Origin of the sequence: Paenirhodobacter sp., from assembly GCF_050177655.1 — a bacterium.
Classification (GTDB): Bacteria; Pseudomonadota; Alphaproteobacteria; order Rhodobacterales; family Rhodobacteraceae; genus Rhodobacter.
In genome coordinates this window covers 1-54,051 of the sequence record NZ_JBFXGV010000019.1, presented here as the reverse complement: position 1 = coordinate 54,051, position 54,051 = coordinate 1, and the positions used below count along the sequence as shown (strand labels likewise).

Annotated in this window: 57 protein-coding genes and 1 pseudogene (1 of these 58 only partly in view); 40 read left to right on the top strand and 18 right to left on the bottom strand. The window is 68.4% G+C overall.

The window, feature by feature from the left end:
* The 3 genes from aspS to AB7U46_RS09135 form a co-directional block, all read left to right on the top strand.
* A protein-coding gene (gene aspS, locus AB7U46_RS09145) for an aspartate--tRNA ligase (protein WP_428336652.1) crosses the window boundary here: on the top strand, positions 1-139 show its final stretch. Its footprint begins 1,646 nt before the window's first position; the window shows 139 of its 1,785 coding nt (coding positions 1,647-1,785); the start codon falls outside the window, past its left edge; the stop codon is at positions 137-139.
* A gap of 110 nt (positions 140-249) precedes the next feature.
* Positions 250-1,626, top strand: a complete 1,377-nt coding sequence (locus tag AB7U46_RS09140; RefSeq protein ID WP_428336651.1) for a DUF1800 domain-containing protein — start codon at positions 250-252, stop codon at positions 1,624-1,626.
* Positions 1,627-1,630: 4 nt separating this feature from the next.
* Positions 1,631-2,878: a DUF1501 domain-containing protein gene (locus AB7U46_RS09135; protein WP_428336650.1), complete on the top strand. Its 1,248-nt coding sequence runs from the start codon at positions 1,631-1,633 to the stop codon at positions 2,876-2,878.
* Between the two features lie 41 nt (positions 2,879-2,919).
* Here AB7U46_RS09135 and AB7U46_RS09130 read toward each other — a convergent pair whose 3' ends face one another.
* Positions 2,920-3,054: a hypothetical protein gene (locus tag AB7U46_RS09130; protein ID WP_428336649.1), complete on the bottom strand. Its 135-nt coding sequence runs from the start codon at positions 3,052-3,054 to the stop codon at positions 2,920-2,922.
* A 134-nt stretch (positions 3,055-3,188) separates the two neighbouring features.
* Here AB7U46_RS09130 and AB7U46_RS09125 point away from each other — a divergent pair, with 134 nt between their 5' ends.
* Complete coding sequence (locus AB7U46_RS09125) at positions 3,189-3,905, top strand: GNAT family N-acetyltransferase (protein WP_428336648.1); 717 nt, start codon at positions 3,189-3,191, stop codon at positions 3,903-3,905.
* A gap of 8 nt (positions 3,906-3,913) precedes the next feature.
* Here AB7U46_RS09125 and AB7U46_RS09120 read toward each other — a convergent pair whose 3' ends face one another.
* Positions 3,914-4,618: a response regulator gene (locus AB7U46_RS09120; RefSeq protein WP_428336647.1), complete on the bottom strand. Its 705-nt coding sequence runs from the start codon at positions 4,616-4,618 to the stop codon at positions 3,914-3,916.
* 163 nt (positions 4,619-4,781) lie between these two features.
* Between AB7U46_RS09120 and mce the strand changes: the two genes are divergently transcribed.
* The 5 genes from mce (at position 4,782) to AB7U46_RS09095 (ending at position 7,205) form a co-directional block, all read left to right on the top strand.
* Complete coding sequence (gene mce / locus AB7U46_RS09115) at positions 4,782-5,186, top strand: methylmalonyl-CoA epimerase (protein WP_428336646.1); 405 nt, start codon at positions 4,782-4,784, stop codon at positions 5,184-5,186.
* Positions 5,186-5,455 (top strand): DUF1467 family protein, encoded by a 270-nt coding sequence (locus AB7U46_RS09110; RefSeq protein WP_428336645.1) that lies wholly within the window; start codon positions 5,186-5,188, stop codon positions 5,453-5,455. Before mce ends, AB7U46_RS09110 begins: the two co-directional genes overlap by 1 nt.
* Before the next feature lie 83 nt (positions 5,456-5,538).
* Positions 5,539-5,907 carry a COG4315 family predicted lipoprotein gene (locus tag AB7U46_RS09105; protein ID WP_428336644.1) on the top strand — a complete coding sequence of 123 codons (369 nt, stop codon included), beginning with the start codon at positions 5,539-5,541 and terminating at the stop codon, positions 5,905-5,907.
* Positions 5,908-5,910: 3 nt separating this feature from the next.
* Positions 5,911-6,441 carry a sigma-70 family RNA polymerase sigma factor gene (locus AB7U46_RS09100; protein ID WP_428336643.1) on the top strand — a complete coding sequence of 177 codons (531 nt, stop codon included), beginning with the start codon at positions 5,911-5,913 and terminating at the stop codon, positions 6,439-6,441.
* Complete coding sequence (locus tag AB7U46_RS09095; protein ID WP_428336642.1) at positions 6,438-7,205, top strand: anti-sigma factor family protein; 768 nt, start codon at positions 6,438-6,440, stop codon at positions 7,203-7,205. Before AB7U46_RS09100 ends, AB7U46_RS09095 begins: the two co-directional genes overlap by 4 nt.
* Here the strand turns inward: AB7U46_RS09095 and AB7U46_RS09090 are convergent.
* From AB7U46_RS09090 to AB7U46_RS09080, 3 genes are read right to left on the bottom strand one after another with little or no spacing between them, the layout of a single operon-like run.
* Positions 7,184-7,894, bottom strand: coding sequence for an EI24 domain-containing protein (locus AB7U46_RS09090; RefSeq protein WP_428336641.1), 711 nt, complete (start codon positions 7,892-7,894; stop codon positions 7,184-7,186). The two genes, AB7U46_RS09095 and AB7U46_RS09090, sit on opposite strands and share 22 nt — an antisense overlap.
* A complete protein-coding gene (locus tag AB7U46_RS09085) occupies positions 7,891-8,496 on the bottom strand; it encodes a nitroreductase family protein (protein ID WP_428336640.1) in 606 nt (201 codons plus the stop codon). Before AB7U46_RS09085 ends, AB7U46_RS09090 begins: the two co-directional genes overlap by 4 nt.
* A gap of 53 nt (positions 8,497-8,549) precedes the next feature.
* The gene (locus AB7U46_RS09080) at positions 8,550-9,641 is read right to left on the bottom strand and encodes a class II histone deacetylase (RefSeq protein WP_428336639.1); all 1,092 of its coding nucleotides are present in this window, start codon (positions 9,639-9,641) and stop codon (positions 8,550-8,552) included.
* Between the two features lie 34 nt (positions 9,642-9,675).
* Here AB7U46_RS09080 and AB7U46_RS09075 point away from each other — a divergent pair, with 34 nt between their 5' ends.
* Positions 9,676-9,924, top strand: a complete 249-nt coding sequence (locus tag AB7U46_RS09075; RefSeq protein ID WP_428336638.1) for a DUF167 domain-containing protein — start codon at positions 9,676-9,678, stop codon at positions 9,922-9,924.
* A 235-nt stretch (positions 9,925-10,159) separates the two neighbouring features.
* Here the strand turns inward: AB7U46_RS09075 and AB7U46_RS09070 are convergent, their stop codons facing one another.
* On the bottom strand, positions 10,160-10,411 hold the full coding sequence (locus AB7U46_RS09070) for a hypothetical protein (RefSeq protein ID WP_428336637.1): 252 nt from the start codon (positions 10,409-10,411) through the stop codon (positions 10,160-10,162).
* Between the two features lie 129 nt (positions 10,412-10,540).
* Here AB7U46_RS09070 and AB7U46_RS09065 point away from each other — a divergent pair, with 129 nt between their 5' ends.
* The 9 genes from AB7U46_RS09065 to ybaK all read left to right on the top strand — a co-directional run bounded on the left by AB7U46_RS09065 (position 10,541) and on the right by ybaK (position 20,588).
* Positions 10,541-11,293: a M48 family metallopeptidase gene (locus AB7U46_RS09065; protein WP_428336636.1), complete on the top strand. Its 753-nt coding sequence runs from the start codon at positions 10,541-10,543 to the stop codon at positions 11,291-11,293.
* Between the two features lie 52 nt (positions 11,294-11,345).
* Complete coding sequence (locus tag AB7U46_RS09060; protein ID WP_428336635.1) at positions 11,346-12,608, top strand: DUF2254 domain-containing protein; 1,263 nt, start codon at positions 11,346-11,348, stop codon at positions 12,606-12,608.
* A gap of 66 nt (positions 12,609-12,674) precedes the next feature.
* Positions 12,675-12,986: a DUF6455 family protein gene (locus AB7U46_RS09055; protein WP_428336634.1), complete on the top strand. Its 312-nt coding sequence runs from the start codon at positions 12,675-12,677 to the stop codon at positions 12,984-12,986.
* 15 nt (positions 12,987-13,001) lie between these two features.
* A complete protein-coding gene (locus AB7U46_RS09050) occupies positions 13,002-13,262 on the top strand; it encodes a DUF6455 family protein (RefSeq protein ID WP_428336633.1) in 261 nt (86 codons plus the stop codon).
* A gap of 168 nt (positions 13,263-13,430) precedes the next feature.
* Positions 13,431-13,754, top strand: coding sequence for a diacylglycerol kinase (locus AB7U46_RS09045; protein WP_428336632.1), 324 nt, complete (start codon positions 13,431-13,433; stop codon positions 13,752-13,754).
* A gap of 92 nt (positions 13,755-13,846) precedes the next feature.
* Positions 13,847-15,487 carry an NAD(P)-binding protein gene (locus tag AB7U46_RS09040; protein WP_428336631.1) on the top strand — a complete coding sequence of 547 codons (1,641 nt, stop codon included), beginning with the start codon at positions 13,847-13,849 and terminating at the stop codon, positions 15,485-15,487.
* Entirely contained in the window at positions 15,480-19,094 is a 3,615-nt protein-coding gene (nifJ, locus tag AB7U46_RS09035; protein ID WP_428336630.1) for a pyruvate:ferredoxin (flavodoxin) oxidoreductase, read from the top strand. Before AB7U46_RS09040 ends, nifJ begins: the two co-directional genes overlap by 8 nt.
* A 10-nt stretch (positions 19,095-19,104) precedes the next feature.
* Positions 19,105-20,115: a dihydroorotate dehydrogenase-like protein gene (locus tag AB7U46_RS09030; protein WP_428336629.1), complete on the top strand. Its 1,011-nt coding sequence runs from the start codon at positions 19,105-19,107 to the stop codon at positions 20,113-20,115.
* Complete coding sequence (gene ybaK / locus AB7U46_RS09025) at positions 20,112-20,588, top strand: Cys-tRNA(Pro) deacylase (protein WP_428336628.1); 477 nt, start codon at positions 20,112-20,114, stop codon at positions 20,586-20,588. The genes AB7U46_RS09030 and ybaK overlap by 4 nt, the downstream gene beginning before the upstream one ends.
* A gap of 51 nt (positions 20,589-20,639) precedes the next feature.
* Here ybaK and AB7U46_RS09020 read toward each other — a convergent pair whose 3' ends face one another.
* The 3 genes from AB7U46_RS09020 to AB7U46_RS09010 all read right to left on the bottom strand — a co-directional run bounded on the left by AB7U46_RS09020 (position 20,640) and on the right by AB7U46_RS09010 (position 23,711).
* Entirely contained in the window at positions 20,640-22,190 is a 1,551-nt protein-coding gene (locus AB7U46_RS09020; protein ID WP_428336627.1) for a tripartite tricarboxylate transporter permease, read from the bottom strand.
* A 9-nt stretch (positions 22,191-22,199) separates the two neighbouring features.
* Entirely contained in the window at positions 22,200-22,631 is a 432-nt protein-coding gene (locus AB7U46_RS09015; protein ID WP_428336626.1) for a tripartite tricarboxylate transporter TctB family protein, read from the bottom strand.
* Positions 22,632-22,724: 93 nt separating this feature from the next.
* A complete protein-coding gene (locus AB7U46_RS09010) occupies positions 22,725-23,711 on the bottom strand; it encodes a Bug family tripartite tricarboxylate transporter substrate binding protein (protein WP_428336625.1) in 987 nt (328 codons plus the stop codon).
* 140 nt (positions 23,712-23,851) lie between these two features.
* Here AB7U46_RS09010 and AB7U46_RS09005 point away from each other — a divergent pair, with 140 nt between their 5' ends.
* From AB7U46_RS09005 to rpsD, 6 genes are all read left to right on the top strand, one after another.
* Positions 23,852-24,523, top strand: coding sequence for a response regulator transcription factor (locus AB7U46_RS09005; RefSeq protein WP_428336624.1), 672 nt, complete (start codon positions 23,852-23,854; stop codon positions 24,521-24,523).
* Positions 24,516-25,955, top strand: coding sequence for a sensor histidine kinase (locus AB7U46_RS09000; RefSeq protein ID WP_428336623.1), 1,440 nt, complete (start codon positions 24,516-24,518; stop codon positions 25,953-25,955). Before AB7U46_RS09005 ends, AB7U46_RS09000 begins: the two co-directional genes overlap by 8 nt.
* Entirely contained in the window at positions 25,952-27,010 is a 1,059-nt protein-coding gene (locus AB7U46_RS08995) for an ABC transporter substrate-binding protein (RefSeq protein WP_428336622.1), read from the top strand. The genes AB7U46_RS09000 and AB7U46_RS08995 overlap by 4 nt, the downstream gene beginning before the upstream one ends.
* Positions 27,011-27,178: 168 nt before the next feature.
* Positions 27,179-28,132 (top strand): lipid A-modifier LpxR family protein, encoded by a 954-nt coding sequence (locus AB7U46_RS08990; RefSeq protein WP_428336621.1) that lies wholly within the window; start codon positions 27,179-27,181, stop codon positions 28,130-28,132.
* 129 nt (positions 28,133-28,261) lie between these two features.
* Complete coding sequence (locus AB7U46_RS08985) at positions 28,262-29,335, top strand: Hint domain-containing protein (protein WP_428336620.1); 1,074 nt, start codon at positions 28,262-28,264, stop codon at positions 29,333-29,335.
* Positions 29,336-29,633: 298 nt separating this feature from the next.
* Positions 29,634-30,254, top strand: coding sequence for a 30S ribosomal protein S4 (gene rpsD, locus AB7U46_RS08980; protein ID WP_428336619.1), 621 nt, complete (start codon positions 29,634-29,636; stop codon positions 30,252-30,254).
* Between the two features lie 78 nt (positions 30,255-30,332).
* Here rpsD and AB7U46_RS08975 read toward each other — a convergent pair whose 3' ends face one another.
* Positions 30,333-30,722: a hypothetical protein gene (locus AB7U46_RS08975; RefSeq protein ID WP_428336618.1), complete on the bottom strand. Its 390-nt coding sequence runs from the start codon at positions 30,720-30,722 to the stop codon at positions 30,333-30,335.
* Between the two features lie 231 nt (positions 30,723-30,953).
* Here AB7U46_RS08975 and hisC point away from each other — a divergent pair, with 231 nt between their 5' ends.
* Genes hisC through AB7U46_RS08960 form a run of 3 tightly spaced genes read left to right on the top strand, consistent with a single transcriptional unit; the run spans position 30,954 to position 33,879 of the window.
* The gene (gene hisC, locus AB7U46_RS08970; RefSeq protein WP_428336617.1) at positions 30,954-32,045 is read left to right on the top strand and encodes a histidinol-phosphate transaminase; all 1,092 of its coding nucleotides are present in this window, start codon (positions 30,954-30,956) and stop codon (positions 32,043-32,045) included.
* Complete coding sequence (locus tag AB7U46_RS08965; protein ID WP_428336616.1) at positions 32,042-32,980, top strand: prephenate/arogenate dehydrogenase family protein; 939 nt, start codon at positions 32,042-32,044, stop codon at positions 32,978-32,980. Before hisC ends, AB7U46_RS08965 begins: the two co-directional genes overlap by 4 nt.
* Positions 32,980-33,879: an extensin family protein gene (locus AB7U46_RS08960; RefSeq protein WP_428336615.1), complete on the top strand. Its 900-nt coding sequence runs from the start codon at positions 32,980-32,982 to the stop codon at positions 33,877-33,879. Before AB7U46_RS08965 ends, AB7U46_RS08960 begins: the two co-directional genes overlap by 1 nt.
* On the opposite strand, the gene AB7U46_RS08955 is transcribed toward AB7U46_RS08960, so the two are convergent.
* Positions 33,867-34,853, bottom strand: a complete 987-nt coding sequence (locus tag AB7U46_RS08955; RefSeq protein WP_428336614.1) for a DUF2125 domain-containing protein — start codon at positions 34,851-34,853, stop codon at positions 33,867-33,869. The genes AB7U46_RS08960 and AB7U46_RS08955 overlap by 13 nt on opposite strands.
* Positions 34,854-34,916: 63 nt before the next feature.
* Between AB7U46_RS08955 and AB7U46_RS08950 the strand changes: the two genes are divergently transcribed.
* From AB7U46_RS08950 to AB7U46_RS08940, 3 genes are read left to right on the top strand one after another with little or no spacing between them, the layout of a single operon-like run.
* Positions 34,917-35,450: a gamma-glutamylcyclotransferase gene (locus AB7U46_RS08950; protein ID WP_428336613.1), complete on the top strand. Its 534-nt coding sequence runs from the start codon at positions 34,917-34,919 to the stop codon at positions 35,448-35,450.
* Positions 35,451-35,509: 59 nt separating this feature from the next.
* On the top strand, positions 35,510-36,700 hold the full coding sequence (locus AB7U46_RS08945; RefSeq protein WP_428336612.1) for a biopolymer transporter ExbB: 1,191 nt from the start codon (positions 35,510-35,512) through the stop codon (positions 36,698-36,700).
* Positions 36,701-36,703: 3 nt separating this feature from the next.
* Complete coding sequence (locus tag AB7U46_RS08940; RefSeq protein ID WP_428336611.1) at positions 36,704-38,095, top strand: peptidoglycan -binding protein; 1,392 nt, start codon at positions 36,704-36,706, stop codon at positions 38,093-38,095.
* On the opposite strand, the gene AB7U46_RS08935 is transcribed toward AB7U46_RS08940, so the two are convergent.
* Together AB7U46_RS08935 and clpA are read right to left on the bottom strand one after the other, a co-directional pair.
* Positions 38,096-39,076 carry a M23 family metallopeptidase gene (locus AB7U46_RS08935; RefSeq protein WP_428336610.1) on the bottom strand — a complete coding sequence of 327 codons (981 nt, stop codon included), beginning with the start codon at positions 39,074-39,076 and terminating at the stop codon, positions 38,096-38,098.
* 1 nt (position 39,077) lies between these two features.
* The gene (gene clpA, locus AB7U46_RS08930) at positions 39,078-41,396 is read right to left on the bottom strand and encodes an ATP-dependent Clp protease ATP-binding subunit ClpA (protein ID WP_428336609.1); all 2,319 of its coding nucleotides are present in this window, start codon (positions 41,394-41,396) and stop codon (positions 39,078-39,080) included.
* 328 nt (positions 41,397-41,724) lie between these two features.
* Here clpA and AB7U46_RS08925 point away from each other — a divergent pair, with 328 nt between their 5' ends.
* Positions 41,725-43,149 (top strand): chloride channel protein, encoded by a 1,425-nt coding sequence (locus AB7U46_RS08925; protein ID WP_428336608.1) that lies wholly within the window; start codon positions 41,725-41,727, stop codon positions 43,147-43,149.
* A gap of 6 nt (positions 43,150-43,155) precedes the next feature.
* Here the strand turns inward: AB7U46_RS08925 and gloB are convergent, their stop codons facing one another.
* Positions 43,156-43,926: a hydroxyacylglutathione hydrolase gene (gene gloB, locus AB7U46_RS08920; protein ID WP_428336607.1), complete on the bottom strand. Its 771-nt coding sequence runs from the start codon at positions 43,924-43,926 to the stop codon at positions 43,156-43,158.
* Positions 43,927-43,988: 62 nt separating this feature from the next.
* Here gloB and AB7U46_RS08915 point away from each other — a divergent pair, with 62 nt between their 5' ends.
* From AB7U46_RS08915 to AB7U46_RS08885, 7 genes are all read left to right on the top strand, one after another.
* The gene (locus tag AB7U46_RS08915; RefSeq protein WP_428336606.1) at positions 43,989-44,747 is read left to right on the top strand and encodes a class I SAM-dependent methyltransferase; all 759 of its coding nucleotides are present in this window, start codon (positions 43,989-43,991) and stop codon (positions 44,745-44,747) included.
* Positions 44,748-45,213: 466 nt separating this feature from the next.
* Positions 45,214-45,774 (top strand): F0F1 ATP synthase subunit delta, encoded by a 561-nt coding sequence (locus AB7U46_RS08910; RefSeq protein WP_428336605.1) that lies wholly within the window; start codon positions 45,214-45,216, stop codon positions 45,772-45,774.
* Positions 45,774-47,303 (top strand): F0F1 ATP synthase subunit alpha, encoded by a 1,530-nt coding sequence (gene atpA / locus AB7U46_RS08905; RefSeq protein ID WP_428336604.1) that lies wholly within the window; start codon positions 45,774-45,776, stop codon positions 47,301-47,303. The genes AB7U46_RS08910 and atpA overlap by 1 nt, the downstream gene beginning before the upstream one ends.
* Positions 47,304-47,324: 21 nt before the next feature.
* The gene (locus AB7U46_RS08900; protein ID WP_428336603.1) at positions 47,325-48,200 is read left to right on the top strand and encodes a F0F1 ATP synthase subunit gamma; all 876 of its coding nucleotides are present in this window, start codon (positions 47,325-47,327) and stop codon (positions 48,198-48,200) included.
* Between the two features lie 19 nt (positions 48,201-48,219).
* Positions 48,220-49,638, top strand: a complete 1,419-nt coding sequence (gene atpD / locus AB7U46_RS08895) for a F0F1 ATP synthase subunit beta (protein ID WP_428336602.1) — start codon at positions 48,220-48,222, stop codon at positions 49,636-49,638.
* Between the two features lie 11 nt (positions 49,639-49,649).
* Complete coding sequence (locus tag AB7U46_RS08890; protein ID WP_428336601.1) at positions 49,650-50,048, top strand: F0F1 ATP synthase subunit epsilon; 399 nt, start codon at positions 49,650-49,652, stop codon at positions 50,046-50,048.
* Between the two features lie 115 nt (positions 50,049-50,163).
* Positions 50,164-50,514, top strand: coding sequence for an H-type lectin domain-containing protein (locus AB7U46_RS08885; RefSeq protein ID WP_428336600.1), 351 nt, complete (start codon positions 50,164-50,166; stop codon positions 50,512-50,514).
* Here AB7U46_RS08885 and AB7U46_RS08880 read toward each other — a convergent pair.
* The 4 genes from AB7U46_RS08880 to groES form a co-directional block, all read right to left on the bottom strand.
* Complete coding sequence (locus AB7U46_RS08880) at positions 50,508-50,999, bottom strand: hypothetical protein (protein ID WP_428336599.1); 492 nt, start codon at positions 50,997-50,999, stop codon at positions 50,508-50,510. The genes AB7U46_RS08885 and AB7U46_RS08880 overlap by 7 nt on opposite strands.
* Before the next feature lie 127 nt (positions 51,000-51,126).
* Positions 51,127-51,333, bottom strand: coding sequence for a cold-shock protein (locus tag AB7U46_RS08875; protein ID WP_428336598.1), 207 nt, complete (start codon positions 51,331-51,333; stop codon positions 51,127-51,129).
* Positions 51,334-51,535: 202 nt separating this feature from the next.
* Complete coding sequence (groL, locus tag AB7U46_RS08870; protein WP_428336597.1) at positions 51,536-53,173, bottom strand: chaperonin GroEL; 1,638 nt, start codon at positions 53,171-53,173, stop codon at positions 51,536-51,538.
* Between the two features lie 48 nt (positions 53,174-53,221).
* Positions 53,222-53,509 (bottom strand): co-chaperone GroES, encoded by a 288-nt coding sequence (gene groES, locus AB7U46_RS08865; protein WP_428336596.1) that lies wholly within the window; start codon positions 53,507-53,509, stop codon positions 53,222-53,224.
* A gap of 204 nt (positions 53,510-53,713) precedes the next feature.
* Between groES and AB7U46_RS08860 the strand changes: the two are divergent.
* Positions 53,714-54,051: pseudogene (locus tag AB7U46_RS08860) on the top strand (TraB/GumN family protein); the annotation flags it as partial.

The following is a 54,051-nucleotide window of genomic DNA, read 5'->3' as shown; positions in this document are numbered from 1 at the left end:
CGACACCGCGAACATCCGCGAGGTCATCATGTTCCCGATGAACCAGCGCGCCGAAGACCTGATGATGGGCGCCCCTTCGGAACCCACCAACGAACAGCTGCGCGAATTGCGGCTGCGGGTGCTGCCGAAAGAGGCGTGAGCGCGCGCTTCACGCGAAGATGAGCGAAAGGGCGCCGGTATGATCCCCGGCGCCCTTTCCTTTTGCCCCCATATCTGGCGCAATCGGGGCAGGCGGTCGAGGAGGCGGTGATGGATTATGCGGTGCTCGCACCGGTGCGGTTCGGTTTCGGTCTTTCCCCGCGGCAAAAGCCGCCGGCGGCGCCGAAGGAGATCCTCGCGGCGCTCTCGGGGGCCGATGTGCTCGGCCAGCGCTGGCCCGGGATCACCACGCAGGAAGCGCTGCAGGTGCAGGACGATTTCCACGCGCGCAAGAAGGCCGCGGGGGAAAAGCCGCCGAAGCCCGCCGCGACCAAGGCCTTCGCCGAGCAGAAGGCGAAGATGAACGACATCCAGCTCGACAGTCTCAAGATCGCGCTGGCCCGCGCGGTCGAGGACCGCACCGGGATGCGCGAACGGCTGATGGCCTTCTGGCGCGACCATTTCACCGTGCAGGGCAAGCGCCGGCAGGATGTCGCGCTGGCCTGCTCGCATGCCGAATCGGCGGTGCGCCCCTATATCGCGACCAGCTTCCCCGAGATGCTGCGCGCGGCGACGCTGCATCCGATGATGCTGCTCTATCTCGACCAGGCGACGAGCTTCGGCCCGGATTCGGTGCTGGCGAAGAAGCGCCCCGACCGCAATCTCGGGCTGAACGAGAACCTCGCGCGCGAGCTGATGGAGCTGCATACGCTCGGCGTGAATGGCAGCTACACGCAGGATGACGTGCGCCAGTTGGCCGAGCTGCTGACCGGGTTGCGGGTGCGGCTGGGCGAGGGGATGGATTTCGAGCCGAAGCTCGCCGAGCCCGGCGCCGAACATGTGCTCGGCCGCGACTGGGGCGGCGATCCGGCGAAGCTTTCGGATATCGAGGCGGTGCTGACCACGCTCGCGCTGCACCCCGACACCGCGCGGCACCTGTCGCAAAAGCTTGCCGTGCATTTCGTCGGCCCCGAGCCCGACGCCGCGCTGACCGGCGCGATGGCGGAGGCCTATCTCGGTGCGAAAGGGGCGCTGCTGCCGGTCTATGAGGTGCTGCTCTCCCATCCCGCGGCGCTTGGCGAGAGTTTCGTCAAAGTGCGGCAACCCTTCGATTTTCTCGCCACCGGGATGCGCGCGCTCGGCCTCGACGGGCAGGCGGTGATGGCGTTCGACGGCGCGCAGATGCGCCGCTTCGGCTATTGGCCGCTGCGCGACATGGGGCAGAAATGGCTTGCCCCGCCCGGGCCGAACGGCTGGCCCGAGGAGAGCGCGGAATGGATCGCGCCGCAGCAGCTTTCGGCGCGGATCAACTGGGCGCTGCGTGCGCCGCGGGGCCTGACCGGTGCGGTGCCGGAGCCGGTGCCCTTTGCCGCCTCCGCGCTGGGCGCGCGGCTGAGCGAAAGCGTCGCGCAGGCCGTGCCGCGCGCCGAGACAAAGGCCGAGGGGGTTGCCCTCGTGCTGGCCTCCGCCGAGCTGAACAGGAGATAGGCCGATGATTTCTCGACGTTTCTTCCTTCAGGGCGCGGCCATTGCCGGCTGTTCGGCGGCGGCCCATCCGCTGATGAGCACGGTCACCCTGGCCGCGGCGCCGGGCGATCGGCGGCTTGTCGTCATCATTCTGCGCGGGGCGATGGACGGGCTCGACATCGTGCAGCCCTATGGCGATCCGCTGCTCGCGCAGCTGCGCCCCGATTTTGCGGTGGGCCCCGCGAAGGGGGCGCATGACCTCGACGGCTTCTTCGCGCTGAACCCGATCATGGGCGATCTGATGCCGATGTGGGCGGCGGGCGAGCTTGGCTTTGCCCATGCCGTCTCCACCCCCTATCGCGACAAGCGCAGCCATTTCGACGGGCAGGACATGCTCGAGGCGGGCACCGGCATGGATGTGCCGCTCGCGCTGGTGCGCGACGGCTGGCTCAACCGGCTGTTGCAGAACATGCCCGGGGTGCGCGCCGAGACCGCCTATTCGGTCGGGGGCGACGAGCTGAAGGTGCTCGAGGGCAAGGCCCCCTCGATGAGCTGGGCGCCCGATGCCTGGCTTGGCCTGTCGGCGCAGGGGCGGCTGCTGCTCGACCAGATCTATCACGACGATCCGCTGTTCCGCGATGCCGCGACGCAGGCGGTGGCGATCAGCGGCGAGACCGCGGACGAGACCGACGAGGCGATGTTGCCGGGCGAGGCGGCGGCGGCGGGGATGAAGGCGGGCGGCAAGGCGCCGGCCGGCAAGGCCGATCCCGATGCGCCCCCGGCGGAGGATCCGCTCGCGAAATTCGCGGCCGGGCGGCTGCGCGGCGAAAGCCGGATCGCGGCCTTCTCGCTCAACGGCTGGGACACGCACCGGGCGCAATCCTCGGTGATCCGCTCCCCGGCGCGGCAGCTGGTGGCGATGCTCACCACGCTGAAGAAGGAGCTTGGCCCGGTCTGGGGCGAGACGCTGGTGCTTGCGATGACGGAATTCGGCCGCACCGCGCGGCAGAACGGTTCGCTCGGCACCGATCACGGCACCGGCGGGGCGATGGTGATGGCGGGCGGCGCGCTGAAAGGTCGCAAGGTCTATGGCAAATGGCCGGGGCTGAGCGATGCCGAGCTCTACGCCGGGCGCGACCTGATGCCGACCGCGGATATCCGCGCCTATGCGGGCTGGGCGCTTTCGGGGATGTTCGGCACCTCGCGGTCGCTTCTCGAGGAGACGGTCTTCCCGGGGCTCGATCTCGGAACGGACCCGAAATTCCTGGCCTGAGCGGGCTGGTTCCGGCGTGATCGCGCCGGAACCGATTGATTTCAGGCGAAGAAATGCGTCCAGGCGGTGCCGCCGATCGCCACGGCGAGGCTGAGCGCGCCAAGGCTGAACACCGTCCAATGCGTCGCCTCGATGAGGCGGTCGTTGCTGAAGATGCGGATCGCGTGGTCTTTCATTCTCGTCTCCGGGCAGCGGGATAGGGGCAATCTCGCGTCGAATTGCGGCAGCTTTCGGGAGGGAATCGTGCGCTTTGGCGGCGATTGCCTGCGCGCGCGCGCCACGCTAGCGTGAGGCAAACGGAGGAGCAGCCATGGCGGAACGCGCAGTCGGAGAGATCGTCGAAAACTGGGTCGCGCCGCGTCTGCCCGATGCGCCGGTGCTCGAGGGGCGCTGGGCCCGGCTCGAGCGGCTCGAGGAGCGCCATGCCCATGCGCTCTTTCGCGCCAATGCCGAGGATGACGCGATCTGGGATTACCTGCCCTATGGGCCGTTCCCCTCCGAGGTCGGATATATGCGCTGGGTCAAGGACATGGCCGGCGCGCGCGATCCGTTCTTCTATGCGGTGACCGACCGCGAGAGCGGGCTCGCAGGTGGCGTGATGTCCTATCTGCGCATCACCCCGGAGGTCGGCGTGATCGAGCTCGGCCATATCAACCTCTCCCCCCGGCTGCAGCAGACGCGCGCCGCGACCGAGGCGATGATCCTGATGATCGCCTGGGCCTTCGAGGCGGGCTATCGTCGTTTCGAATGGAAATGCGACGCGCTGAACCTGCCCTCGCGCCGCGCGGCGGAGCGGCTCGGGCTCAGCTACGAAGGCACCTTCCGGCAGGCGACGATCGTGAAGGGGCGCAACCGCGACACCGCCTGGTTTGCCGCGACCGACAAGGATTGGCCGGCGTTGCAGGTGGCCTATGACGCCTGGCTCGACCCGGCGAATTTCGACGCCGAGGGGGGGCAGCGGGAGCGGCTCTCCGATCTCACCCGCCTCGTGCGCGTGTCGTCCGATCCGGTGCTGGCCGGGCGCTGAGCCGCGGCTCAGAACCCCGCGGCAGCGGCGAGCCGGTCCTGCACGATGCCCGAAAGCCGCGAGATCGCCGCCGGTTCGGGGGCGCGGCCAAGTTCCTCCGCCGCGGTCTCCAGCGCGGGGTCGCGCGCGGAGCGGGCGATGCCGGTGAGGAAATGCGCGACGTAATCGGTCGCGGCGCGGTCATGCGCGGCGGCGAGCACCTCGGCGACATGGTGCAGATCGTCGCGCAGCGCGAGCGGATCGGGCAGGATCAGGTCATCCTTCACCAGATGCGGCCCGTTCGGGCGATTGCCGTCCTGCAGGATCTGCAGCACCACCTGCTGGAACCGGGTGAGCGATTCGAGCGGCTTGGCGAGGAAGGCATCGGCGCCGGCGAGCATCGCCTCCGCTTCGGCATTCGGATCGCCCGAGAGGCCGAGCACGGCGGGCACCGGCGCGGCCATCGCCTTCACCTCGCGGATCAGATCGGCGCCCGACCCGTCGGGCAGGCCCATGTCGACGACGACCACCCCGGGGCGATAGGTCTGCAGATGACGATGCGCCGAGCGCAGGCAATCGGCGCGTCGGATCCGCGCGCCCGAGCGCAGACAGAGCAATCGCATCGCCTCCGAGGCGAAGCGGCTGTCTTCCACCAGCAGCACGGTCAGCCCGATGAGGGGGCGGTCCACCGTGGCAGGGCGGGAGGCGAGGAATGGGGTCAGATCGTCGGTCATGGTTTCACCTCGGCTCTTAGGACGATTCGGGTTCCTTTCCGGAATCGGGTTCACGGGAAGTAAACAGCCCATTTGGCTAACGGCGGGTTAATGGCCCCGGCCTCATCGCGCTTGCATCACGCCCCCGCGGCCCCTATCCCAAGGGGAGCAAATGGAGGCCCCCATGATCGGACGTCTGAACCATGTCGCCATCGCTGTCCCCGACCTCGAGGCGGCATCGGCGCAATACCGCGACACCCTTGGCGCGAAGGTGAACCCGCCGCAGGACGAGCCGGACCACGGCGTCACCGTGGTTTTCATCGAACTGCCGAACACCAAGATCGAGCTGCTTTATCCGCTGGGCGAGAATTCCCCGATCCAGGGCTTCCTCGACAAGAACCCCTCGGGCGGCATCCACCACATGTGCTTCGAGGTCGACGACATCCTCGCCGCGCGCGACAAGCTCAAGGCGGAGGGCGCGCGCGTGCTCGGCAGCGGCGAGCCGAAGATCGGCGCCCATGGCAAGCCTGTGCTCTTCCTGCACCCGAAGGATTTCAACGGCTGCCTGATCGAGCTCGAGCAGGTCTGATGAACCTCACCGGCGGCATCGTCCTTTTCGCCGTGATCTGGTTCATGGTGTTTTTCGTGGTGCTGCCGATCCGCTTCAAAAGCCAGGAGGAGGCGGGCGAGGTCGTTCCCGGCACGCCCCCCTCCGCCCCTGCCGACGCGCAGATCGGGCGCAAGGCGAAGATCACCACGCTGATCGCGGTGCCGATCTGGGCGGCGCTGGCCGGGGTGATCCTGTTCGGCGGGCTCACCATCCACGACATCGACTTCTATCACCGGCTGCACGACTGAGGCCGGCGCGAAATTTCACGGGGGTCGGGATTATTCCCGGCCCCCGGTCGTTTTCCTTGTGGTCTCAACAGGGAGAGCTGACCATGAAACGGATTGCGATGACGGTTGCGGCGATGCTGATGGCGGGGGCGGCGTTGGCCGATCCCGCGAGCGTGGCGGAAACCGCGAAGGGCAAGACCTTCGTCGACGCGAAAGGCATGACGCTTTACACTTTCGACAAGGACGCGGGCGGCAAATCGGCCTGCAACGGCCCCTGCGCCACGAACTGGCCGCCGCTTCTGGCGGAGGGCGATGCGATGGCGATGGGGGAGTGGACCGTGATCACCCGCGACGATGGCGCGAAGCAATGGGCCTATGACGGCAAGCCGCTTTACACCTGGGCGAAGGACGCGAAGCCGGGCGACATCACCGGCGACGGGTTCAACGGCGTCTGGCATGTCGCGCAGCCCTAAGCGATGACCAGCGCGCGCAACCGGCACCTGATCGAGGCGCAGATCCCCGCGCTGCGCCGCTTCGCCCATGCGCTGGCGCGCGATGCGGCGCTGGCGGATGACCTCGTGCAGGAGTGCCTGTTGCGCGCGCTTTCGCGCTGGCATCTGTTGCGCAGCGGGCCCGAGCTGCGGGCCTGGCTGTTTAGGGTGCTGCGCAACCTTTACATCGACACGCTGCGCCGGCAGGGGCGGCGCGGCGGGCCGAGCCTCGATCTCGTGCCCGAGCCGGTGGCGCCGGGCAGCGCCGAGGGGGCGATCGAGCTCACCGAGGTGCTCGCCGCGCTCTGGCGCCTGCCGATCGAACAGCGCGAGGCGATCCTGCTCGTCGGTGTCGAGGGCTTCGGCTACGAGGAAGCGGCGGGGATTGCGGGGGTGCCGCTGGGCACGCTGATGTCGCGGCTCGCGCGCGGGCGCGCCGCACTGCGGGCGCTGACCGGACGCGAGGAGAAGAGGGCGACGCCCGGGGCGCCGGGCGGATTGCGGAGGGTGAAATGAGTGGCAACTTTTCTCAGGCCGAGATCCAGGCCTTTCTCGACGACCGGCTGGCGCCGGAGCGCCGCGCCGCGCTCGAGGCGCATCTCGCCGCCGACCCGGATCTGCGCGCGGTGCTTGACGCACAGGCCGCGGATCTGGCCGCCCTGCGCGCGGCGCTCGCGCCGAAGGCGGCGGAGCCGGTGCCCGACCGGCTGAGCCTCACCGCGCTCGAGGCAGGCCTCGCGCGCCGCCAGGGCGCGGGGCTGCGCCGGATCGCCGCCGGGGTTCTGATTTTCGCGCTGGGCCTTGGCGCGGGCCTCGGCCTTGCGCCGCGGGGCGCTGCGCCCGCCGCGGGCGAGGCCCGGCTTACGAATGAGGCGCAGCTTGCCTATGCGGTCTATTCGGTCGAGGTCGCGCATCCGGTCGAGGTTTCGGCGGCCGAGCAGGATCATCTGATGGCCTGGCTCTCGAAACGGCTCGGCCGCAAGCTTATCGCGCCGGATCTCTCCGCGCAGGGCTTTGCGCTGATGGGCGGGCGGCTTTTGCCGGCAGACAGCGGCCCGGCCGCGCAGCTGATGTATGAGGATGCCTCGGGCCGGCGCGCGACGCTTTACATTGCCGCGGTGGCGGGCAAGGAAAGCGCCTTCCGCTTTGCCGAAGGGCCGGATGGGGTGTCGAGCCTCACCTGGCTCGACGGCGGTTATGGCTGCGCGATCTCGGCGCCGATGGGGCGCGCGGCGCTCTGGCCGCTGGCCGAGGCCGCCTATCGCGCGCTGTCGCTGTAATCGCGCCGCGCGAGCGCGTGGAATAGGTGGGTGAAGGCCGCGGCCCCCACCACCGGCACCACGAGGTTGAGGAGCGGCACGGCGAGCGGCACCGCCATCAGCGCGCCCGCCGCCCAGACGGTGAGCTTGTTGCGCTGATAGAATGCCATCGCCTGCGGCTTGTCCATCCGCCGGAAGGCCGCCATCTGGAAATACTCGCGCCCGAGCAGATAGCCGTTCAGCCCGAAGAATAGCAGCGGCGCGAAGGGGATCACGAAAGGGTAGATGATCAGCGCGATCAGGTTCGCGCCGAGCACCACGCCGAAGAAGCGCATCGTGTCGCCCAGCCCCTCGACGAAGCCCATCGGGCGCACCTTCGGCAGGGTCGGATAATGTTCCGCCTCGACCATCTCGGCCACGTCCTCGAGGAAGAACCCGGTGAAGGCGGAGGCGACCGGCACCATCAGGAAGATCGAGGCGACGAGCATCAGCCCAAAGCTGGCCCAGCCCGCGGCGGCATGGAGAAAGCTCACCGGCCCGATCCAGGGCAGGGTGATCGTGTCGGGCAGCAGGAGATCGGCAAGCCCGGTCAGCGCCAGGAACAGCGCGACGAACAGGCCCAGCGCAAGCGCCACGCCGATCGCGAGGATCTTCATCGCGCCGGGGCGCATCAGGTCGCCCCAGCCGCGCAGGTAAGATGTCAGGATCATGCGGTCATCCACGTGACGATCTCGCCCAGAACCGGGCGCGGGCGTTCGGGCGGGGCGGCTTTCTCGGTGCCGATATGGATCAGCCCGGCAACCCATTCGCCCTCCTGCAGGCCAAAGGCGGGGGCGGCGAAACGGAGATCGTGCGCGACCCAGCCGGTAAGCCAGCTCGCCCCCCAACCGGCGGCAAGCGCGGCATTGACGAGGCTCACCCCGGCCGCGCCGACCGAAAGGGTCTGCTCGATCTCGGGCACCTTCTCGCTCTGCTTCGGCACCGCGATCAGCGCGATGCAAAGCGGGCTTTGCGCGAATTGGCCCACGCCCTTCGCCGCGACATCCTCGGGCAGGCCATGGTTCGCGGCAAAGACCGCGGCATCATCGGCAAGCCGCTCGAGCGCGGGCTTCTCGATCACCACGAAACGCCAGGGCTCGAGCTTGCCGTGATCGGGCACGCGGGCGGCGGCGGTGAGGATCTCGGTGATCCCGTCGCGATCGGGGGCCGGCGCGGTTAGCATCTTCGGCGGGCGCGAGCGGCGCGTGAGCAGGAAGCGCAGCGCCTCCTCGTTGCGGAGGGCGGGGTTGATCGTGTCGGGGGAAATGGTCATCGCGGGTCTCCTGTCGCCTCCGATGTGGGCCGGGGCGCGGGCGATTGCAAGCGTCAGAGCCCGAATTCGGCGGCGAGCGCGCCGATGTAATCGCTCACCCCGGCGACCCAGCGCGCGCCCGGCTGACGCGCCCCGATCGTCGCGCCGAGCGGGTCGGGGGCACTTGCGCTGGCGCCCGAGAGCGCCTCGATCACCGCATGGCCGCAGAACGGCACATGCACCTCGGAATAGCCGCCCTCATGCACCAGAGCGAGGCGCCCGCCGCAAAGCGCCCCGGCCGCGGCCATCGCGCGATGGGTGAGCGCGCGATAGCTTTCGCCGCGCAAAAGCATCCGGCCGAGCGGATCCATCGCGGAGGCGTCGAAGCCGCAGGCGATCACGATCGCCTCGGGCGCGTGGCGGGCGAGGGCCGGGGCGACGATCCGGTCCCAGACCTCGAGATAGCTTTCCTCGCCGCAGCCGGGCGGCAGCGGGACGTTGATGTTCGCCCCCTCCGCGCCGCGCGTCAGCACGCCGCCGGTGTCGAGCGGATAGTTGAACTCCTGATGGATCGAGAGCGTCAGCACCCGCGGATCGTCGAGAAAGATCGCCTCCGTGCCATTGCCGTGATGCACGTCCCAGTCGACGACGGCGATGCGTTGCACCAGCCCCGCCGCCTGCGCCGCGCGGATCGCGATGGCGATGTTGTTCAGCAGGCAGAACCCGTTCGGCCAGTCGGGCAGGCAGTGATGCCCGGGCGGGCGCGAGAGCGCATAGGCGTTCTCCGCCCGCCCTTCGAGCACGGCGAAAAGCGCGGCCTTCGCCAGCCCCGCGGAAAGCGCCGCGATCTCGTAGCCGCCCGGACCGAAGGGCGCGCGCAGGCCCAGCTCGCCGCCGCTGCGGTCCGAGGCGGCCTTGAAGGCATCGAGATAGCGATCGGGATGCACGCGGGCGAGATCCTCGCGCGTCGCGGCCGGCGCCGAGCCGGCATCGACCTCGGCCAGAAGCCCGGTCACCCGCATCAGGTTCAGAAGGCGCCGCTTCGTCTCCGGGCTCTCGGGCAGGCCGCCGCCGGGCTGCACGAGCCCCCCCACCGGCAGCGTCAGCGCGTAATTCCCGCCGCCGTGCCAGAAACATCTCTCGTCATGGAAAAAGGCGGTGCGCATGGATTTCCCCCTCGCCCGGAACTATGAGGAAAGGATGACCGAGCTGAGCCATCTTGCCAAGAGCGGCGCGGAGATCGCGCTGCGCGTCACGCCGAAAGCCTCGCGCAATGCGATCGTCGCGGGCGAGGAGGGCTTGCGCGCCTATGTCACCGTGGTGCCCGAGGACGGCAAGGCGAATGCGGCGGTGGCGAAACTGCTCGCGAAGGCACTCGGCATCGCGAAGACGCGGCTCACGCTCGTGCGCGGCCAGACCTCGCGCGACAAGGTCTTCCGCATCGACTGAGCGGGCCGGGCAGGGGCGCCGCCCCTCCTGGCCTGACGGTCCGTTCACCCCGGGATATTTCCGCACTTCGGAAGCCCGTTTCCAAAGTGCCCAAATATCCCGGGGGGCTCCGCAGGAGCGGGGGCAGCGCCCCCTCGACCGCTTGGCACGGGCGCGGATGCCGTCTTCTACAGAGCGGAAATATCCCGGGGGACGGCGCAGCCGGGGGGCAGCGCCCCCGCGCCGGCGCCCAAGCTCAGGTCGCGTCGGGCTGGCGCAGCCGGTAGACGCCCTCGGGCAGGTTCAGCGCAGCGGCGAGTTCGCGCAGCTGCGCATGGGAGAACACGACGCGCACGACCTGGTCGGTCTGGTCGTCGAGCTGTTCGAGCACGACGCAATCCTCGAAGGACTGGATCGTGATGTCCTCCTGCAGGTAGTCGCGCGGATCGTCCCCCTCGTCGACGAGGGTGATCACGGTGGCGTCGAATTCGTGCTCGATGGTAAACATGTCCCCATGCTAGCGCGCCGGCGGGCGCACGCAAGCCAAACATTTCGGTGAAGCCGCATGCGCCCCCTAGGCGTCGGCGTGCCGGGGTTGTAGCATCCCGCCCATGGCCCTTTTCCGCCCCGCATCGAGATGATCGCTTTCCTTCGCCACCGCTTTGCCCTCGTTGCGCTGCCGCTGCTGCTTGCCGCCTGCGAGGCGCCGATGCCCAGCACGCGCCCGGCGCCGGTCACCCCGGCCGCGCCGGTGGTGAGTTCGGAAGCGCGCGACCTCTCGCCGCGCCAGGCGGCGGCGAATTTCGTCGCCGTGGCCGAGGCGATGGAGCCGAAGATCGAGGCGGAATGCCGCGCCCGCACCAAGGGCGCGCGCGATTGCGATTACCGGATCATGGTCGACGATCGCCCCGATCCCGATCCGAACGCCTTCCAGACGCTCGACAAGCAGGGCCGCCCGATCGTCGCCTTCAACCTCGCGCTGATCGCGCAGGCGCGCAACCGCGACGAGCTCGCCTTCGTCATGGGGCATGAGGCGGCGCATTACATCCTCGGCCATCTCGAGGCGAAATCGGCCGATGCCTCGGCCGGGGCGCTGATCCTCGGCGTGCTCGCGGCGGCCTCGGGCGGGGATGCGGCCGATATTTCCCATGCGCAGAACGTGGGGGCCAATGTCGGCTCGCGCGCCTATTCGAAGGAATACGAGCTGCAGGCCGACCGGCTCGGCGCGATCATCGCCTGGGACGCGGGCTACGACCCGGAAAAGGGCGCGCAGTTCTTCCTGCGCATCGCCGATCCGGGCGACGCCTTCCTCGGCACCCATCCGGCCAATGCCGCCCGTATCGCAATCGTGCGCAAGACCGTGGCCGAGCTCAAGGCGGGCGAGATCTGAGCGGGAACCGGTGGCCGGTCGCACGCATTGCCCTGCAAGGGGGCAGGCGATGATGAACATGTCGAAAGGGCGCTGGCGGCTGAGCCGGCTGATGCGCCAGATCTGGGTGCCGGTCGCCCTGATGGGGGTGCTCGCGCTTGTCACCGCGCTTGGGGCCGCCGTGATCGGGCGCGCCCTCCCCGAAGGGGCGGTGACGAAGATCGGCGCCGATGCGGTGCTGACGATCCTGCAGATCATCGCCTCGTCGATGCTTGCCGTCACCACCTTCTCGCTCTCGATCATGGTCAGCGCCTTTGGTTCGGCGGCCAGCGGGGCGACGCCGCGCGCGCTTGCGCTGCTGCAATCGGACCGCACGACGCAGCGGGTGCTGGCCTGTTTCATCGGCGCCTTCGTCTATGCCATCGTCGGCATCATCGCGCTGCAGACGCGGATCTACGGCGAGGCCGGGCGCTTCGTGCTTTTCGTCGTCACCCTGGGCGTGATCGCGCTGGTGATCGGCATGCTTCTGCGCTGGGTGCAGCATCTCACCGTCTTCGGTCTGCTCTCCGACACGATCTCGCGCGTCGAGCGCGCCGCCGCCGCGGCGATCGCCGAACGCGCGGCCGATCCGCGGCTGGGCTGCGCGCGCTGGCAGCAGGTGCCGCCCGGCGCCTTCGAGGTGCGGGCGGCGCGCACCGGTCATGTGCAGCATCTCGACACCGCGCAGCTGCAGGCCGTCGCGGCGCGGCAGGGCTGCCGGATCTGGGTGCTGGCCGAGCCGGGCAGCTTCGTGCATCCGGCGCGCGCGCTGCTTGCCTGCGACGCGCTGCCGGGCGATGCGGAGGCGCGCCGCGCGCTCGAGGAGGCGCTGCGCGCGGCCTTCACCATCGCCCATGCCCGCAGCCATGACCAGGATCCGCGCTTCGGCCTCATCACGCTGGCCGAGATCGCCTCGCGCGCGCTCAGCCCCGCGGTGAACGACCCGGGCACTGCGCTCGACATCCTGTCGCGGCTGGCGCGGGTGCTGGGCGAATGGCGTCCGGCGCCGCTGCCCGAGCTGCGCCATGACCGGGTGTTCCTGGCCGAGCTCGCGCCCGAGGCGCTGTTGCGCGACGCCTTCCATGCGATCGGGCGCGATGGCGCGGCGATGATCGAGGTGGCGCTGCGGCTGCAGCAGGTGCTGGCTGCGCTGGCGGCGATCGCGCCGCGCGATTTCGCCCCGGCCGCCGCGGTGCAGGCGCACCGTGCGGCGGAATTCGCCGCGGCGGCGCTGCTGCTCGAGGAGGATCGCGCCCGGATCGCGGCGCTTGCGGAACGAACGGCGCAGGGGGCTTGATCTGAATCATGGCATCCCGGGGCTCTGGCGGCGAATGTGCCGCCGAAGCCACCGGAAGGGACTGCGATGTTCGGACTGAAAACACTCAACCGTCATGCCGCCTTGATGAATCGCATGGCGCAGGTGCTTGGCGTCGATCTCACCGAGGCGATGGCGAAGCGGCATCTCTCGGGCGACGAATGGCGCGAGGCGGTGATCCGCTGCACCAGCTGCTGCGATCCGGAAAGCTGCCAGCACTGGCTTGCCGATCACGATGCGCCCGAGGCGCATGACGGCGAGGCGACGGCCGAGGTCGCGCCGGAATATTGCAACAACCGGCTGATGATGGCGCGGCTGCGCGCGATCCTGACGGAGGAACCGGAGGCCCCGCTGGCCTGAGCGAAGGAGGAGAGGATGGGTGTTCAGGGCAATCTCGATCTGCATTTCTGGATCACCCGCGGCATGGCGCGGCGGATGGGGGTGAACCTGAGCGAGGCGATGCATGAGGGGCTGCTCAGCCAGGCGGATTTCGCGGCGATGATCACCCGCTGCCGCAGCTGCCCGGGCGCCGCGGGATGCCTTGAATTCCTTTCCGAACGGTCGGGGCCGGCCGAGGGGGCGCCCGACTGGTGCCGGAACGCGGCGCTGTTGCGCGATCTCGGCACGCTGCACTGAGCGCCCGCGGATAGACGGTTTCAGGGGCGCTTCGGCGCCCTTCGTTTTCTTCGAATGTGTTTCTTTTTCTGCAATTGGCAGGGCTGCTTGCGCGGGTTAGCCTGCGGGAAGGACGGATCGCGGGAGACGGGCATGCAGAGGATCGCGGCAGAATTTGCACGATTCCGGATGAAGGTGATCTGGTCCTGTAACGGCTGGCGCGCGGCCTGGGGCAGCGAGCGGTCGCTGCGGCAATGGGCCTGGGCGCAGGCGGTCTCGGTCGCGCTGGCACTTGTGCTGCCGCTAAGCCCGGGCGAGCGCGCCCTGGTGATCGCGCTCGGCTTTGCGGTGATCGCCGCGGAGCTGGGCAATACCGCGATCGAGACGATCGTCGACCGCATCAGCCCCGGCTCGTCCGAGATGGCGCGCAAGGCGAAGGATTGCGGATCGGCGATGGTGATGGTGACGGCGATTGCCGCGGGCAGCGCCTGGGTGACGGTATTGATCGGTTAGGCGGGGCGCGCGCCGCGTGGCGGGTGATCCAGATCAAGCACAGCGAACAGGGGCGGGCGTAGGGTCTGCCGGCAGCAGGAGCGGAGACGACGATGAGCACCAGGCTTCGGGATTTCACGCCATCGGTCGATCTGACCCAGTCGCGGGCGGCGGGGCCGGTGCGCGCACAGCTGCCGCATTACGTCACGCTCACGCCGCCCTGCGCCGCCGCCTGTCCCGCGGGCGAGGACATCCGCGGCTGGCTCTCGCTCGCGCAGGCGGGGCGCTACCGCGAGGCCTGGGAGCGGCTCACCGCGGAAAACCCGATGCCCGCGGTGCATGGCCGCGTCTGCTATCATCCCTGCGAGGGCGGCTGTAACCGTGGCGAGGTCGACGCGCCGGTCTCGATCCACGCGGTCGAGCGGTTCCTGGGCGACATGGCCACGCGCGAGGGCTGGAGCTTTTCCAAGATCGCGGCGGAGACCGGCAAGCGCGTGCTGATCGTCGGCGCGGGGCCGGCGGGGCTTTCGGCGGCCTACCACCTCGCCCGCCTCGGCCATACGGTCGAGATCCGCGAGGCCGGGCCGGTCGCCGGCGGCATGATGCATTTCGGCATTCCCGCCTACCGCATGCCGCGCGCGGAACTTGCGGCGGACGTCGCGCGCATCGTGGCGCTGGGCGTCACCATCACCCTGAACCACAAGGTCGAGGATCTGGCGGCCGAAAAGGCGGCGGGGGGCTTCGATGCGGTCTTCCTCGCGATCGGGGCGGGGCAGGGCAAGCATGTCGAGATCCCCGAGCGCGACGCGGCGAAGGTGCTCGATGCGGTGAACCTGCTGCATGAGACCTCGGCCGAGGCGCCGCCGCTTCTGGGCCGTCGCGTCGTCGTCTATGGCGGCGGCAACACCGCGATGGATGCCGCGCGCACCGCGCGCCGTCTGGGCGCGACCGAGACGATCATCGTCTATCGCCGCGACCGCGCGCATATGCCCGCCCATGATTTCGAGGCCGACGAGGCGCTCGAAGAGGGGGTGAAGATCCGCTGGCTGACCACGATCACCGAGATTTCGGGCAGCGATCTGACCGTCGAGCGGATGGAGCTTGACGAGGCCGGCAAGCCGCGCCCGACCGGGGAAGTCGAGACGCTGAGCGCCGATGCGGTGGTGCTGGCGCTTGGCCAGCAAAGCGACACCGGGTTTCTGCGCAAGGTGGCGGGGCTCGATTTCACCGCCGATGGCGCGCTGGTCGTCGATGCGCAGATGATGACCGGCGCGGCGGGGATCTTTGCCGGCGGCGACATGGTGCCCGACCGGCAATCGGTGACGATCGCCACGGGCCATGGCAAGCGCGCCGCGCGCCATATCGACGCCTTCCTGCGCGGCGGGACTTACGCGCCCCCCGATCCCGCGCCCGTCGTCGGCTTCGGCATGCTGCATCTGCCGGTCTATTCCGACGCCGAGCGCGCCGCGCAAAGCGCGCTCGAACAGGCGCAACGGATGGGCGGTTTCACCGAGATCGTCGCCGGGCTGTCGGAGCGCGAGGCAAGCCGCGAGGCGAGCCGCTGCTATTCCTGCGGCGCCTGCTACGAATGCGACAATTGCTATGCCGCCTGCCCCGAGGAGGCGATCGTGAAACGCGGCCCCGGGCGCGGCTATGTGATCGACACGGTGCGCTGTACCGGCTGCGCCACCTGCGCCGAACAATGCCCCTGCCATGCGCTTGAAATGCAGCCCGAGGAGGCGCCCCATGCGTGACGACGTGATCCGCGCGAGCGTGCCCGAGCGCGCCACGATGGACGGCAATGCCGCCGTCGCCCATATCGCCTATCGGGTGAACGAGGTCTGCTCGATCTACCCGATCACGCCCTCCTCGCCGATGGCGGAGCTTGCCGACGAATGGACGGCGAAGGGCATCCGCAACATCTGGGGCAATATCCCCGTCATTCAGGAAATGCAGTCGGAGGCGGGGGCCGCCGGTGCCGTGCATGGCGCGCTGCAGGCCGGCGCGATGACGACGACCTTCACCGCGTCGCAGGGGCTGATGCTGATGATCCCGAACATGTTCAAGATCGCGGGGGAGCTTACCCCCTCGGTCTTCCATGTCGCGGCGCGCGCGCTTGCCACCCATGCGCTCTCGATCTTCGGCGATCATTCGGACGTGATGGCGGTGCGCTCGACCGGCTTCGCCATGCTCGCCTCGAATTCGGTGCAGGAAGCGCATGACATGGCGCTGGTCGCGCAGGCGGCGACGCTGCGCGCGCGCGTGCCCTTCGTGCATTTCTTCGACGGGTTCCGCACCTCGCATGAGGTCAACACGCTCGAGCTTATCCCCGATGCGCAGATCCGCGCGATGATCGACGACGATCTCGTGCGCGCGCATCGCGCCCGGGCGCTCAATCCGGAAAACCCCTGCGTGCGCGGCACGGCGCAGAACCCCGATGTGTTCTTCCAGGGGCGCGAGGCGGCGAACCGCTACCACGACGCGGTGCCCGGCATCGTCGCTGCGGAGATGGCGAAGCTCGGCCAACTGACCGGGCGCGCGTATCACCTTTTCGACTATGTCGGCGCGCCGGATGCGGAGCGGGTGATCGTGGTGATGGGATCGGGCGCCGAGGTGGTGATCGAGACGGTCGAACATCTGACCGCGGTGGGCGAGAAAGTCGGCGCGGTGATCGTGCGGCTCTATCGCCCCTTTGCCGGCGCGGCCTTCCTCGGCGCGCTGCCCGCGAGCGTGCGCAAGATCGCCGTGCTCGACCGCACGAAGGAGCCGGGCGCGACCGGTGAGCCGCTTTATCTCGACGTGGTCACCACGCTCGCCGAGGGCCTTGCCACTGGTGCGCGTGCGACGATGCCGCGGGTGGTTGGTGGGCGCTACGGGCTTTCGTCGAAGGATTTCGACCCCTCGCAGGTGAAGGCGATCTTTGACGAGCTGATGAAGGACGCGCCGAAACAGGGCTTCACCGTCGGCATCACCGATGACGTGACGCATCTGAGCCTGCCCTCGGCGCCCGGTTTCGACACCGAACCCGACAGCGTCGTGCGCGCCGTTTTCTACGGGCTCGGCGCCGATGGCACGGTGGGGGCGAACAAGAACTCGGTGAAGATCCTCGCCGAGGATGCGGGCCGTTTCGCGCAGGGCTATTTCGTCTATGACAGCCACAAATCCGGCGCGCAGACCGTCTCGCATCTGCGCTTCGGCCCGCAGCCGATCCGCGCGCCCTACCTGATCCGGCAGGCGAGTTTCGTCGCCTGCCACCAGTTCCATTTCGTGATGAAGACCGATGTGCTGAAGCTCGCCGCCCCCGGCGCGACCTTCCTGCTCAATTCGCCCTTCGACCCCGAAAAGGTCTGGGGCCGGCTGCCGCGCGCGATGCAGGAGACGATCATCGCGAAGAAGCTGCGCTTCTTCGTGATCGACGCGAACCGCGCCGCGCGCGAGGTGGGGCTGGGCCGGCGCACGAACACCATTTTGCAGACCTGTTTCTTCGCGCTCTCGAACGTGCTCCCGCGCGAGGCGGCGATCGCGAAGATCAAGGCCGCGATCCAGAAGACCTATGGCCGCAAGGGCCGCCGCATCGTCGAGCAGAACTGGGCCGCGGTCGATGGCGCGCTCGAACGGCTGCACGAGGTTGCGGTGCCCGCGAAGGCCACAAGCGATTTCGAGCGGCCCCCGGCGGTGCCCGCCAGTGCGCCCGAATTCGTGCGCCGCGTCACAGCGCCGATGATGGCCGACGAGGGCGACGATATCCCCGTGAGCCTCGTGCCGGCGGATGGCACTTTCCCCTCCGGCACGGCGGCCTGGGAAAAGCGCAACGTCGCCGACGAGGTGCCGGTCTGGCGGTCGGACATGTGCATCCAGTGCGGCCAGTGTTCCTTCGTCTGCCCGCATAGCGTGATCCGCGCGAAATATTACGACGATGCCCTGCTCGACACCGCGCCCGAAGCGTTCAAATCGGCGCCGGTCAATGCGCGCGGCTACCCCGGCGCGCGCTTCACGCTGCAATTCTACGTCGAGGATTGCACCGGCTGCGGGTTGTGCATCGAGGCCTGCCCGGCGGTGAGCGCCTCGGAGCCGGGGATCAAGGCGATCAACCTCGAACCCAAGGAACCGCTGGTCGAGGCGGAACGCGAAAACATCGCCTTCTTCGAGCGGCTGCCGGTGAACGACCGCTCGCGCGTCGATTTCGCCAATGTCCGCGGCGTGCAGTTCCTCGAGCCGCTCTTCGAATTCTCCGGCGCCTGCGCCGGCTGCGGCGAGACGCCCTATGTGAAGCTGCTCAGCCAGCTGTTCGGCGACCGGCTGATGGTGGCGAATGCCACCGGCTGCTCCTCGATCTACGGCGGCAACCTGCCGGTCACGCCCTGGTCGAAGAACGCCGAGGGGCGTGGCCCGGCCTGGGCGAATTCGCTTTTCGAGGACAATGCCGAATTCGGCCTCGGCTTCCGGCTCGCCGCGGACAAGCATCTCGGCCTCGCGCAGGATCTCGCCCGCGATCTTGCGCCGAAACTGGGCGAAGAGCTTGTCACCGAGATCCTCGCTGCGCCGCAGATCGCCGAAAGCGAGATCCGGGCGCAGCGCGAGCGTGTGGCGCTCCTGAAAACGCGGCTCCTCGCGCTCGGCGACGATCCGGCGGCGAAGCATCTGATCTCGGTCGTCGATCACCTCGTGCGGCGCTCGATCTGGATCGTGGGCGGCGATGGCTGGGCCTATGACATCGGCTATGGCGGGCTCGATCATGTCCTCGCCTCGGGGCGCAACGTGAATATCCTCGTGATGGATACCGAGGTCTATTCGAACACCGGCGGGCAGGCCTCGAAGGCGACGCCGCTCGGCGCGATCGCGAAATTCGCCGCCGCCGGCAAGCGCACCGCGCGCAAGGATCTCGCGCTGCAGGCCGTCGCCTATGGCAATGTCTATGTCGCGCAGGTGGCGATGGGGGCGAACCCGCAGCAGACGCTGCAGGCCTTCCGCGAGGCCGAGGCCTGGGAGGGGCCCTCGCTTATCCTTGCCTACAGCCATTGCATCGCGCATGGGTTCGATCTGCGCCGCGGCCTCGATCAGCAGGATCGCGCGGTGGCCTCGGGTTACTGGCCGCTGCTGCGCTACGATCCGGCCTTGCGCGGCACGGGCCACGCGCCCTTCCGCCTCGACAGCCCGCGGCCGACGCTGCCCTTCAAGGACTACGCCTATAACGAGCTGCGCTATGCCGCGCTCGCCGCGGCGCGGCCCGAGGAGGCGGCGGCGCTGCTTGCCGAGGCGCAGGCGGCGATCCGCGACAAATACCGCACCTACGAGGATTTTGCGCAGATGGAGGCCGGCCCGGAGCCCTCGCAGGCGATGGGCGCGGCGGGCCGGTTGTAAGGAGGCAGCGATGGATCTGACGACACGCTATCTGGGGCTCGATCTGCCAAGCCCGCTCGTCGCCTCGGCGAGCCCGCTGAACGCCAACCTTGACACCCTGCGCCTGCTCGAGGCGAGCGGGGCGGGGGCGGTGGTGCTGCCCTCCGTCTTCGAGGAGCAGATCTGGCGCGAGAACCAGATCCTCGACGCGCTGATCGAGAATGGCGCCGAAAGTTTCGGCGAGGCGCTGAGCTATTTCCCCGCGCAGGCGGCCTTCGCCTTCGACAGCGGCAATCAGATCGCTTTGGTGGAAAAGGCCTCCGCCGCACTCTCGATCCCGGTGATCGCGAGCCTGAACGGCTCGACCGATTCCGGCTGGACCGATTACGCCCGCGATTTCGAGGCGGCCGGCGCCGCGGCGATCGAGCTCAACATCTACATGCTGCCGACCGATCCCGATCTGTCGGGCGCCGAGGTCGAGGCGCGCTATGTCGAGATCGTGCGCTCCGTCACCACCGCGGTGAAGATCCCGGTCGCGGTGAAGATCGGCCCCTATTTCAGCGCGCCGGCGCATATGGCGCAGCGGCTCGTCGGGGCGGGGGCGAAGGGGGTGGTGATGTTCAACCGCTTCTACCAGCCCGACATCGACCCGGCGACGCTGGAGCTGAAACCGAGCCTCGAGCTTTCGCATCGCTACGAGATGCGCCTGCCGCTTTTGTGGATCGGGGTGCTCGCCGGGCGTCTGCCCGGATCGCTCGCCGCGACGACCGGGGTCGAGGGGCCGGACGACGTCGTGCGCTACCTGCTCGCCGGTGCCGATGTGGTGATGACGACCTCGGCGCTGCTGCGGCGCGGGCCCGGCCATATGCGGGTGCTGCGCGACGGGCTGGTCGACTGGCTTTCCGCGCGCGGGTTGCAGGGGCCGGGCGAGATTCGCGGCCGGCTTTCGCACGAGCGCATCGCCGATCCCGAGGCCTATGAGCGGGCGAATTACATCAAGGTGCTGCAGGGCTTCGATCTGAGCGCGGCGGGGGTGGCATGAGCACCGCGACACCGGCGACCCGCGCGCTCGAGGCGGCGAAGGTCGCGTTCCGGCGGATCGAATATGATTACGTCGCTGGACAGGACAAGATCGGCCTGCATGCGGCCGAGGCGATCGGTGCCGATCCGGGCCGCGTGCTCAAGACGCTGATGGTCGAGGTCGACGGTCATCCGGCCTGCGCGGTGATCCCCTCGGATCATACGCTGTCGATGAAGAAGGTGGCGGCGGCCTTTGGCGGCAAGGCGGCGGCGATGATGCCGCCCGAGAAGGCCGAGCGGATGACCGGTTTCCACACCGGAGGCATCAGCCCCTTCGGTCAGAAGAAGCGCGTGCCGGTGGCTTTCGAGGAAACCGCGCTGGGCAATGGCGAGATCGTCGTCAACGGCGGCAAGCGCGGCTTGATGGTCGCGCTTTTGCCGGAGGAGGCGCTGAGGGCCGCGGCGGCCTCGCCCCATCCGCTGATCGCGGAGTGAACGGCGCGCCGCCCCTTGAAGGGGAGGAGGGGCGGCGCACCCGGACGGGACTCAGTCGGTCTCGTCCATCTCTTCGCCCTGCTCGCCGTGGCGCGCAGCAGCCATCCGGTTCTGCATCATCTTGCCCACCACCATCGGCAGGATGAAGCCGACGATCGCGATGCCCCAGAGGATCCAGTCGAGCGGGCTCGAGAGCAGCACGCCCCAGTCCCCGTTCGAGATCGTCACCGCGCGGCGCAGGTTGTTCTCCATCTGGTTGCCGAGCAGCGTGCCGAGGATCACCGGCACCAGCGGCACGTCGAGCTTGCGCAGCGCCCAGCCCATCACCCCGAAACCGACCATCAGGTAGAGGTCGAAGGGCGAGCCGGAGATGCCGTAGATGCCGACGAAGCTCACCATCGCGACGGCGGGCATCAGGATCCGCGGCGGGATCAGCAGGAGCCGCGAGAAGAGGCCGACCATCGGGATATTGAGCGCGAGCAGCATGAAGTTCGCGATGAAGAGCGCGGCGATCAGGCCCCAGACCACATCCGGGTTCTTCGTGAAGAGGAGCGGCCCGGGGGTGATGTTGAGGCTGAGCAGCACCGCAAGCAGCACCGCGGTCGTGCCCGAACCGGGCACGCCAAGCGCCAGCATCGGCACCAGCGCCCCGCCGGCGGCGGCGTTGTTGCCGGCCTCGGGCGCCGCGATGCCGCGCGGATCGCCCTTGCCGAAAGTGCCCTCGCGGTCGACGAGCTTCTTCTCCATCGAATAGCTGAGGAAGGCGCCGAGCGCGCCCCCCGCCCCGGGCAGCACGCCGGCGATGAAGCCCAGGACCGAGCTGCGCAGCATGGTGGGCGCGGTCTTGGCAAGCGTCTTGGCCGAGGGGGTGAGGCGGCCGATCACCATCGACTTGTGCGCGGCGTCGGAGCCGCCGTGGCGGTGTTCGAGGAAGACGAAGACCTCGGAAAGCGCGAAGAGGCCGACGATCGCGACGAGGAAGTCGATGCCGTCGTAAAGATGCACCTCGCCGAAGGTGAAGCGCGGCACGCCGGTCTGGGTGTCGACGCCGACCATCGCGAGGCCGAGGCCGAGCGCGGCGGCGAAGGCCGATTTCGCCTGGTTCGTCGAGCTGACGCCGCCGAGCGTGGCGAAGGCCAGCGCGAAGAGGGCGAAATATTCGTCCGGCCCGAAGAGGAGCGCGATCTTCACCAGCTGCGGGGCGAGCAGGATCAGCCCCCAGGTGGCGATGAAGGAGCCGACGAAAGAGGCGATGCCGGAGAGCGAGAGCGCCTCGCCCGCGCGGCCCGATTTCGCCATCGGATAGCCGTCGAGACAGGTCATCACCGCCGGCTCGTCGCCCGGGATATTGAGCAGGATCGAGCTGATGCGCCCGCCATACATCGCCCCGTAATAGACCGAGGTGAGCAGGATCAGCGCCGGCGTCGCGCCGAGGCCGAGGGTGAAGGCGAGCGGAATGAGGATCGCGACGCCATTCGAGGGGCCAAGCCCCGGCAGCGCGCCCATGACGGTGCCGAGCGCGGCGCCGAGCAGTGCGAGCGCGAGGTTCTGCCAGGTGATCGCGATCGCGAAACCGTCGGCGAGATGGGAAAGCGTGTCCATGATCTCTCCTCAGATGCCGAGCGGGCCGCGGGCGAGCGAGAGCCCGAGCGCGAGGTGGAAGATGGCGTAGATGCCAAGCGCGATGCCGATGCCGACGATCGCGCTTTCGACCGGGCGCGACCCCAGCCGCCAGGCGAGATAGGCCGAGGCGAGGGCGGTCGCGATCACGAAGCCGAGCTTGGGCAACAGCGTCGCGTAAAGGATCAGCACCACCGCGGCGGCGGCGAGCTCGGCCAGGCGGCGCAGGCCCGGCCAGACCGGATCGGCGTCGGGTTTCAGCGCGATCGCGGCGGAGGCGAGGCCGAGCACGGCGGCGATGATGAGGGGGAAGGCCTTCGGCCCGACCGCATCCGAGAGGAAACTTTCCTCGATCGAAAGCGCCGAGAGCGCGAAGCCGATGGCGAGCAGGACGCCGAAGATACCGAAGATACGGTCGCTCATGGAATTCTCCCGAGGCTGACGGATCCGTCCGGAGAAACGGGCGGCACGATGTGCCGCCCGCCCCCTGCAACGGATCGGATACGGGTTACCGGCTTACTTGATGATGCCGATCTGGCGCGAGAGATCGGCGATCTGGGTCACCGAATCGGCGACGAACTTGTCGAAATCGGCGCCCTGAAGGTCGAGCGGCGCGAGGCCGTTGGTCTCCATCACCTTCTTCCACTCCTCCGAAGCGTAGAGCGTGGCGATCTTCTGCACCCAGGCGTCATAGGCCTCGTCCGACATCCCCTTCGGCGCGTAGAAGCCGCGCCAGTTCGCGCCGAGCGCGTCGATGCCCTGCTCCTTCGCGGTCGGGAAACCGGCGAATTCGCCGCTCAGACGCTCGGGCGCGAGCACGGCGAGCACCTTGATGTCGCCCGAATCGACGAAGCCCTTCGCCTCGGAAAGATCGCCGGTGAAGGCCTGCACCGAACCGGCCAGAAGCTGCGTCACCGCCTCGCCGCCGCCGTCGAAGGCGACGTATTTGACGCGGCGCACATCCTCGACGCCATCGGCCTGCGCGGCGATCAGCACCTTCAGATGGTCCCAGCCGCCCACCGCCGAGCCGCCCGCGAAGGCGACCGAGGTCGGATCCGCCTTCACCTGGTCGAGCAGTTCCGGCAGCGTGTTGATCGGGCTGTTCTTCGCCACCGCGATCACGCCGTAATCGGCGCCGACCGAGGCGACCCAGCGCACCTGATCCATCGTGTTGCCCGGGTAGGCGTTCTGCGCGAGCCGCGTCGCGGTGGCCGAGGAGGCGGCGACGATCAGGTCGCTGCTGTCGTTGCGCTTGTTCACCACTTCCGCGAAGGCCACGCCACCGCCGCCACCGGCGAGGTTGGTCACCTGCATCGTCTTGTCGATCAGCCCCTCGTCCTGCATCACCTTGCCGACCTGGCGGCAGGTGAAGTCCCAGCCGCCGCCGGGGTTCGCGGGGGCGATGCACTCGGGGTTCGCCGGCATCCAGCCATCGGCGAGGGCGCTCAGCGCGCTCGCGCCGAGAATGAGGGCGGCAAGCGAAAGCCGGGTTGCCTTGATCATGGAAACTCCTCCAGTCGTGTTGTGCTGTCTTGCCGGCGCACCGCTCTTTGCGGCCTCCTCGCGCTCGGCTATGACAAAGGACTAGGGGCGAAACCTGTCACGAACCTGTCAGCGGTCGTGGGGCGCCCGGGGAGGGGACGATGCGCGTGCTGGTGGTCGAGGATGCACCCGACATGGCGGAGGCGGTGGCGATCCGTCTGCGCCAGGCGGGGATGACCTGCGACATCGCCGAAAGCGCCGATGCCGCGGAGGATTGCCTCGCGGTGCAGCGCTATGACGTGATCGCGCTCGACATCAACCTGCCGGACCGCTCGGGCACCGAGCTGCTCGCCGATCTGCGCAGGCGCGGCGAGCGGGTGCCGGTGCTGATGCTCACCGCCGCCTTCTCGGTCGAGACCCGGGTCAGCGCGCTTGACCTTGGTGCCGACGATTATCTCGTGAAACCCTTCGACTATCGCGAGCTGGTGGCGCGGCTGCGCGCGCTGCACCGGCGCGAGGCGGAGGTGAAGAGCGAGGAGATCGCCTTCGGCCCGCTCTCCTTCAGCCCGGCGGCGCAGGAGGCGCGGCTGGACGGGCGCGCGCTCGACCTCACGCGGCGCGAACTTGCGCTGCTCGCGCTGCTCATTCGCCACGCGGGCCATGTGATGAGCAAGGAGCGGCTTTACGAGGGGCTTTATTCTTTCGCCGAGACCGATGTCGGGCTGAACGCGGTCGAGCTTTACATCGCGCGGCTGCGCAAGAAGCTCGCGGGCTCCGGCGTCGCGATCGAGACGCAGCGCGGCCTCGGCTACCGGCTGATGCGCGATGACTGAACCCGCCCTGCCCGAAACCACCGGCCCCGAAAGCGCCGAGCCCGGCCCGGTCGCGACCACGCTTTCGCTGAAATCGCGGGTGGTGCGCGGGGTGCTCTCGCTGCTCTTCGTCGGCGGCATCGTGATGGCGCTCGTGGCCTTCGGCTATGGCCGCGCGGCGGCGCGGGCCTCCTATGACCGGCTGCTCCTCGGCGCGGCGAACGAGATCGCCGGCTCGGTCACGGTGAGCGACGGCGCCCCGGTCGCCGATCTGCCGGTCGCGGCCTTTCAGCTCCTCGCGCTCGCCCCCGACGACCGCATCACCTATTCGCTGCGCGGCCCCGACGGCCGTGTCATCACCGGCTTCGAGACGCCGCTGCCCGAGCCGGTGCGCAAGGCGGGCGGCGGGTTTTTCGACGCCGAGTTCGGCGGGCTTGCGGGCAGCGAACGCGCGCGCTTCGTCACCGTGCCGCGGCGGTTTGCCGAGCGGGATTTCTCCGGCACGATCCTTGTCACCGTCGGGCAGACGCTGCGCGCGCGCAACGCGATGGCGCTGGGGCTGACGCGCGACGCGCTGATCGTGCTCGGCCTCGCCGGGGTGTTGCTGATCGTGCTCGGTGCGCTGGTGGTCGAGCGCACGATGCGCCCGCTCGAGGGGCTGGCGCGCGATCTGGCCGCGCGCGATCCGCATGACCTGACGCCGATCGACACCGCGGTGCCGGCCGAGGTCGCGGGGATGATCGGTGCGATGAACGGGTTCATGCGGCGGCTCGAGCGGCAGATCGCCTCGATGCGCAACCTGATTTCCGACACCGCGCATCAGCTGCGCACGCCGGTCGCCGCGCTGCGGGTGCAGGCCGAGCTTGCCGCCGAGGAGACCGACCCCGAGGCGCTGCGCGCGACGGTGGCGCGGATTGCGCGGCGCTCGCGCTCGCTTGGCGATCTGCTCGATCAGATGCTGTCGCGCGCGCTGGTGATCCATCGCACCGATTCGGCGCGGCGCGTGGCGGTCGATCTGCGCGACGTGGCGCTTGCGGTGATCGAGGCGCAGGATCACGCGCTGATCGCGCCGGGGCGCGAGGTCGCCCTCGAGATCGGGGAAAGCCCGGTGATGGTGCTGGCCGACGATCTTTCGCTGACCGAGGCGGCGAAGAACCTGCTCGCCAATGCGCTGCGTCACGGGGCGGGGGCGGTGCGGATGGGCGCGGCGATCGAGGCGGGCGCCGCAGTGCTCTGGGTGCGCGACGCCGGCCCCGGGCCGGATGCGGCGACGCTTGCGCGCATCGGCGCGCGGTTCGAGCGCAACGCCGCCTCGCGCGGGCGTTCGGCCGGGCTGGGCCTTTCGATCGCGCGGGCGGTGGCCGAGGCCTTCGGCGGGCGGCTCGCGCTCGAACCGGGGGCGGGGGGCTTTCGCGCCGCGCTGATCCTGCCCGCCGCGGAGGAGGTGCCATGATCCGCGCGCTGTTGCTTGCGCTTTTCTGTGCCGGTGCCGCCGCGGCGCAGGATCTGCCCGCCGGGCTCGAGGCGCGGGCGGTCTTTGGGCCCGCCACGGGCGCGGCGGAGCGGCTGCGGCTGCGCTCGACCACCGATATCGCGGTGCTGCGCCCGGCGATCGAGGCCTATGTCGCGCGCCATCCGGGGCTTGCCGTCGATTACGAGCAATGGTCCTCGAACGGGCTTTTCGAGGTTTCGCGCGCGGACTGCGCGGCGGGGCGCGCGGGGGCGGATGTCGCCTTTTCCTCGGCGGTCGACCAGCTCGTCGAACTCGTCGATCTGGGCTGCGCCGAGGCCTATCGTTCGCCGCTGACCGCCGCGCTGCCCGACACGCGGCGCTGGCGCGACGAGATCTGGGGGGTGACGCGCGAGCCCGCGGTCATCATCTACAACACGCGCCTCGTGCCGCCCGAAGACGTGCCCGCCGATCGTTTCGCGCTCCTTGACCTGATGCGCCGCGCCGATCACCGCTATGACGGGCGGATCGCGAGCTATGACATCGCGCGCTCGGGGCTTGGCTATCTCTTCGCCTTCGCCGACAGTCTCGAGGCGACGACCTTCGGCGCGCTGCTCGAGGGGTTCGGGCGTTCGCAGGCGGTGGCGACCTGCTGCTCGGCGGAGATCATCGACGCGGTGGCGCGCGGCGATTACCTGATCGCCTACAACGTGCTCGGCTCCTATGTCGAGGACCGCCACCTGCCCGATGTCGCCACCGTCTGGCCGCAGGATTACACGCTGTTCCTTTCTCGTGGCTACATGATCCCGCGCGGCGCGGCGGGGGCGGCAAATGCGGGCGCGCTGCTCGATTTCCTGCTTTCGGCGGAGGGGCAGGGGATCCTCGCGCGCTCGGGCCTCGTCGCGCAGAGCGACGTGGCGGAGGCGGCGCGTCACGATTCCGCCGAGCGCCCGATCCGCATCGGGCCGGCGCTGCTCGTCGCGCGCGACGCGCAGAAGGCGGCGGCGATGCTGCGGCGCTGGCGCGAGAGCTTCGTCGAACGCGGCGCGACGCCCTGAGGCCCTGCGCGGCTGTGGCCGATCCGGCGCATCTTGCGCTCCTCCGCCCGGGCCGGCCGCAATTTCGTCGAAATCGCCGGGCAGAAGGGGTATCACCAAAGCAACCCGCCGGATGAGCGGGAGCGCCCGCGAGGGTGCGAGAACGAGCAGACGACCGCAGGAAAACCCATGCCGAACCCGATTTTCGCCGCGCTCCGCGGTGCCCTTCTCACCGTGACCTTCGGCCTTGCCGCGCTGGCGCCCGCGGCGGCGGGCAGCTTCGGCGAGCGGTTCGCCCTGCGCGAGACGCTGGGCTACGGCCGGCTCTTCAACAACGATTACTTCGGCGATCACGAGGACCGCTGGCAGACCGGCAGCTACAATATCTCGGTGATCCGCGGCCAGGTCTGGGAGGGCAAGCTGCCGCAGCTGCCCTTCGAGATCATGGAATACCGCTTCGGCGGCTCGATCATCGCGCCCTCGGTGCTGAGCCATCCGCCCGCGGGCGACCGGCGCTATGTCGGGCGGCTGAATTTCGCGGCCAAGACCCATTTCGCGCCGCTGCCGGGCAGTGAGGCCGATCTCGGCTTCGGCCTCGTCGCGACCGGGCCGGGGACCGGCATCTCGAACCTGCACGAGACGCTGCACCGCGTCTTTTCCGCGCCCCGCCCGGCGGTGGCGAAGGATCAGCTCGGCGATCACCTCTATCCGGTGCTCGACGGCGAATTCGCGCGCCCGGTCGATCTTGGCTGGGCCGAGGCGCGCCCCTTCGTCGAGGGCCGCGCCGGCGACGAGACGCTCGTCCGTGCCGGCGTCGATTTCCGCTTTGGCCAACGCGAGCGCGGCGCGCTCTGGCTGCGCGACGAGATCACCGGGCAGCGCTATGTCGGCGTGTCGGGGACCGGCGGCGAAGGCACCTCCTTCGTGCTCGGCGCCGATATCGCCCATGTCTTCGACAGCCAGTATTTCCCCGCCGCCGACGGCGTCGATTTCGAACCCACGCGCAAACGCCTGCGCGCCGGGGTCAGCACCCGGATCGGCATCGTCGGGCTGTTCTACGGGGTGACCTGGCTTTCCGAGGAATTCGTCGGCCAGCCCGAGGGGCAGGTTCTCGGCAGCTTGCGCGCGCGGGTGAATTTCTGATCCCGGCCGCGGGGATCTGGCTTGCCGCAATCGTTAACAAAGGGGATTCCCAAGGCGAATCACCCATGTTAGCCTGCGTCTCAATCAAGGGTCACAAGGCCCATAAAACGAGCGCGGGACATACAGGCAATGAAAACGGGCTATCAGGGCACGTTTGTCATTTCATGGGCACAAACGGAAATCGACGGGCTGCGCGCGGCGGGGCCCGAACTCCTGGCGACCGGCGCGAGCTGGCGCTGGCGCGGTGAGGCGCTGCGGGTCGACGGGCCGCAGAACCTGCTCGTGCTGAGCGGGGCCGAGGGCGAGGCGGAGATGCGTGCGCGCGCGGCGCGGATGGTGCATCGGCTGCTTGGCGCGGCGATCGAGGGGCAGGGCGCCGCGGCGCTGGCGGATCCCGCGCCGGAGGTCTTCGATCTGCCGGAACAGAGTTTCACCGTGACCGACGGGCTGCAGGCCTGGGTGGTGACGCTGGTCGAGCTGCCCGAAGCCGCGGCGCGGCTTTTGATGTTCGCCGACCGCATGCCGCCGCGCGACACCGATCTCTGGGTGGTGGATTGCGCGGTCGATCTGCGCCCCGCGCCGCTGCGCCTGCCCGAACCGGGGGTGATCTGCTTCACCCCGGGCACGCTGATCGACACGCCGGAGGGGCCGCGCCCGGTCGAGGCGCTGCGCCCGGGCGACCGGATCGCGACGCGCGACGACGGCGCGCAGGAGCTGCTCTGGGTCGGTGCGCGGCGGATGACCGGCGCGCGGCTGCATGCGCTGCCGCATCTGCGCCCGGTGCGGATCCGCTCGGGCGCCTTCGGCATCGGCCGGCCGACCGGCGATCTGCTGGTCTCGCCGCAGCACCGGATGCTGATCCGCGGCGCGCAGGCGCGCGCGCTTTTCAACGAGGACGAGGTGCTGGTGCAGGCGCGCGACCTCGTCGACGGGGGCGCGGTGCGGATCGAGCAGGGCCTGCCCGAGCTGCACTATATTCACCTGATGTTCGCCCGCCACGAGGTGATCCGCGCGAACGGGATGGAGACGGAAAGCTTCCACCCCGCCTCGACCGATCTGAGCATGATCGCCGAGGATCAGCGCGCGGGGCTGCTGGCCCTGTTCCCCGAGATCGCGCGCGATCCGCAGAGCTATGGCGCCTTCGCGCGGCGGGCGCTGCACTCCTCCGAGGCAGCGATCCTGCGCCACGATCTTGCCGCCTGACCGTCCAGGCCGGGGGCGCCGCCCCCGGACCCCCGAGGTATTTCCGGCAAGATGAAAGGGCTTTCTTCTTGGTCCCAATACTCCCGCCGGAGGCATCCGCAGGAGACACAGGCGCCGGCGAAAGGCGTTGACTCCCCGGCTTCCGGCTGTATAAGCCCGCCATCCCGGGGGCCGAGGTCGCCGGGTCATTCATTGGTGTTGGTGGACCCCGCAAGGGGAGACCTGTCGCCCGAAAGCCTCGCGGATGGGGCCTGGGGAAGAGGACAACGCCCTTCGAAACCAAGAAGGAGATCAGACGGTGACCAAACGCACCTCTGCCAAGTACAAAATCGACCGCCGCATGGGCGAAAACATCTGGGGCCGCGCCAAGTCGCCGCTGAACAAGCGTGACTACGGTCCGGGCCAGCACGGCCAGCGCCGCAAGAACAAGCTGTCGGACTTCGGCACCCAGCTGCGCGCGAAGCAGAAACTCAAGGGCTACTACGGCGACCTGACCGAGAAGCAGTTCCGCCGCATCTATGCGGAAGCCGAGCGCGTCAAGGGCGACACCGGCGAGAACCTGATCGGCCTGCTCGAGCGCCGTCTCGACGCGATCGTCTATCGCGCCAAGTTCGTGCCGACCGTCTTCGCCGCCCGCCAGTTCGTCAACCACGGCCACGTCACCGTGAACGGCAAGCGCGTCAACATCGCCTCCTACCGTGTGAAGGAAGGCGACGTGATCGCGGTGCGCGAGAAGTCGCGTCAGCTCGCCCTCGTCATCGAAGCCTCGCAGTCGGGCGAACGTGACGTTCCGGATTACCTCGAGGTCGACCACGGCAAGATGGTCGCGACCTTCGTCCGCACCCCGGCGCTGGGCGATGTGCCCTACCCGGTGCAGATGGAACCGAACCTCGTCGTCGAATTCTACGCGAAGAACTGATCCCTCGGTTCTCGACGGAACGGAAAGGCCGCCCTTCGGGGCGGCCTTTTCCTTTGCCGGGAGGGGGGGCACCGGCGCTCAGATGCCGGTGCCGATCGCGATCAGCTCGCGCCAGAGCGAGCGGCGCGCGTAGAGCAGTTTCGAATATTTCCCCTGACGCAGCCCGTCGATGTAATCGTCGGCCTCCTCGGTCGAGGCGATGCGGGGATGCACCTCGTTCTGGGTTTTCAGCGCGACGGTGTCGATGCCGCGGCGCAGGGCGCGTTCGGTCGCGGCGTTCCAGCTGCCGTCGACCTCGGCGAGGTAAAGCTCGGCGCGCGCCAGTTCGCGCTGCACCGCCTTGCGGTCGGGTTCGGAAAGCGCGGTGAAGGCGTCGCGCAGCCCGTCGGCGCGGGCGGCGGTGGGGAGCGCGGGCAGCAGCAGGGTCGCGCAGAGGGTCAGGGTGAGGCTCGGGAAACGGTTGTGCATGGAAACCTCTCAGCAGCGGGGTTGGTTTCTGGATGGTTGAGATTTCCTTTCCAACTGTGGCGAAAAGCGGCATCGCTTGTGGCGGAGAGCGCGTTATTCGTTCCAAATTGATTCAAATTTTACAGACCGCCGCGGAGGCCGCGAAACCGGCCCGGCCCGGGGGAGCGCAAACAGCGCTTCCAAAGCGCCCCGCTGGCGGCTATTGAAGCGGCGACGACAAGGAACGCAGCCATGAATGATCTCATCCGCCCGCAGCCCGGGATCCTCGACATCGCCCTTTACGAGGGCGGGGCGTCGCATGTGGCCGGGATCAGCGATGCGATCAAGCTGAGCTCGAACGAGAACCCCTTCGGCCCCTCCGACAAGGCGAAGGAAGCCTTCGCGCGCTGTGCGCACAAGCTGCACCGCTACCCCTCGACCGATCACGCCAGCCTGCGCCAGGCGATCGGCGACGTCTACGGGCTCGACCCGGCGCGGATCATCTGCGGCGTTGGCTCGGACGAGATCATCCGCATGCTGGTCAACGCCTATGCCGGGCCGAAGGATGAGGTCCTGTTCACCGAGCACGGCTTCCTGATGTACAAGATCGCCGCCCTCGGCGCGGGGGCAACGCCGGTCGCGGTGCCCGAACGCGAACGCACGACCGATGTCGATGCGATCCTGAAAGCCTGCAACAAGAAGACGAAGCTCGTCTTCCTCGCCAACCCGAACAACCCGACCGGCACGATGATCGGGCTGGCCGAGCTCGAACGCCTCGCCGCGGGCCTGCCGAAGCAGACGTTGCTGGTGATCGACGGCGCCTATGCCGAATATGTCGAGGGCTATGACGGCGGTGCCGAGCTGGCGACGCGGCTGCCGAACGTGTTCATGACGCGCACCTTCTCCAAGATCTACGGGCTGGGCGGGCTGCGCATCGGCTGGGGCTACGGGCCGCAGGCGATCATCGACGTGCTCTCGCGCGTCCGCGATCCGTTCAATCTCTCGACCGCGCAGCTCGAGACCGCCGAGGCCGCGGTGCGCGATCAAGACTGGATCAGCCGCTGCCGCGAGGACAACACAAGGCTGCGGCACTGGCTCGCCGAGGCGCTGGCCGAACGCGGCGTGCCCTCCGACACTTCGATGGCGAATTTCGTGCTGGCCCGCTTTGGCTCGGAAGAAGAGGCCGTCGCCTGCGACGAATTCCTCAAGAAGGACGGGCTGATCGTGCGCCGCGTGGCAAGCTACGGCCTGCCGAACTGCCTGCGCATCACCGTGGGCGACGAGCCCTCCTGCCGCCGCGTCGCGCATCTGATCGGCGTGTTCAAATCGGGCGGCGCGGCATGAGGCATTACGACCGCGTCGCGCTGATCGGGCTGGGCCTCATCGCCTCCTCGATGGCGCATGCGATCCGCGACAACGGTCTTGCGGGTGAGATCGTCGGCCATGCGAAATCGGCCGAGACGCGGGCGACCGCGCTCGAGATTGGTCTCGTCGACCGGGTTTGCGACACCGCGGCCGAGGCGGTCGCGGGGGCGGATCTCGTCGTGCTTTGCGTGCCGGTCGGCGCGATGGACGCGATCGCGGCCGAGATCGCGCCGCATCTCGCGCCCGGGGCGACTGTCACCGATGTCGGCTCGGTCAAACAGGCGGTGGTGAAGGCGGTGGCGCCGCATATGCCCGCGCATGTGCAGTTCATCCCCGGCCACCCGCTTGCCGGCACCGAGCATTCCGGCCCGCGGTCCGGTTTCGCCACGCTTTTCGTCAACCGCTGGTGGCTGCTCACCCCGCTCGAGGGCAATGACCCGGCGGCGGTCGCGCGGCTGCGCGGGATGATCGAGGCGATGGGCGCCAATGTCGAGGAGATGGACCTCGTCCACCACGACCTCGTGCTTGCCGTCACCTCGCACACGCCGCACCTGATCGCCTATACGATGGTGGGGGTCGCCGATCACATGCGCCGCGTGACGCATGAGGAAGTGATCAAATATTCCGCCTCGGGCTTTCGCGATTTCACCCGCATCGCGGCTTCCGACCCGACGATGTGGCGCGACGTCTTCCTGACCAACAAGGAGGCGGTGCTCGACGTGCTCGGCCGCTTCGCCGAGGAGCTCTTCGTGCTCCAGCGCGCGATCCGGATGGGCGACGGCGACATGCTCTTCGACTATTTCACCCGCACCCGCGCGATCCGGCGCGGCATCATCGAGGCCGGGCAGGACACTTCCGCCCCCGATTTCGGCCGCGGCGCGCCGGTTCCTCCGCCAAAGCCGGAGACCGAATGATGCGCGGCGGGCGCGGGGCCCTCGCGGCGCTTCTGCTCGCCTGCTGCCTTCCGCTCCCAGCCCTGGCCGAGGCGCCCACGACCTCGCCGCGCCCGCTCCTGCGCCCGGTTTCCGCCACGCCCGAGGCCGCGCCCGCCCCCGAGGCGGGGATGCTTCCTTCCGATCCCGCTCTGGCCGGGTTCCGCCCGCCGATGCGTCCGGCGACGCTCGCCGTCGCACCGGTGCCGCCCGAGGCCGCCGCGCCCGAAGCGCCGCCGGGCGGTGTCCTCCTTGCCGCGATCCGCCCATTGCCGCGGCCCGAAAGGGGCGCACCGCAGGCGGTGGAGCCGGTTGCCGTCGCCCCGGGCAAGCGTTCGAAGGCGCAGAAGACGGCGCCGGCGCCGGCCGGGATCTGCGGGCTGCGCGGCGTCACCGGGCGCAAGATCGCGGCGATCCCGGGCAAGGTGCGCGGCTGTGGCCTCGAGGACGGGGTCGAGGTGACTTCGGTTTCCGGCTACGCGCTCTCGCAGCCGATCACCGCCGATTGCGAGACCGTCGCCGCCTTCCAGCGCTGGCTCGAGCGTGGCATCGTGCCCGCCGTGGGCAAGCGCGGCGGCGGCATCCGGCGGGTCGAGATCGCGGCGAGCTACAGCTGCCGTCCGCGCAACAATGTCCGCGGCGCGAAGATCTCGGAACATGGCCGCGGGCGCGCCGTCGATTTCGCGGGGGTGACGCTGAAGAACGGCGAGGTGATCGACGTGCTCTCCGGCTGGAAGCGGCAGCCGAAGATCCTGACCTCGATCCACCGCTCGGCCTGCGGCACTTTTGGCACGGTGCCTGGCCCGAAATCGGACCGCTACCACCAGAACCACATCCACGTCGACGTCGCGCGTTACCGCGGCGGACCCTATTGCCGCTGAGCCGCGAGGTGCGGCGCGGGGCCAAGCGGCACCGGGCCGAGGCTCATCAGCCCGGCGGCGAAGGCGAGCGGCACCTCGACCCTGCCCTCGGGCGATTGCGCGGCGAGATAGGTGCCGAGGCTGGTGAGCAGCGGGAGCTCGTCGCGCGAGACGAGGCCGGCCGCATGGGCGATGCGCAGCCAGGCGGCCCAGTCCCGCGTCGCCACCGTGATCCTGCCCTCGGGAAAGCCCTGCGCGTCGATCGTGAGCGCGCCCGTGGCGGTGAGCGCATGGCCGCCCCAGTCGAGCGCGAGCGTTTGCAGATCGAGGGTTTCGAGCCGCGGCTCGGCGCCGGTGGCCAGCGCGAAGGGGCGGTCGAACCCCGCCTGCGCCGTCAGTGTGACGCTTTCGATCACGTCGGGCTGCGCGACGCCGGGGGCGAGTTTTTCGGCAAGGCCGGGGGGCAGGGCAAGCGCCGAAATCTCGCCGTTCAGCGCGTAGCGCCCGGTTTCCGTCTCCTCCGCCGTGCCGCGGATCCGCGTCGCGGCGAGCGCGGTGACGCTGGTGCCCTCCTGCGAGAGGCGCGGCGCGGCGAGGGTGATTTCCGCGCGCCGCAGCGGCAGATCGGTGCCGAGGCCAAGGCCGATGCGGGCGCCGGTCTCCTGTGCGGAAAGGGTGAAGGGCCTCCCGCCGAGCGTCAGTTTCTGCGGCAGCTGCGCGGTGATCTGCCAGTCGAGCGGCGCCCAGAGCGGGGCGGAAAGCTGCGCCGCGGGGATCTGCCAGCTGACCCCTTCGCGCGGATCGGCGAGGGTGAGCCCCTGCGCTGAAACCCCAAGAGCGAGCGGAAAGCCTGTGGGCGCCAGTGCGGTCGCCGTGACCTGCCCGGGGTGCTGCGCCAGCACCGCCTGCGCCCCGCGCGCGAGCAGATAGCCGCCGCCCCCGCTCGCCGCCGCGCCCAGTGCCGCCAGTGCCACGATCCCGCCGACGAGACGCATCGCCGCCCCCTTTCCAAGCCCCTTCCCCCCATGTAACCAGCGAGGCGAGGGAGGGCCAGCGCGATGACCGAAACGTTATGGATCTTCGGCTATGGCTCGCTGATCTGGGATCCGGGCTTCGCGCCGGTCGAGGCGGTTCCGGCGCGGCTCGAGGGCTGGCACCGCTCGTTTTGCATGCGCTCGATCCATTACCGCGGCACCGCCGAGGCGCCGGGCCTCGTGCTTGCGCTCGACGCGGCGGAGGGGGCAGGCTGCGCCGGCCTCGCGCTGCGCCCAGCCCCCGAGGAGGCCGCCGCGGTGCTGGCCGATCTGCGTGCGCGTGAACTGGTTTCCGACGCCTATCTCGAACGCGAATTGCCGGTGACGCTTGCCGATGGGCGCCGGGTGACCGCCGTGACCTATGTGATCGACCGCGACGGCCCGCAATATTGCGCGCTGTCGCCCGCCGAACAGGCGCAGGTGATCGCGCAGGCCGTGGGCGCGCGCGGTCCGAACCGCGACTATCTCTTCAACACCGCCGCGCATCTGCGCAAACTGGGGCTTGCCGATCCCGATCTCGAGGCTTTGGCCAAGCAGGTCCGCCGCGCCGCGCGTTAACCCTTGGCAGGGTCGCGCCACCCGCCTATCTTCGGGCCAAAAGCAGCGACGAGGCAGTGATGCGCGCAGATGTCCGGCGGCCCGCGCCGCAGTTCTCCCAGCCGGTGCGGCAGGTCACGCTGATGCTGATCGTGCTCGCGCTCGTCGCGGTCGGTGGCTGGTTCGCCTATGCCCGGGTGTTCCCGATCTTCCTTGCGAACCCCTGGCTGAACGGGCTGATCGGCACCGTCTTCGTGCTCGGCGTGCTGGCCTGCTTCTGGCAGGTGGTGCAGCTCGTGAAGGCGGTGAGCTGGATCGAGAGCTTCGCCGCCGACCGCCCCGGGCGCCCGGCCTACACCCCGCCCACGATGCTCGCGCCGCTCGCCGCGCTGCTCGGCTCGCGCGGGGCCTCGCGCACGATCGCGACCTCGGCCTCGCGCTCGATCCTGGAATCGGTCGGCACCCGCATCGACGAGGCGCGCGACATCACACGCTACCTCACCAACCTGCTGATTTTCCTTGGTCTTCTGGGCACGTTCTACGGGCTCGCCACGACTGTTCCGGGCGTCGTCGACACCATCCGCGCACTCGCCCCGCAGGGCAACGAGGGGGCGACCGTGGTCTTCGACCGGCTGATGACCGGCCTCGAATCGCAGCTGGGCGGCATGGGCACGGCGTTTTCCTCCTCGCTCCTCGGCCTCGCCGGATCGCTCGTCGTCGGGCTGCTCGAACTCTTTGTGACCCACGGCCAGAACCGCTTCTACGGTGAGCTCGAAGAGTGGATCTCCTCGATCACCCGGCTCAGTTTCGCCGCCGCGGAGGGCGAGGGCGAGACCTCCGCCGTGGCCGAGATCCTCGATCACATGGCCGAGCAGATGGACAGCCTTCAGACGCTGTTCGTGCGCTCGGAAAACGCACGGGGGCAGACCGAGATCCGGCTCGCGAACCTCACCGAGGCTTTCGGCGCGCTGGCGCAGGGGCTCAACCGCGATCTCGAGACGCGGGCGGCGCAGGTGCAGATGCTTGGCCACATGGCCGAGGGGCAGGACCGGCTGATCACCGCGCTCGAAGGGCTGAGCGAACGCGCGGCGGCCGCGCAGGATGCCGATGTCGAGGCGGAGATGCGCATGCGCCTGCGCTCGATCGACGTGCAACTCCTTCGTCTGCTTGAGGAAATGTCGGCCGGCCGACAGGAAAGCATGGCCGAGCTGCGCAACGATTTCGCCGCGCTGACCCGAGCGATCCTGACCCGTACACGGGGCGAGGGCTGAGCCATGGCGCTCTCGAACCGGCGCAGCGCGCGGTTTTCGACGAATGTCTGGCCCGGCTTCGTCGATGCGATGGGCGCGCTTCTGATGGTGCTGATCTTCGTGCTCTCGATCTTCATGATCGTGCAGTCGGTGATGCGCGACACGATTTCGAGCAAGGATCACGAGCTTTCGGCACTGTCCGAACAGGTCGCGGGACTGGCCTCGGCGCTCTCGCTGGAACAGGCGAAATCGGCGGATCTGAGCGGCAAGCTCGACGCGGCGGCGGTGCAGGCGCGGGCGCAATCGGACCTGATCGCCTCGCTCACCGGGCAGCTCGACGCGCGCAAGGCGGATCTTGCCGCGGCGGGCGAGAAGATCACCGAGTTCGAGGCGCAGGTCGCGCAGTTGCTGGGCGAGCGCGACGCGGCGCGGGCCGATGCCACGGCGAAGGCAGACGAGCTGCGCCTCGACAAGGCGACGCTCGAGGAATTGCGCGGCAAGTTGAAATCCTCGGGCGGCGAACTGGCGGCGATGACCTTGCAGCTCGAGGCGGCGCGCAAGAAGGCGGAGGAGACGCTGACGTTGCTCGCGGCGGCGCAGGCCGCCAAGGACGAATTGCAGGGCAGGCTCGACGCGCAGCTGAGCGACGCCGAAAAGGCCGCGGCGCTGAAAGCACTCGCCGAAAAGACCCTTGCCGATACCCGCGCCGAGAGCGATCGCAACGCGGAAAAGGTCACGCTTTTGAACGCGCAGATCGCTGCGTTGCGCACGCAACTCAATGAATTGCAAGGCGTTCTGGATGAGGCGAAGGCGAGGGATGCGGATGCGAAAGTGCAGGTCGAGACGCTTGGCTCGCAGCTGAATGCCGCGCTCGCGCAGGTCGCGGCGGAGCAGAAACGCCGCGCCCAGCTTGAGGAGGAGGCGCGCAAGAAGGCCGAGGCCGAGGCGCAGGATCTTGCGAAATACCGTTCGGAATTCTTCGGGCGGATGTCCGATCTGCTGAAGGGGCGGGAGGGGGTGCGCATCGTTGGCGACCGCTTCGTGTTCTCCTCCGAGGTGCTGTTCGAACCCGGCGCTGCCGATCTTGCGCCCGAGGGCAAGGCGCAGATCGCCCGCGTCGCCGAAACCTTCCAGGAGCTTGCGGGGGAGGTCCCGCCGACGATCGACTGGATCCTCGAGGTCGACGGCTTCACCGACGACACGCCACTCTCGGGGCAGGGCCAGTTCCGCGACAACTGGGAACTGAGCCAGGCGCGGGCGCTTTCGGTCGTGCGCTACATGATCTCGGACCTCGGCTTCCCGCCCCGCCGCCTTGCCGCCGCCGGGTTCGGCGAGTTCCGCCCGGTGGTCGCGGGCACCAGCGACACTGCGCGCGCGGCGAACCGGCGCATCGAGCTCAAGCTGACCGAGCGCTGATCACGGGCCGAGCGTGACGGCGGTGACCGTATCGCTCAGCACCCGCGCGCCGCGTGTGAAGGTGACGCGCGCCTCGTACTGCCCGGGTTCGAAACCGCCTGCGGGCGCCTTTTTCCCGGCAAAACGGTAAAACAGGGCCTGATGCTTCGCGAGTACTTCGTCATGGGTGAAACGGAAGCCCCCGGGGCCGGTGATGCTCAGCGAAAGCCGGTCGCCCGCGGCGGAATCATAGCCATAGGCCCAGAGGATCAGCGCCGGGATCGTTGCGGGCAGGGAGGGGTCCGGCGCGATCCCCTGTTTCACGCCGGCATAGTCCGGCGCCGCATCGGCAAGGCCGATCTGCAGCACGCCGCCACCGAGATAGGCCGGGGGATCGCGCCAGAGCGTGTCGGTGGGCGCGCTGTCGCAGCCCGCGAGCGCGCCGGGATGGAACGGATCGACGGGGATGCCGCCTTCGCGCAGGGTAAGATGGAGATGCGGAAATTCCGCGAGGCCGGACATGCCGATGAGCCCAAGCTCCGCGCCGGCCGCCACCATTTCGCCCGGGTGCACGATGATCGAGCCTTCGCGGAGGTGGCAATATTGCGTTTGCCAGCCATCGGCGTGGTCGATCACCACGCCATTGCCGCATTCCTTGCCCTTCACCGGCGCGCCGGCGGCAAAGGCGCCATCCGCTTCGCCGTCCCGCACCGCCCGAACCTTGCCTGCCGCGGCGGCGCGAACCTCGACCCCCGCCCGCATCGCCGCGCGCGTCGGCAGGGCGAAATCGGTGCCGTCATGGCCGTCATAGGTCGCCGGGCCACAGGCGAAATCCTTGTCCCCGGGGCCCGGATCGCGGTCGAGGTAATGCTGGATATAGCAATCCTGCCCAAGCGTGCAGGCGACGGGCAGGTCAAGCGCAATAGGGGCGGCAAAAGCCGCGATGCCATGGAAGACCCCGGCCCCGAGGATCAGGGCCGGGAGGATTGTCGCGCGTGGCATCTCAGCCGGCGGGCAGAAGCCGCGGTTTCGCGTTGGCGATACGCGGCTTGCCCGGTTCCTCGACGTCGAGGACAATAGCATCGTCCTTCACGCCGACCTTGACCACGCCACCCTTCGTCAGCCGGCCGAAGAGCAGTTCCTCGGCGAGCGGCTTCTTGATGTGCTCCTGGATCACGCGGCCAAGCGGGCGCGCGCCCATCTTGTCGTCGTAGCCCTTTTCGGCAAGCCAGCTCGCCGCCTCGGGGCTCAGATCGATATGGACGTTGCGGTCGATCAGCTGCGCCTCGAGCTGCAGGACGAACTTGTCGACGACCTGCAGGATCACCTCCTTCGGCAGCGGGGCGAAGCTCACCACCGCGTCGAGACGGTTGCGGAATTCCGGCGTGAAGGTGCGCTCGATCGCCGCCGTGTCCTCGCCCTCGCGCCGCTCGCGGCCAAAGCCGATCGCGGCCTTCTGCATGTCGGCGGCGCCGGCATTCGAGGTCATGATCAGGATCACGTTGCGGAAATCGACCTGCCGGCCGTTGTGATCGGTCAGCTTGCCGTGGTCCATCACCTGCAGCAGGATGTTGAACACGTCCGGATGCGCCTTTTCGATTTCGTCGAGCAGCAGCACGCAATGCGGGTGCTGGTCGACGCCATCGGTCAGCATGCCGCCCTGGTCGAAGCCGACATAGCCCGGAGGCGCGCCGATCAGGCGCGAAACCGCGTGCTTCTCCATATATTCCGACATGTCGAAGCGCAGCAGCTCGACACCAAGCGTGTTGGCGAGCTGATTGGCGACCTCGGTCTTGCCGACGCCGGTCGGGCCGGCGAAGAGGTAGTTGCCGATCGGTTTTTCCGGCTCGCGCAGGCCGGCACGGGCCAGCTTGATCGCCGAGGCCAGCGCCTCGATCGCCTTGTCCTGGCCGAAGACGACGCGCTTGAGCGATTTTTCCAGATCGCGCAGCACCTCGGCATCGTCCTTCGAGACATTCTTCGGCGGGATCCGGGCGATCTTCGCCACCACCGCCTCGATCTCCTTCACGCCGAGCGTCTTGCGCCGCTTGCTTTCGGGCAGCAGATGCTGCGCCGCGCCCGCCTCGTCGATCACGTCGATCGCCTTGTCGGGCAGCTTGCGGTCGTGGATGTAGCGCGAGGACAGCTCCACCGCCGCCTTGATCGCGTCATTGGTGTAGCGGATGTCGTGGTGATGCTCGAAATTCGGCTTCAGCCCCATCAGGATCTTGATCGAGTCGCCGACCGACGGCTCGTTCACGTCGATCTTCTGGAACCGGCGGGAAAGCGCGCGATCCTTCTCGAAATGCTGGCGGAATTCCTTGTAGGTGGTCGATCCCATGCAGCGCAGCTTGCCGCCCTGCAAGGCCGGTTTGAGCAGGTTCGAGGCATCCATCGCCCCGCCCGAGGTGGCGCCCGCGCCGATCACTGTGTGGATCTCGTCGATGAAGAGGATCGCGTCGGGATGCTCCTCGAGCTCCTTCACCACCGCCTTCAGCCGCTCCTCGAAATCGCCGCGGTAGCGGGTGCCGGCGAGCAGCGCGCCCATGTCGAGCGAGAAGATCGTCGATTTCGACAGGATCTCCGGCGTCTCGCCGCGGGTGATCTTCAGCGCGAGCCCCTCGGCGATGGCGGTCTTGCCGACGCCCGGGTCGCCCACCAGAAGCGGGTTGTTCTTGCGCCGACGGCACAGCACCTGGATCGCGCGTTCGACCTCTTCCTCGCGGCCGATCAGCGGGTCGATGTCGCCCTTCTGCGATTTCGCGTTCAGGTTCACGCAATATTTGGCGAGCGCAGATTCCTTCGCCTCGCCGGGCTGCGCGGCCTCCGCTTTCGCCTCCTCCTCGGCGCCGATCACGGGCCGGGCCTCGCCGAATTCGGGGTCTTTGGCGACGCCATGGGCGATGAAATTCACCGCGTCATAGCGCGTCATGTCCTGCTCCTGCAGGAAGAAGGCGGCGTTGCTCTCGCGCTCGGCGAAGATCGCGACGAGCACGTTCGCGCCGGTCACTTCCGTCCGGCCCGAGCTTTGCACATGGATCGCGGCGCGCTGGATCACGCGCTGGAAGGCGGCGGTCGGCACCGCTTCCGAGCCCTCGACCTCGGTGATCAGGGTCGACAGATCGTCGTCGATGAATTCGGTGAGCGTCTGGCGCAGCTCGTCGAGATCGACGCCGCAGGCGCGCATCACCCGATTTGCATCGGGTTCGTCGATCAGGGCAAGCAGAAGGTGCTCGAGCGTGGCCAGCTCATGGCGCCGGGCGTTGGCCAGCGCCAGTGCACCGTGAATGGCTTGTTCGAGCGTGGTCGAAAACGAAGGCATCAGGTGCTCCTTTCCTCATGACGGGGCCGCGGAGGGGCCTGTCCCGATCCTGGCCGCATAAGTTTAAAGTTCGGTGGATTTCGTCCGTCTTCAAGTCCCATCTGCACAAAATCTGCTCACGATCCACGCTCTGCTTGAAAAGTGAACATCCTGTTAGCCAATCGGCCCGGCCATTTTGCAGGTGCAGAAAGCTCCGTTTCTCTCGTCGAAACCCGCTTTTACGCTGAATTGCCCTGTGTTTCCAAGGCCCCCGCGCGGGAGGGCGGGGTTCGGGGTTGCAATGCATTTCCCCCCGGTTCATGCAGGGCAGATACCGGGAGATGGGAAAATGGGCGCCTTCAGGATTTCGCGCATCGCCATGTTGCGTCGCTCGCGCGCGCTGGTCACCTCGCGCCGGCTCTGGAAGACGCGACTCGTGTTCTGGACGGGCGCGCTCGCGATCGGCGCGATCAGCGCGGGATTCGCGATCGCCGCCGACTGGGCGCACCGGCTTTTCGCCGCGATCACCGCGCCCGGGGCCGAGGGCGGCTGGGGCAGCTATGCGCCGCTCCTGATCTCGCCGCTCGGCTTCACCGCCTGTGCCGCGATCGCGATGTTCTGGTTTCCGGGCGCGCAGGGCTCGGGCATTCCGCAGGCGATCGCCGCGCGCCATCTGCGCGACGACCCCGAGCGCGGCGGGCTGCTGACGCTGCGCATCGTGGTGGGCAAGATCGCGCTGACCGTCGCCGGGCTGGCCTGTGGCGCCTCGATCGGGCGCGAGGGGCCGACGGTGCAGGTCGGCGCCTCGATCATGCTGCAATCGGCGCGCTGGGGCGACATGCTGCACGGGCGCGGGCTGATCCTCGCGGGGTCCGCCGCCGGGATCTCGGCCGCCTTCAACACCCCGCTCGCCGGCATCGTCTTCGCGATCGAGGAGATGAGCCGGGCCTATCAGGCGCGCACCAATGGCGTCGTGCTCTCGGCCGTGATCATCGCCGGCATCTCCTCGCTCGGCATCCTCGGCAACTATACCTATTTCGGCGTTTCCGACACCTCCGCCGTCTTCCCGCAGGACTGGATCACCGCGATCGTCTGCGGTGTGGTCGGCGGGCTGATCGGGGCGCTCTTCGCGCGGCTGGTGATCTCGCTCACCCGCCGGATCCGGCGTTGGCGCACGCCCGCGCCGCGGATGCGCGGGCTGCTCCTCGCCTTCGCCGCGGGGCTGATCACCGCCGTCGTCGGCATCCTCTGCGGCGGCGAGACCTTCGGCACCGGCTACGATCAGGCGCGCGCCGCGGTCGAGGGCACGCCCCCCGACGCGAGCTATTTCCTCGGCAAGTTCGTCGTCACCCTCGCCGCAACCGTCTCGGGCATCCCGGGCGGCCTTTTCGCGCCCTCGCTCTCGGTCGGTGCCGGGCTTGGCGCGACGATCGCGGTGGTGATGGGCACGCAGGTCGGGCTCACCGCGATCCTCGGCATGGCGGGTTATTTCGCGGGCGTCACCCAGGCGCCGATGACCGCCTTCGTCATCATCCTCGAGATGACCGGCAATCACGCCAATGTCGCGCCGATCATGGTGGCCGCGATGCTGGGCTATGGCGCCTCGCGCTTCATTTCGCCCGAGCCGCTCTACCATGCGCTCTCGCGGCTCTTCATCGCCGATGCGCTGCGCCAGCGTCGCGCGATGGCCGCGCAGGCCGCGGGCGTTGCCAGCCGCGAGGCAGAGGCCGCCGGGCGTCTGCTGCCGCACGAAACCCCGCCAAAACAGGGCTGAGAGGGCTCAGAACCGGTCCTTGCGCGCCCGCGCCTCGGTGAAGACCGCAAGCGGCGTGGCCTTCGCCTCGAGGCCGAGCGCCTTGCGCAGCGCGGGATCGGAGGCGCGCAGGAACGGGTTCGTGGCCAGCTCCTCCGAAAGCGCCACGGGCAGCGTCGGCCGCCCCTCGGCGCGCGCCGCCTGCACCTGCGCCATCCGCGCGCGCAACGCCGGATGCTTCGGCTCGAGGCTGAGCGCGAACCGCCCGTTCGCCTCGGTATATTCGTGGCCCGAGCAGACCAGCGTCTCGGGCGGCAGCGCGGCCATCCGGCTCAGCGTGTCGAACATCTGCGCGGGGCTGCCCTCGAAAAGCCGCCCGCAGCCCCAGCTCATCAGGCTGTCGCCGGAAAACAGAAGCCCCGCGTTCGGCAGGTAATAGGCGACATGGCCCAGCGTGTGGCCATCCGCGCCCATCACCTCGATCTGCTCGACGCCAAGCGGAAAGCTCTGGCCGGGATGCACTGCCATATCGAGCTTCGGCAGCCGCTGCGCATCGGCCTCGGCGCCGATCACCTTCGCCCCGGTCGCCTGCGCCAGCGCCTCCACCCCGGCGATGTGATCGCTGTGGTGATGGGTGATCAGGATCTGGCGCAGCTTCAGCCCCCGCGCGGTGAGCACCTGCAGGATCGGCGCCGCCTCCGGCACGTCGATCACCGAGGTCGTCCCGGTCTCGATCTCATGCAGGATATAGGCGTAATTGTCGGCCAGGCAGGGCACGATCATCAGTTCGAGGGTCATGGCGTTTCGCATCGCTTGCTTTATGCTGCCGGGCAGCATCGCCGAAGGAGGGGCGCCGCGCAATGCATCTCGACGTGCTCGATCTGCGGAATTTCTATTACCGCACGCAACTTGGCCGCGCCGCGCAGAAGGCGGTGCGCGACCGGGTGGTCGAGCTTTGGCCCGCGACGCCCGCGGAGATGGCGGGGCTCACGGTGGCGGGCTACGGCTTCGCCGTGCCGCTCCTGCGCCCCTATCTCGAACCGGCGCGCCGGGTGATCGGGCTGATGCCGGCCGAGCAGGGGGTGATGCCCTGGCCCGCGGGTCTGCCCAATGTCTCGGTGCTTTGCGACGAGATGCGCTGGCCGCTCGAGACCGGCATGGTCGACCGGCTGGTGGTGATGCACGGGCTCGAGGCCTCCGACCACCCCGATGCGCTTCTGGCCGAATGCTGGCGGGTGCTCGGCCCCGGGGGGCGGGCGCTTTTGATCGTGCCGATCCGCGCCGGCGTCTGGGCCCCGCGCGAGACGACGCCCTTCGGCTTCGGCCGGCCCTACACGCTCGGCCAGCTCGACGCCCAGGCGCGCGCCGCGGGCTTCGCCCCCGAACGCCACACCGCCGCGCTCTACATCCCGCCCTCGCATCGCCGCTTCTGGCTGCGCTCGGCGCCGATGTGGGAGCGGCTCGGCGCGAAGGCCGCGGGCTTTCTCGCCGCCGGTGTGGTGATCCTCGAGATTTCGAAACAACTGCACAATCCCCGCCGCCCCGGGCTCGGCGCCGCGGTGCGCAAGCCGCTCTCCATCCTCGAGGGCGCGACGAAGCCGATGGCCGATCCGGTCTGAGGGAGTGTCGCGGGGAGGGGGCGCTGCCCCCGCTGCTTCGCAGCCCCCCGGGATATTTCATCTCTGCAGAAGCTGCTTTCTATAGAGGGCAAATATCCCGGGGGTGAACGGGCCGCAGGCCCGGAGGGGGCGGCGCCCCCTCGGCGCGCGGGCCAAGGGCGCCGACACAAAGCAGAATCACCGAAGGTTGCGCCGCGCATTTTCCCTCGTTGGGCGACGTGCGAAACGCTCCCGGTCGGGGGCAGCGTGACGTTGCGTGCGAAGGCTTGCGCTAACAGTCGGGCGAGGGGGATCAAATGCGCCTTTTGCATTCACATTCTGTTGTGCAAGATGGTTGCGAGGGGGGGATAGCTCTGCTACACGCAGGCCCGAATGTGGTGCTTGGGAGACCCTGCACCGAAGGGGGCTTCCGGCCCGGAACCTGCGGTTCCAGTGGCGCGGAGGCAAGAGCATCGGAAGGGTGGACGTGTCCGAACCAGCTTCGATTTCCGCAGCCATCGCCGGGCGCTATGCCGCGGCAATCTTTGACCTCGCGCAGGAGGCCGGCGGCCTCGACGCGCTCGAAGCCGATGTCGGCGCGCTTGGCGCCGCACTGGCCGAGTCGCCGGATCTGCGCGACCTGATCGTTTCGCCGATCTACAGCCGCGAGGGCCAGGCCGGTGCGATCTCCGCGCTCGCCGCGAAGATGAAACTCTCCGCGCCGCTCGCCAACGGCCTGCGCCTGATGGCGGAAAAGCGCCGTCTCTTCGCGCTGCCGCAGCTGCTCAAGGCGCTCGCCGAGGCGATTGCCGAAGCGAAGGGCGAAGTGACCGCGGATGTCACCTCGGCGATCGCGCTGTCGAAGGCGCAGGCCGACAAGCTCGCGCAAACGCTGAAGGACAAGACGGGCAAGACCGTCAAACTGAACGTCGCCGTCGATGAGAGCCTCATCGGTGGCATGATCGTCAAGCTGGGCTCGCGCATGATCGACACTTCGGTCAAGGCCAAGCTCGCTTCTCTCCAGAACGCCATGAAAGAGGTCGGATAATGGGCATCCAGGCAGCTGAAATTTCTGCGATCCTCAAGGAGCAGATCAAGAACTTCGGGCAGGATGCCCAGGTCGCCGAAGTCGGCCGCGTGCTGTCCGTCGGTGACGGCATCGCGCGTGTCTACGGTCTCGACAACGTCCAGGCGGGCGAAATGGTCGAGTTCCCCGGCGGCATCCGCGGCATGGCGCTGAACCTCGAAGTCGACAACGTCGGCATCGTGATCTTCGGCTCCGACCGCGACATCAAGGAAGGCGACACCGTCAAGCGCACCAACGCGATCGTTGACGTGCCCGCCGGCCCGGGCCTGCTCGGCCGCGTGGTCGACGCGCTCGGCAACCCGATCGACGGCAAGGGCCCGATCGTCGCCACCGAGCGTCGCATCGCCGACGTCAAGGCGCCGGGCATCATCCCGCGCAAATCGGTGCACGAACCGATGGCGACCGGCCTGAAGTCGGTCGACGCGATGATCCCGATCGGCCGCGGCCAGCGCGAGCTGATCATCGGCGACCGTCAGACCGGCAAGACCGCGATCGCGCTCGACACCATCCTGAACCAGAAGTCGTACAACGAAGCCAACCCCGAGAAGAAGCTGCACTGCTTCTACGTCGCCGTCGGCCAGAAGCGTTCGACCGTGGCCCAGCTGGTGAAGAAGCTCGAAGAAGCCGGCGCGATGGAATACACCACCGTCATCGCCGCCACCGCTTCGGACCCGGCGCCGATGCAGTATCTCGCCCCCTACACCGCGACCGCGATGGCGGAATACTTCCGCGACAACGGCATGCACGGGCTGATGATCTACGACGACCTCTCCAAGCAGGCCGTGTCCTATCGCCAGATGTCGCTGCTGCTGCGTCGTCCCCCGGGGCGTGAAGCCTATCCGGGCGACGTGTTCTACCTCCATTCGCGTCTGCTGGAGCGTTCGGCGAAGCTCAACGAGGATTTCGGTTCGGGCTCGCTCACCGCGCTGCCGATCATCGAAACCCAGGCGGGCGACGTGTCGGCCTATATCCCGACCAACGTGATCTCGATCACCGACGGCCAGATCTTCCTTGAAACCGAACTGTTCTACCAGGGCATCCGCCCGGCCGTGAACACCGGTCTCTCGGTGTCGCGCGTCGGCTCCTCGGCCCAGACCAACTCGATGAAGTCGGTCGCCGGCCCGGTGAAGCTCGAACTCGCGCAGTATCGCGAAATGGCCGCCTTCGCGCAGTTCGGCTCGGACCTCGACGCCGCGACGCAGAAGCTGCTGAACCGCGGTGCGCGTCTGACCGAGCTGATGAAGCAGCCGCAGTATTCGCCGCTGACCAACGCGGAAATCGTCGCCGTCATCTATGCCGGCACCAACGGTTTCCTCGATGCGATCCCGGTGAAGGAAGTCGGCCGGTTCGAGAAGGGCCTGCTGTCCTACCTGCGCACCAACCGCAAGGACGTCCTCGAGTGGATCACCAACGAAGATCCGAAGATCAAGGGTGACGCCGAAGCCAAGCTGAAGGCCGCGATCGAAGAATTCGCCAAGACTTTCGCTTGATCGGCCTGAAAGGACAGGGACATGCCCAGCCTTAAGGACCTGAAAAACCGGATCACGAGTGTCAAGAACACTCGCAAGATCACGAAAGCGATGCAGATGGTCGCGGCGGCGAAACTTCGCCGCGCCCAGGAGGCTGCCGAAGCCTCGCGGCCCTTCGCCGATCGGATGACCGCCGTCATGGCCGGTCTCGCCGCTTCGGTGGGTGGCTCCGATTCCGCGCCGCGTCTCCTTCGGGGGACCGGTTCGGACCAGGTGCAGCTCCTCGTCGTGATGACGGGCGAGCGTGGCCTGTGCGGCGGCTTCAACGCCAATATCGCCAAGCTCGCCAGGGCGAAGGCGCATGAGCTGATCGCCGCCGGCAAGACGGTGAAGATCCTGACCGTCGGCAAGAAGGGCCGCGACGCGCTGCGCCGTGACCTCGGCGATCATTTCGTCGGCCATGTCGACCTGAGCGAGGTGAAGAAGATCACCTATCTGACGGCGCGGGGGATCGCGCGCGACCTTCTCGACCGCTTCGATGCGGGCGAATACGATGTCGCGACGATCTTCTACTCGGTCTTCGAGAGCGTCATCAGCCAGGTGCCGACCGAACGCCAGATCATCCCCGCGAAATTCGACGCGGTGGAGGGCCACGGCGCCTCGGCGGTGTTCGATTACGAGCCGAGCGAGGAGGAGATCCTGCACGACCTGCTTCCGCGTGGTGTCTCGACGGCGATCTTCTCGGCGCTTCTGGAAAACAACGCCTCGTTCAACGGCGCCCAGATGTCGGCGATGGACAACGCGACGCGCAATGCGGGTGACATGATCGACAAGCTGACGATCCAGTACAACCGCTCGCGTCAGGCCGCGATCACCACCGAACTCGTTGAAATCATTGCGGGCGCCGAGGCGCTCTGACGGAACCGGAGAGAGAAACATGGCAAGCAAAGGCAAAGTGACCCAGGTCATCGGCGCCGTCGTCGACGTGCAGTTCGAAGGCGGCCTGCCCGCGATTCTGAACGCGCTCGAGACCACCAACAACGGCAAGAAGCTGGTGCTCGAAGTCGCCCAGCACCTGGGCGAGAACACCGTCCGCACCATCGCCATGGACGCGACCGAAGGTCTCGTCCGCGGCGCCGAAGTGTCGGATACCGGCGCTCCGATCACCGTTCCGGTGGGCAACGCGACCCTCGGCCGCATCCTCAACGTCATCGGCGCGCCGGTGGACGAAAAGGGCCCGGTCTCGAACGAGCAGGCGCGTGCGATCCACCAGCCGGCTCCGGAATTCGCCGAACAGTCGACCGAGAGCCTGATCCTCGTCACCGGCATCAAGGTGATCGACCTGCTCGCCCCCTACTCGAAGGGCGGCAAGATCGGCCTCTTCGGCGGCGCCGGCGTGGGCAAGACCGTGCTCATCATGGAGCTCATCAACAACATCGCGAAGGTGCACTCGGGCTTCTCCGTGTTCGCCGGCGTGGGTGAGCGTACCCGTGAAGGGAACGACCTCTATCACGAAATGATCGAATCGGGCGTTATCAACCTCGACAACCTCGCGGAGTCGAAGGTGGCGCTTGTCTACGGTCAGATGAACGAGCCTCCGGGGGCCCGTGCGCGCGTCGCGCTCACCGGTCTGACGCTGGCCGAACAGTTCCGCGACCAGTCGGGCACCGACGTGCTGTTCTTCGTCGACAACATCTTCCGTTTCACCCAGGCGGGTTCGGAAGTGTCGGCGCTGCTCGGCCGTATCCCCTCGGCCGTGGGCTATCAGCCGACGCTCGCGACCGACATGGGCGCGCTGCAGGAACGCATCACCTCGACCAAGGCGGGCTCGATCACCTCGGTGCAGGCGATCTACGTTCCGGCCGACGACCTTACCGACCCGGCGCCGGCGACCTCCTTCGCCCACCTCGACGCCACGACCGTGCTCTCGCGTGCGATCTCGGAACTCGGCATCTACCCGGCGGTTGACCCGCTCGACTCGACCTCGCGTATCCTCGATCCGCAGGTTGTCGGCGAAGAACACTACCAGGTCGCCCGTGACGTGCAGGGCATGCTGCAGCGCTACAAGTCGCTGCAGGACATCATCGCCATCCTCGGCATGGACGAACTGTCGGAAGAGGACAAGCTGACCGTGGCCCGCGCCCGGAAGATCCAGCGTTTCCTCAGCCAGCCGTTCGACGTGGCGAAGGTCTTCACCGGTTCGGACGGCGTCCAGGTGCCGCTCGAGGACACCATCAAGTCGTTCAAGGCTGTGGTGGCCGGCGAATACGACCACCTGCCGGAAGCTGCCTTCTACATGGTTGGCGGCATCGACGAAGTGATCGCCAAGGCGCAGAAGCTCGCCGCGGCGGCGTAAGGGGATAACCCATGGCCGATACGATGCAGTTCGACCTCGTCTCGCCCGAACGGAAGCTCGCTTCCGTTCAGGCCCGCGAGGTGCGCATTCCGGGCGCCGATGGCGACCTGACTGCGATGCCGGGGCATTCGCCCCTGATCACCACGCTGCGGCCGGGTATCCTGACCGTGGTCAGCGCCGAGGGCGCGGCGGATTACGCCGTGACCGGCGGCTTTGCCGAGATCAATGGCGAGGGCGTGATCGTTCTCGCCGAGCGCGGCATGCCGAAGGCGGAGCTGACCCCGGATGTCCACGCCGAGATGATGGAAGAGGCGCGCAAGGTCGTCGAGACCGCACCGCCCTCGCTCGTCGACGCGGCGGCGAAGATGCTCGCCGACATGGAAGCGCTCGGCACCCACATGACGCTCTGAGCGCAGCGCAGCGACTTTCGAAGCCCCGGGCCCGCCCGGGGCTTCTTCTTTTCAACCCGGGGCTTTTTTCTTTGCGGATTGCGTCGTAATCCTTGGAAAAGGCTTGAGGTTCACGATGCAGAAATTGTCCGCACACCGGGTCGGCATTGCGCAGGGCTCGCTCGTGCTGTTCTCCGATTACCAGGACGGCGGCGCGATGTGGACGGGCGAGGGCCCGCGCGAGCTGCGCCGCATCGTGACCTTCGACGAGCCCTTCCGCGAGCTGCCCTCGGTGATGGTCTCGCTTTCGATGTGGGACATCGACCAGAAGCACAATCCGCGCGTGGACATCTCCGCCGACATGGTGACGGTCGAGGGCTTCGTCATCGTCTTCCGCACCTGGGGCGACACCCGCGTCGCGCGCGTGCGCGCCGACTGGATGGCGATCGGCGGCGTAGCGCATGAGGACGACTGGGACGTCTACTGAGCCGCGAGGCGCAGCGCCTCGATCCGCCGCGCCCAGAGCATGGCCTCGTCCTCGGCGGCGACGAAGAGGAAGCTGACCGGATCATGTCCGGCGATGTGAATATGCAGCGCGAAGTCATCCGCCGTGTCGCTGCGCGGGATCCGTTCGACCCGGGGCGGGCCGAGATCGCAAAGCGGGCGCGTGACGGTGTCGCGGCGGCGCAGGCGATAGGTGGTGATCGTGGCCAGTCCCGTCGCGGGGTCGAGACGCAGATCGTGGCGGGGGGCGAAGGCCGCCCTGATCGCCGATATCCCGGTGAAGGCGAAGCCGATATAGACGCCGGCGGCGATCAGCTGGGCGATCGGGTGCAACTCGGGCGACAGCAGCGCCCCGGCGACGAGCACCGGACCCAGAATCACCACGAGGCCCACCATCACGAGGCCCACGCGCGCGAGACGGCGCATCGGCCCCTGCTTCTCCACAATCGCGTCGTTCTCGAAATGCATGCCGGCTCCTGCGCGTCGTCGCGACTGTGACGGGCGATTCGGGCGAGATCGTGAAACCGGCGGGGCAGGGCGCCCATGCAAAAGGGCGCCACAGGGGCGCCCTTCGCGAATTCCGTCTCGGGAAGGCTTACGCCAGCGCGAGGTTGGTCGCCGACTGGCGGCCGTCGCGGCCCGCTTCCAGATCGTAGGTCACGGCCTGACCATCGGCGAGGTGACGGATGCCCGCACGCTCCAGCGCCGAGATGTGGACGAAAACGTCCTTGCCGCCCGCTTCCGGGGCGATGAAGCCGAAGCCCTTGGTGTCATTGAACCATTTCACGGTGCCCTTGGCCATCGTGTAGTCTCCTTCAGATATGCTGCCCGCGGTATGCGGCAGCTCGGCATAGTCAGTTCGGTGCAACTGAAGCCGGTTAGGGAGACAGGTAGCGAAGCAACGTAGCGGAGGCCTGATACCCGAAATCGCGGGGCAATACAAGGTGCCATGCAAAAGGGCGCCCCGAAAGGCGCCCTTCGCGTTTCCCGGATGGGAGGCGTGATTACATCATGCCGCCCATGCCGCCCATGTCGGGCATGCCACCGGCCGGAGCCTTCGGCTCGGGCTTTTCGGCGATCATCGCCTCGGTGGTGATCAGCAGGCCGGCGACCGAAGCCGCGTTCTCGAGCGCGGTGCGGGTTACCTTGGCCGGGTCGATCACGCCGAACTTGAACATGTCGCCATATTCTTCGGTCTGCGCGTTGAAGCCGAACGAGGTCGATTCCGAATCACGGATCTTGCCGGCGACCACGGCGCCGTCGACGCCCGAGTTCTCCGAGATCTGACGCAGCGGCGCTTCGAGCGCGCGGCGGATGATCGAGATGCCCACGTCCTGATCGGCGTTGGCGCCCTTCAGGTCTTCGAGCGTCTTCGTGGCCTGAACCAGAGCCACGCCGCCGCCGACGATGATGCCTTCCTGAACCGCGGCGCGGGTCGCGTTGAGCGCGTCGTCGACGCGGTCCTTGCGCTCCTTCACCTCGACCTCGGTCATGCCGCCGACGCGGATGACGGCGACGCCACCGGCGAGCTTGGCAACCCGCTCCTGCAGCTTCTCGCGGTCGTAATCCGAGGTGGTTTCCTCGATCTGGGTGCGGATCTGGCCGACGCGGGCCTCGATCTCGGCCTTGTCGCCGGCGCCGTCGACGATCGTCGTGTTCTCTTTCGAGATCGAGATCTTCTTGGCCTTGCCGAGCATGTCGATGCCGACGTTCTCGAGCTTCATGCCGAGGTCGTCCGAGATCACCTGGCCGCCGGTCAGGATCGCGATGTCCTGCAGCATCGCCTTGCGACGATCACCGAAGCCCGGCGCCTTGACGGCGGCGATCTTCAGGCCGCCACGCAGCTTGTTGACGACGAGGGTGGCGAGCGCTTCGCCTTCCACGTCCTCGGCGATGATCAGGAGCGGCTTGGTCGACTGGATCACGGCTTCGAGCAGCGGCACCATCGGCTGCAGCGACGAGAGCTTCTTCTCGTGGAGCAGGATGTAGCAGTCTTCGAGATCCGCGATCATCTTGTCGGGGTTGGTCACGAAATAGGGCGAGAGGTAGCCGCGGTCGAACTGCATGCCTTCGACGACTTCGACTTCGGTCTCCATGCCCTTGTTTTCTTCGACGGTGATGACACCCTCGTTGCCGACCTTCTGCATCGCATCCGCGATGAAGCGGCCGATCTGGGCCTCGCCGTTGGCCGAGATTGTGCCGACCTGGGCGACTTCGTCCGAATCGGCGACCGGGCGCGAGGCGGCCTTGATCGCGTCGACGACCTTGGCGGTCGCGAGGTCGATGCCGCGCTTCAGATCCATCGGGTTGAGGCCGGCGGCGACCGACTTCAGGCCTTCCTTGATGATCGCCTGGGCGAGCACGGTGGCGGTGGTGGTGCCGTCGCCAGCCTCGTCATTGGTGCGGGCGGCGACTTCCTTCACGAGCTGCGCGCCCATGTTCTCGAACTTGTCGGACAGTTCGATTTCCTTGGCGACCGAAACACCGTCCTTGGTGATGCGGGGCGCACCGAACGACTTTTCGATGACGACGTTGCGGCCTTTCGGGCCCAGCGTGACCTTCACGGCGTCCGCGAGGATGTTCACACCCTTCAGCATGCGGTCGCGGGCATCGGTCGAGAACTTGACGTCCTTGGCTGCCATTTTATTGGCTCCTTTGAATATCGTTTGAGATCAGGGGTTTCGTCGCAATTACGCGATGATGCCCATGATGTCGGATTCTTTCATGATCAGCATCTCGACGCCCTCGAGCGTCACTTCGGTGCCCGACCATTTGCCGAACAGGATGCGGTCGCCGACCTTGACGGAGGGCGCGATCAGCTCGCCCGAATCCTTGCGCGCGCCTTCGCCCACGGCGACGACTTCGCCCTCGGCGGGCTTTTCTTTCGCGGTGTCGGGGATGATCAGGCCGCCCTTGGTTTTTTCTTCGCTCTGCACGCGCTTGACCAGCACGCGGTCGTGAAGCGGTTTGAATGCCATTTCGGTCACTCCCTAAGGTTCTATCGGGTTTGGCACTCGTCTTGCCTGAGTGCTAACGAGGCGGGAGTTAGTCACTGCCCCCCGCGGCTGTCAACACCGGCCCCGGGAAAATTTGCGCAAATTTTCCGCCGCATCGCGGCATCGGCGGGCCTTGGCCGGGGGCGCGGCGCGTGCCATCCTCGCCGCGATTTATCGGAGGCCGTCTTGCGTCGTTTCATTCTTCCCCTCGTGGTTTCCTTGCTCACCGCGGCGCCGCTCGCCGCCGAATGCGTGGGCACCGACCTCTTCGCCGCCCTGCCCGAGGCCGAGCGTTCCGCGATCACCGCAAGCGCGCATGCGGCGCCCTTCGCCCAGGGGCTGATCTTCCGCGCGACGAAGGAGGGGCAGGAAATCACCCTCGCCGGCACCTTCCACAGGCCCGACGCGCGGCATCAGGCCCTCGTCGACGAGCTGACCCCGGTGCTGGAAAAGGCCAGCGAACTGCTCGTCGAGGCCGGGCCCGAGGAGGAGGCGAAGATCAAATCCGTCACCACCGAGAACCC

Bases quoted from the DNA above. Each gene is read 5' to 3' on its own strand.
- AB7U46_RS08890 (WP_428336601.1), top strand. From the start codon at position 49,650: ATGGCCGATACGATGCAGTTCGACCTCGTCTCGCCCGAACGGAAGCTC.
- AB7U46_RS08985 (WP_428336620.1), top strand. From the start codon at position 28,262: ATGAAAACGGGCTATCAGGGCACGTTTGTCATTTCATGGGCACAAACG.
- AB7U46_RS08925 (WP_428336608.1), top strand. From the start codon at position 41,725: ATGGGCGCCTTCAGGATTTCGCGCATCGCCATGTTGCGTCGCTCGCGC.
- AB7U46_RS09020 (WP_428336627.1), bottom strand. From the start codon at position 22,190: ATGGACACGCTTTCCCATCTCGCCGACGGTTTCGCGATCGCGATCACC.
- hisC (WP_428336617.1), top strand. From the start codon at position 30,954: ATGAATGATCTCATCCGCCCGCAGCCCGGGATCCTCGACATCGCCCTT.
- AB7U46_RS08975 (WP_428336618.1), bottom strand. From the start codon at position 30,722: ATGCACAACCGTTTCCCGAGCCTCACCCTGACCCTCTGCGCGACCCTG.
- AB7U46_RS08875 (WP_428336598.1), bottom strand. From the start codon at position 51,333: ATGGCCAAGGGCACCGTGAAATGGTTCAATGACACCAAGGGCTTCGGC.
- AB7U46_RS09060 (WP_428336635.1), top strand. From the start codon at position 11,346: ATGAACATGTCGAAAGGGCGCTGGCGGCTGAGCCGGCTGATGCGCCAG.
- AB7U46_RS09095 (WP_428336642.1), top strand. From the start codon at position 6,438: ATGAGTGGCAACTTTTCTCAGGCCGAGATCCAGGCCTTTCTCGACGAC.
- atpA (WP_428336604.1), top strand. From the start codon at position 45,774: ATGGGCATCCAGGCAGCTGAAATTTCTGCGATCCTCAAGGAGCAGATC.
- AB7U46_RS09015 (WP_428336626.1), bottom strand. From the start codon at position 22,631: ATGAGCGACCGTATCTTCGGTATCTTCGGCGTCCTGCTCGCCATCGGC.
- atpD (WP_428336602.1), top strand. From the start codon at position 48,220: ATGGCAAGCAAAGGCAAAGTGACCCAGGTCATCGGCGCCGTCGTCGAC.
- AB7U46_RS08880 (WP_428336599.1), bottom strand. From the start codon at position 50,999: ATGCATTTCGAGAACGACGCGATTGTGGAGAAGCAGGGGCCGATGCGC.
- AB7U46_RS09100 (WP_428336643.1), top strand. From the start codon at position 5,911: ATGACCAGCGCGCGCAACCGGCACCTGATCGAGGCGCAGATCCCCGCG.
- AB7U46_RS09070 (WP_428336637.1), bottom strand. From the start codon at position 10,411: ATGTTTACCATCGAGCACGAATTCGACGCCACCGTGATCACCCTCGTC.
- AB7U46_RS08935 (WP_428336610.1), bottom strand. From the start codon at position 39,076: ATGCCACGCGCGACAATCCTCCCGGCCCTGATCCTCGGGGCCGGGGTC.
- AB7U46_RS08900 (WP_428336603.1), top strand. From the start codon at position 47,325: ATGCCCAGCCTTAAGGACCTGAAAAACCGGATCACGAGTGTCAAGAAC.
- AB7U46_RS08960 (WP_428336615.1), top strand. From the start codon at position 32,980: ATGCGCGGCGGGCGCGGGGCCCTCGCGGCGCTTCTGCTCGCCTGCTGC.
- AB7U46_RS09105 (WP_428336644.1), top strand. From the start codon at position 5,539: ATGAAACGGATTGCGATGACGGTTGCGGCGATGCTGATGGCGGGGGCG.
- AB7U46_RS09030 (WP_428336629.1), top strand. From the start codon at position 19,105: ATGGATCTGACGACACGCTATCTGGGGCTCGATCTGCCAAGCCCGCTC.
- AB7U46_RS08965 (WP_428336616.1), top strand. From the start codon at position 32,042: ATGAGGCATTACGACCGCGTCGCGCTGATCGGGCTGGGCCTCATCGCC.
- AB7U46_RS09125 (WP_428336648.1), top strand. From the start codon at position 3,189: ATGGCGGAACGCGCAGTCGGAGAGATCGTCGAAAACTGGGTCGCGCCG.
- AB7U46_RS09010 (WP_428336625.1), bottom strand. From the start codon at position 23,711: ATGATCAAGGCAACCCGGCTTTCGCTTGCCGCCCTCATTCTCGGCGCG.
- AB7U46_RS09055 (WP_428336634.1), top strand. From the start codon at position 12,675: ATGTTCGGACTGAAAACACTCAACCGTCATGCCGCCTTGATGAATCGC.
- AB7U46_RS09120 (WP_428336647.1), bottom strand. From the start codon at position 4,618: ATGACCGACGATCTGACCCCATTCCTCGCCTCCCGCCCTGCCACGGTG.
- AB7U46_RS08915 (WP_428336606.1), top strand. From the start codon at position 43,989: ATGCATCTCGACGTGCTCGATCTGCGGAATTTCTATTACCGCACGCAA.
- AB7U46_RS09140 (WP_428336651.1), top strand. From the start codon at position 250: ATGGATTATGCGGTGCTCGCACCGGTGCGGTTCGGTTTCGGTCTTTCC.
- groES (WP_428336596.1), bottom strand. From the start codon at position 53,509: ATGGCATTCAAACCGCTTCACGACCGCGTGCTGGTCAAGCGCGTGCAG.
- AB7U46_RS09050 (WP_428336633.1), top strand. From the start codon at position 13,002: ATGGGTGTTCAGGGCAATCTCGATCTGCATTTCTGGATCACCCGCGGC.
- AB7U46_RS09110 (WP_428336645.1), top strand. From the start codon at position 5,186: ATGAACCTCACCGGCGGCATCGTCCTTTTCGCCGTGATCTGGTTCATG.
- AB7U46_RS09090 (WP_428336641.1), bottom strand. From the start codon at position 7,894: ATGATCCTGACATCTTACCTGCGCGGCTGGGGCGACCTGATGCGCCCC.
- groL (WP_428336597.1), bottom strand. From the start codon at position 53,173: ATGGCAGCCAAGGACGTCAAGTTCTCGACCGATGCCCGCGACCGCATG.
- clpA (WP_428336609.1), bottom strand. From the start codon at position 41,396: ATGCCTTCGTTTTCGACCACGCTCGAACAAGCCATTCACGGTGCACTG.
- mce (WP_428336646.1), top strand. From the start codon at position 4,782: ATGATCGGACGTCTGAACCATGTCGCCATCGCTGTCCCCGACCTCGAG.
- AB7U46_RS08950 (WP_428336613.1), top strand. From the start codon at position 34,917: ATGACCGAAACGTTATGGATCTTCGGCTATGGCTCGCTGATCTGGGAT.
- AB7U46_RS09040 (WP_428336631.1), top strand. From the start codon at position 13,847: ATGAGCACCAGGCTTCGGGATTTCACGCCATCGGTCGATCTGACCCAG.
- AB7U46_RS09130 (WP_428336649.1), bottom strand. From the start codon at position 3,054: ATGAAAGACCACGCGATCCGCATCTTCAGCAACGACCGCCTCATCGAG.
- gloB (WP_428336607.1), bottom strand. From the start codon at position 43,926: ATGACCCTCGAACTGATGATCGTGCCCTGCCTGGCCGACAATTACGCC.
- AB7U46_RS08885 (WP_428336600.1), top strand. From the start codon at position 50,164: ATGCAGAAATTGTCCGCACACCGGGTCGGCATTGCGCAGGGCTCGCTC.
- AB7U46_RS08945 (WP_428336612.1), top strand. From the start codon at position 35,510: ATGCGCGCAGATGTCCGGCGGCCCGCGCCGCAGTTCTCCCAGCCGGTG.
- AB7U46_RS08990 (WP_428336621.1), top strand. From the start codon at position 27,179: ATGCCGAACCCGATTTTCGCCGCGCTCCGCGGTGCCCTTCTCACCGTG.
- AB7U46_RS09075 (WP_428336638.1), top strand. From the start codon at position 9,676: ATGACCGAGCTGAGCCATCTTGCCAAGAGCGGCGCGGAGATCGCGCTG.
- AB7U46_RS09005 (WP_428336624.1), top strand. From the start codon at position 23,852: ATGCGCGTGCTGGTGGTCGAGGATGCACCCGACATGGCGGAGGCGGTG.
- AB7U46_RS08955 (WP_428336614.1), bottom strand. From the start codon at position 34,853: ATGCGTCTCGTCGGCGGGATCGTGGCACTGGCGGCACTGGGCGCGGCG.
- AB7U46_RS08995 (WP_428336622.1), top strand. From the start codon at position 25,952: ATGATCCGCGCGCTGTTGCTTGCGCTTTTCTGTGCCGGTGCCGCCGCG.
- nifJ (WP_428336630.1), top strand. From the start codon at position 15,480: ATGCGTGACGACGTGATCCGCGCGAGCGTGCCCGAGCGCGCCACGATG.
- AB7U46_RS09065 (WP_428336636.1), top strand. From the start codon at position 10,541: ATGATCGCTTTCCTTCGCCACCGCTTTGCCCTCGTTGCGCTGCCGCTG.
- ybaK (WP_428336628.1), top strand. From the start codon at position 20,112: ATGAGCACCGCGACACCGGCGACCCGCGCGCTCGAGGCGGCGAAGGTC.
- AB7U46_RS09135 (WP_428336650.1), top strand. From the start codon at position 1,631: ATGATTTCTCGACGTTTCTTCCTTCAGGGCGCGGCCATTGCCGGCTGT.
- AB7U46_RS09045 (WP_428336632.1), top strand. From the start codon at position 13,431: ATGAAGGTGATCTGGTCCTGTAACGGCTGGCGCGCGGCCTGGGGCAGC.
- AB7U46_RS09085 (WP_428336640.1), bottom strand. From the start codon at position 8,496: ATGACCATTTCCCCCGACACGATCAACCCCGCCCTCCGCAACGAGGAG.
- AB7U46_RS09080 (WP_428336639.1), bottom strand. From the start codon at position 9,641: ATGCGCACCGCCTTTTTCCATGACGAGAGATGTTTCTGGCACGGCGGC.
- AB7U46_RS08940 (WP_428336611.1), top strand. From the start codon at position 36,704: ATGGCGCTCTCGAACCGGCGCAGCGCGCGGTTTTCGACGAATGTCTGG.
- AB7U46_RS09000 (WP_428336623.1), top strand. From the start codon at position 24,516: ATGACTGAACCCGCCCTGCCCGAAACCACCGGCCCCGAAAGCGCCGAG.